We start from the raw sequence: 56,751 nt of genomic DNA, 5'->3' as shown, positions 1-56,751 counted from the left end.
ATCAATCCACCGATATTAGACGGCGAAGAGCAGAAGGAGAGCAACGAGCAGCGAGAAGATGCCCAGAGCTTCCGTAACGGCGAAGCCGAATACCAGACGGCCGAACTGGCTGTCAGCGGCAGACGGATTGCGCAGAGCGCCGGAGAGGTAGCTGCCGAAGATATTGCCGAGGCCGAGAGCCGTACCGGCCATACCAAAGCAAGCCAGGCCTGCACCGATGAACTTTGCTGCTTCCGCTTCCATGTTGAACTCCTTTGAAATGGTTGTTGCGGCGAATGACTGACGCCCTTTGACGTCGATGTCGTTATCCTTAGTGCCCGCCCGGATGGATCGCGTCATTGAGGTACATGCAAGTCAGTACCGCAAAGACGTAAGCCTGGAGGAAGGCGACGAGGAACTCGAGACCGGTCAGGGCGACGGTCATGATGAGAGGAAGAACGGCTCCGCCGACACCGACTGCACCGAGGGCTCCAAGCGAGGCGACGAAGCCTGCGAACACCTTCAGCGTGATGTGACCAGCGAGCATGTTTGCGAAAAGACGAACCGACAATGAAATCGGGCGGGACAGGAAGGAAATGATTTCGATCGAGACGACCAGCGGCAACAGAATGCCCGGCACGCCCGAGGGCACGAAGACATTAAAGAAGTGGAAGCCGTGCTTATAGAAGCCGTAGACGAGAACCGTGCCGATGACGAGGATCGCCAGTGCGAAAGTGACGATGATCTGGCTGGTAATCGTGAAGAAATACGGGAACATGCCGAGCAGGTTTGCCGTCAGTACGAACATGAAGAGCGAGAAGACCAGCGGGAAGAACTTCATCCCCTTGGTGCCCGCCCCTTCCTTCAGCATGCCGGCAATGAACTCATAGGACATTTCGGCAAGCGACTGCGAACGGCCCGGAATAATGGCGCGGCTCGTGGTCGAGAAATAGAGGAAACCAGCAGCGACAGCAGCCGAAGCCACCATGAAGAGAGATGCGTTGGTGAACGAGAAATCAATCCCGCCGATCTCGATCGGCACAATCTTGAAGATCTGGAACTGATGAGTCGGATCGTTTGACACCGGTTGCTCTCTCTCTTTGATCCGCCCGAAGGCGAAAATTGCACTGGACCAGAACGGCCCTTATTTCTCAGGTGTTCTGCGATCCAGGGGTTGGGAAACCTTCCCCGCGGCGCGCAGAACATTCAGTACGCCGGCACAGAATCCAAGAAGCAGAAGAACAATCAGCCCCCAAGGCGTCGTGCCAACAAAATGGTCGAAGAGCCAGCCGAGTACAGCACCGACAACAATGGCGGAAATGAATTCGCTGGAGAGCTTCATCGCCTGTGCATAACCTTTACGGCTCTGCTCGACGCTGGCCTCCCGCGCTTCTTCCTTCCTGTCATCGACACGCTTGGAGGCGAGTTCCGCTTCCAGCTGCCGACGGCGCTGCTCAAGACTTTCTTCGCGGTCATCCGCCATCGTGCTCTCCTCCGCTCCCGTCGCCCGCAATCCCGCTACCCCGGTTTTCCGAACCACGGACGCAAAGGTTAAAGAACCTTCCGGCCCGTTCTGAAGTCGCGCGCAACATAGTTTTAGGGATTAGCATAGTCAAGGCGTAGACAGCCCGTGTCCAGCCATAAAATAACCGCAAAAAATCAAATATTTAAGCGGAATCCGGCCACCTGCGCCCGATTTCATCCAAAGAATCCGTCTTCGAACGGTGCCGGTCTGCATAAAATCCGCAATCAGCAGCCCTTTTGCCTCAGCTCCAACCGCCGCCGTAAGTCCGGTAGAAGACATGCATGCCGATGCGGCCTACCTTTTCCATGGTCCTGGCCCAATCGGGCCGGACGTAGACGGCATGGTAATGCGTGGCCGAACCAACCTGCGGCAGCCAGATCTTGCCGGCGGTCACGGCCATGGCAACGTCGCGGGCAACGCGCCAGTGATATTGTGAATTCACGCGGTCCTTGATGTTGTCGCAGGCGAAGGAAAACTGGCAGCGGTTGCGCCAGTCCTCGTTCTGGTAGACGACGCCGCAAATGGTCTTCGGATAGGCCGGGTTACGGACGCGGTTGAGGATGACCTGCGCGACCGCCGCCTGCCCCTTCACGGATTCGCCGCGCGCTTCGAAATAGATGCCCGAAGCCAGGCACTGCTGCTCACTGGCGGAGAAGACGCTTGGCGGCAGGATGCTGGCGGCCCAGGCATGGTCCTTTGGACCGATCTGCGGCACGAAGCGGCCTTCATCCTTGTCGGTCAGGATCGAATCGAAGGGGGACTGACGGGAATAATCCGGTGCGGCAGGTGCATAGGCTGTCGCCAATACGTCGGCCTTGTTGCTGGTCACGAGGCTTGCCAGCATTTCCGGTACGGCAGTGTCCTGCTGTTGCACCGGCTGTGTCTTGTAGAAGGCAGTCGCGATCTCGATCTCCTTGCCCCTGATCGCCGGCTTGACGAAGGCGGACTTGTCCTTGAGATCAAAGACCGGGCGGAAAAGGAGTTTCGTGCGCTCGAGGATGGAGCCGGCGGAGAAATCCTTCGGCGGCTGCACTCTTTCAACAGCAACGACGCGGCCCTTCTTGGCATTGCGATTGACGCGATCCTCGTCCGGGATGCCCTCGTTGCCTTTTTTGCCCGAAACGAAGGCGACCTTTCGGCCGTCCGGCAACACCATGCCGGCGCCTGACGGGATCGAACCGGTGACCGCAGGGTCGGCAAAAGCAAGTTCCGCCTGGTGGATGGAGCCTGCGGGCGAATTGGTCAGAACCATGCGCCAGCTTTCGCCATCATTGTCGAGACCGGCGAGCATGGTGGCAAGATCGGCATGAGAAGCGACGCTCGGAAAGATCAACCATCCGGCCACGCCGAAAATCGCGGGAGAGACCCAATTCTGGGGCAAGAGACGCAGCTTGCTGCGAGAACGAGCATTTCGACGCAACGCGGACTCCAGGCATGGGACGCAGGAACAGTCCCAAGAAAATCTCGCATTAACCTTGATAGCTGGTTAACGACCCGTGCCGGAATATGACCATGAGGATTCTTGCATATGCTAAAGCTGTTGGGATTTTAGGGGGATGGGTGTTCGACCCGGCGAAAAGTCCCCTCCCCACAGGTGGGAGGGGCTTAACCCGGAGAGAGCGCCTCGCCGCTTTCGAAAGGCTGAAGACGTTGAAATCGTGTGCGGCAGCTTAACCCTTCCTCCTTGTGGGGAGGGTTTGGGGGGCTTTGCAAGCTTATGAAAGAGCGCGGGCGCTGGATAAAGAGAGCGACGAAACCGCCCTCTCGACCCCATCAAATTATGACGTGCGAGCCCAGTTCCACCACACGGTTTGCCGGCAGGCGGAAATAGTCGGAGGGATTGGCGGCAGCGTTGGCGAGCGCGATGTAGAGGCGGTCCTGCCAGTAGGGCATGCCGGACTTCGCATCAGGCACCAGCTTGCGGCGGCCGAGATAGAAGGAGGTCGTCATGATGTCGAACTTCAGGCCGGTCTTGCGCAAGGCCGCCAGCGCCTGGGAGACATTCTGTGATTCCATGAAGCCGAAGAGCAGTTCCACGCGCGAAAAGCGTTCGGATATCTGCTCGACCTTGTAGCGCTCCTGCGGCGAGACGCGCGGCTTGTTGACAGTGCGGATCGTCAGGATGACGTTGCGGTCATGGAGCACATGATTGTGCTTGAGATTGTGCAGCAATGCGGCGGGTGCCGAGTCCGGATCGCTGGTCAGGAAGATTGCGGTGCCCGGAACATGGGCCGGCGAATGCTCGCTCTTGCGCTCGATGGAGCTGACGAAAGAGGCAAGCGGAATATCCGTATGGCGGGTCTTCTCCGTAAGGATCGCCGTGCCGCGACGCCAGGTCCACATGATGACGGTGAAGGCCGTGGCAATCATGATCGGAATGTAACCTCCGTCATGAATCTTCAGAAGGTTGGCGCCGAAGAAGATCAGCTCGAGAATGACCAGCGGCAGCAGCGCGATGATGGCAACAGGAAGCGACCAGTTCCAGCGGGCGCGGACGAATTCGAAGGCCATGATCGAAGTGACGACCATCGCGCCGGTGACAGAGATGCCGTAGGCGGTGGCCAGTGCATCCGAAGTCTTGAAGCCGAGCACGAGGAAGATGACGCCGAAGAACAGCACCGCGTTGACCGAAGGCACGAAGATCTGCCCGGTATTGGTCTCGGAAGTGAAGAGGATTTCCATGCGCGGCAGGAAGCCGAGGTTGATGCCCTGGCGCACGAGCGAGAAGGCACCGGTGATGACGGCCTGGCTGGCGATGATGGTGGCGGCAGTCGCAAGGATGACGACCGGCAGCAGCGCCCATTGCGGGTACATGAGGTAGAAGGGATCAGACATCGTCATCGGATTGCCGAGAACGAGCGCGCCCTGCCCCAGATAATTCAGCGTCAACGACGGGAAAACCAGCAGGAACCAGGCCCACTGGATCGGGCGACGACCGAAATGGCCGAGGTCCGCGTAAAGCGCTTCCGCACCGGTGACGGTCAGGAAAACGGCGCCGAGGACCACGATGCCGTAGAAGCCCTCATGCAGCAGGAAGCTGACGGCATAATAGGGGTTGAAGGCGGCGAGAATGCCGTAATCGTCCGAAATATGGGCAATGCCGGCGGCAGCCATAACCAGGAACCAGAGCGCCGTGATTGGGCCGAAGAAGCGTGCGACCGCGCCCGTGCCGTGAGATTGCACGACGAAAAGAAGCGCCAGGATCGCCACCGATATCGGCACGATATATTCCGACAGGCGCGGCGTGACCAGCTTGATGCCTTCGACCGCTGACAAGACTGACAGTGCCGGCGTGATCATGGCGTCGCCAAGGAAGAGTGCCGCACCCATCAGGCCGAGGAGCATCAGCAGCGCAGTATGGCCATTGGCGGTCTTCATCAGGAGGGCCAGCAGCGACAGGGTGCCGCCTTYGCCGTCGTTGTCGGCGCGCAGCAGGAAGAGCACGTATTTGATGGTGACGATGATGGTCAGCGCCCAGATCATCAGTGAAATAAGGCTGATAACCTCGAAGCGGGTGAGACCATCGTGAGCGACGGGCTTCAGCGCTTCGCGAAACGCGTAAAGCGGGCTCGTGCCGATATCCCCGTAAACGACACCTACGGAGCCTAGCGCAAGATAAAAGAGCTTGCGCGGCGTAAGGTCACGTTCTTGAGAATGGCTTTCTTCAGACATGAAGCAATTACAGGCTCCTCAGAGCCAGCCTTTCCAGCGGAAAAAGAAGAAGGGAACGACGGCGGAGATCACCATGAGACCGAGCGAGTAAGGATAACCCGCAGCCAGGTGCAACTCCGGCATGTATTCAAAATTCATGCCATAGATGGAAGCGACCAGCGTCGGCGGCAAGAACACGACCGAAGCAATGGAAAAAATCTTGATGATGGCATTCTGCTCGATGTTGATGAGGCCAAGCGAGGCGTCGAGCAGGAAGGTGATGTTGCCGGCGACGAAGGACGCGTGCTCCGAAAGGGACTGGATATCGCGCGAGATCGTTCGGCAGAGTTCCTTGGTCTCCTGATCGTGCTGCACGACCGGAATCGTATAGAAGAAGGTGAGAAGGCGTGAGAGCGAACCGAGACTGTCGCGCAGCTTGCTGATCATCCGGTGATGGCCGGCAATGTCCTTCAGCTTTTCTTCCAGATAGTTCGAAGGCTTGCGTACCTTCTTGGCGCGATCACCGAAGACGTGGACGGAAAGGATGTCCAGGCGGGACACCGACATTTCCAGAACTTCGGCGGTGCGATCGACAATCGTTTCCAGGAGCTTGGCAAGCAGAGCGCCGCCGCTGCGCCACTGCTCGGGTATGCGGTGCAGGGCGGCGATGAAGAGGGCGAAGGATTTCGGATGGGCGTAGCGAATGGTCACCAGCTTGTCGCCGGCGAGGATGAAGGCGACATCCGTCAGGGTAGGTGCTTCCGTTTCCGCTTTCCAGATCAGCGAAGCGGTCATGTATACGGCATTGCCTTCGACATAGAGGCGGGCTGACGGCTCAATCGCCCTGAGGTCGTCCCGGGTCGGCACTTCGATGCCAAGGATCTTTTCGACATGCAGTTCTTCCTCGCGAGTCGGCTCGATCATGTCGATCCATACCATATCCGCCGGTAATTCCGGAGGATTGGCAAGATCACGGATCTCGACCGACTTGCAGTTGGAACAGTATGCTGTGATCACAGCCCGCATCTCCGGCGCCAGCGGCGCCCAACCGGTGTAACCATTTTTGTCGAAAGCCCTACCATGCCGTTGCGGGCGCGATGGCGCCTAGACGCACTCGCCATCGACCGAGACGGAAGGGGATAAAGAACGTTCATACAGCTCCGGTCATATCCGGCCTTTTCGGCCGGGTCGCTCCACCGCATCGCAGTCACCAATCCGTCGATCGACAAGCCAACTCCGAACATGCAGAGAGGCCGGAAACTTCATAAAGCAGCGGCCATACAGAGCATTTGCAGACGCGCCATCATGACGCCGGCGCGCATATGAAGCAAAGCCAGGAAATAATCAAGACATGTTACGTGAACTGCGCCTTTTCATCTCATTTCGCCCACAATTCGGGGTGATCGGCGCGTGATTCGTTTTTATTCGAATACGATCGCAGGCGCCTCACGCTGCGGCTTCTCGCCGACCTGCTCCCAGACCTTGGCAGCGATGGCGCGGTAGATGCCGGCGACGATGCCATTCGGATCTGAGGCGACGAGCGGCGTTCCGGCATCGGAGGTCTCGCGGATATTCATCGTCAGCGGCACTTCGCCGAGGAAGGGCACGCCGATGCGCTCAGCCTCCCTGCGGGCGCCGCCATGGCCAAAGATATCGTAGCGCGTGCCGGTATCGGGCGCGACGAAATAGCTCATGTTCTCGACAATGCCGAGAACCGGTACTTCGACCTTGCGGAACATGTTGAGGCCCTTGCGGGCATCGATCAGCGCGAGATCCTGCGGCGTTGAAACAATCACGGCTCCGGCGAGCGGCACCTGCTGGGCCATGGTGAGCTGGGCGTCGCCAGTGCCGGGCGGCATATCGACGATGAGAACATCGAGTTCGCCCCAGGCGACTTCACGCAGCATCTGCAGGAGAGCGGATTGAACCATCGGCCCGCGCCAGATCATTGCCGTTTCCTCATCGACGAGGAAACCCATGGACATGACCTTGAGGCCGTAATTTTCCATGGGATTGATGATGCGGCCGTCGATCTGGGTCGGCCGGCCGGAGATCTTCAGAAGCCGCGGCATGGAGGGGCCGTAGATATCGGCATCGAGAATACCCACACGAAGACCATTGGCCTGCAGGCCGAGCGCCAGATTGACCGCCGTCGTCGACTTGCCAACGCCGCCCTTGCCCGATGCGACGGCAATGATGGCGCCAATGCCGGGAACGCCGATCTTGGCAGTGCGCGGCTGCTGCGGGGCATGGGAGTGGCCGTGATGGCTATGGTCAGCCTGCGCAGCGGGACGCGCAGCAGGCGCACTGGCGGCTGCCTTCTTATCTGCCGTCAGGGCCACGAGCGCACCCTTCACACCCGGCATTTCCTTGATCACACGCTCGGCGGCAAGCCGCAGCGGCTCCAGTTCCTTGGCACGTTCGGCCGGTACAGTGATGGAGAAATAGACCTTGCTATCGGAAATGAAGACGTCGGAAACCATGCCGAGTTCGACGATATTGTGCTCCAGATCCGGTCCGCGCACGGTCTTCAGCGTTTCCAGAACCTGTTCCTTGGTGACCTCGGTCATTCCGCCCTCACTGCTTCTACCTCTTCAGTAAATAGTGGAGGCTGACAGCTTCGCCAAACGAAATCGGGCAGCAGACATAACTTGCATCACGGAAAGGCAATGCGTTCTCTCTCCGCTGCGGCCATCAAGTCCGCCGGGCTTTCGCCCTGATGGCCGCAACGGACTCCCCGAGAACCGACGCAATTCGAGGCGAACTAGCGCAAGCGGAGAAAAAGACCAGAAAAAATTTTAACGAAATCGTCCGTTTTCGGAACAGAGCAACGGGCGGTTGCCCAAACGCAACAACCACCGCCGATATTGGAACGCCGGGAGAAAAGCGGCGCGAATATCAGACGGTGGCGTGTCGGTCGCGCCATTGAGCTGGCGCTGTTTCAAAGTCCCCTCTGGACCTCTGCCGATAACAATGCAGGAAGCGTGCCAAATGCTGAATTTGCGGAAAAGGATGGCAATCGTCAGTTCTGGCCCACTCGTGAAGAAACTGGCGCTCAGATATTGAGCAGCCTGGAGTCGACTGACGTAATTTTGGGCTGCAACGCCTGCTAAACTGGCCTTACTAAATCAGGGCCTTACTTGATGAGGCCAATGCGCAGCGCCTTGGCGACAGCCTGCGTACGATTGACCGTATCCAGCTTCTTCGTTGCTCGGTTCAGGTAGTGATTGACCGTATGTTCCGAGAGATCGAGGATTTCGGCAATCTCCGCACTGGTCTTGCCGGCGGCGGTCCAGTTCAGGCAATCGATCTCGCGATCCGTCAGCGTGTCGGTTATGCGCGTATCGAGATTGCGGATTTCGGCGAGCCGATCGAAGACATGGATCGCGATATAGCTCAGTTCCCGCATCTCTACCGCGGTGAAGGGCTCGCGGTCCCCGGCGAAAGAGACTGCACCGCGCGCGCCTGATGGTTCGTGCGTCGGGAAATAGCCGCAGCGCACCATCTTGAAGCGTTCGAAAAGAGTCGCAACGATGCCAGCCTTGCCGTCATCGCGCGACCAGTTGGCGCGCGACGTGTCATGGAAGAACGGCAGCGTCGACGTTCGCAGCCGCCGCAGGACGGGGCTGTTCACCATCAGTCCTTCCTGATCGTAGATCGACAGCAATTCAGCGGGCCAGCTGGTGATGATCGTATTGGCCTGAAGGTCGAAGGAGGTAATCGGCGGCAGGTTCAAAACCATAAAGGCGCGGCTACGATAGGCCTCTGTCACCCGCTTCATGAAGCGAAAAATGTCGAACTGGGTTTTTAGCCCGGCGACCTCCTGGACGTAGGCGTCTTCCACCGAAGTTTGCGGTAAACTTGCCATCAGATTTTTCGCCTCCGAACCGGGCTTTGGGTAAACCGCTGGCAGCCTGTGTGGAAAAGAGGCAGGTACAGGGTGGGTTACACAACGCCCGTCAGATCAATAGGTTCAGCCTCGGCGTGCAGCGCGTTCGGCCGGTGAATTGTCGATGATTTCGCGGACGACCCCAGTTGGCGTGATTCGCCGTCAAATCTCAATAACACACACATCATAAGCATGCTATGTATCTGACGTCCAGCAATTGACTATGGTCAAGCCCGTTTCAACGCCTTGGCCCGAGGCGGATGCGCATTTCGTCCATGATTTTCCGCGCTGTCACCTGAACCGGAACGGCCCATTCCTGGAGAAGTTCCATCGACAGGCGGTAAGCGGGACCGGTAACCGAGACCCCGCCGATGAAGGAGCGGTCGTCCGACCAGATCGGGGCGGCGACACAGCGGATGCCGGCCTCATGTTCCTCGCGATCGAAAGCATGACCGGCGGCAGCGATTTCGCCGATCTCCGCCAGCAGGCTCTCGGCATTCACATGCGTCGCCGAGGTGAAGCGGTTGAAATGCAGACCGGGCAGGAGTGCATCGATTTTATCCGGCGGCAAAAGCGAAAGGGCGGCCTTGCCGACGCCGGTGCAATAACAGGGGGAGGCATTGCCGATCTGTGAATACATGCGCACCGGCTGGTGCCCTTCGACCTTGTCGAGATAAATAATGGAGGAGCCACGCAGCACGCCGAGATGGACGGTTTCGCCGGTTTCGCGATGGAGGGCGGCGAGGTGCGGCGCGGCGATCAGGCGAAATTCGTTGCGCGCCCAGCTTCGTGAGGCGAAGTCGAGCAGCCGCAGACCCGGCGCGTAACGCCCTTCGGCATCGAGCTCGAGAAGCCCCTCTTCGACGAGATGCCCGAGTTGCCGGTGCAATGTGCCGCGCGGCTGATCGGCACGTGCGAGAATATCGGTGAAGCGCAAGGGAGCGTCGGCATGGGTGACGAGATCAAGCAGCACCATGAGCTTGCCGAGCGTGCCGGTATCACGCGACGCGCCCTTGTCATCCACATGCGCCATGCTGTCGCCTTTGGAGCTCATTACCTTTCCTACCCTTGACAGGAAAGCCAGCCTATTCGAATAATTCCATATAGTCAAATTAAGTTCCAAATAATGGAATTAGTGCCAGATGGGAGGAGAAACGGTGAGCGCTATGTCTGCACAATTTCCTGAATTCAGGGATCGCACGGTGCTGATCAGCGGCGGCGGTTCCGGGATCGGGGCTGCCCTCGTCGAGGGTTTCGCAAGGCAGGGTGCAAAGGTTTCCTTCCTCGACATCGCCGAGGCGGAAAGCCGGGAACTGGCGGAGCGGCTTTCAGAAGAGTATGCGCACCCCGTCAGTTTCTACCATACCGATCTGCGCGATATCGACGCCATCAGGCGCGCGGTCGACGCTGTCGTCTCAACATCCGGGCCGATCCGGGTACTTGTCAACAATGCGGCCTGGGACGACCGGCACGAATTCGACGATGTGACCGAGGACTATTGGGATAATAACCAGGCGGTCAATCTGCGCCATGTCTTCTTCACCTCGCAGGCGGCAGCCCCGTCGATGCGGGCAGCCGGCGGCGGAGCGATCATCAACATGTCGTCGATTGCCTTCAAGCTGAACATGGGCGTCTTTCCTGCCTATGCCGCCGCCAAGGCGGCAGTCGTCGGCCTGACAAAGAGCATGGCCGGAAGGCTCGGCCCTGAGAATATCCGCGTCAACTGCATTCTGCCAGGCATGGTGGTGACCGAGCGGCAGATGAAGTTATGGCTGACGGAGGAAAGCATTGCCCGCTCCGTGCAGGAGCAATGCCTGAAGACCCCATTGAAGCCGGACGCGATCGTCGGTCCGGCTCTGTTTCTTGCATCCGACTGCGCAGCCGGCATGACCGCGCAGTCCCTTATCGTCGATGGAGGCGTTCTCTGATGGCAAATCCCGCTTATGTCGCGGTGGACTGGGGCACCAGCAGCTTCCGGCTATGGCTTATCGATGCCGGTGGCACCGTTCTCGCCGAGCGCCGCAGCGGCGAAGGCATGACGACCGCCGCCAAAACCGGCTTTTCCCAGGTTCTTGAAGGGCATCTCGCAGCCGTGGAAGCGCCTGATAACCTGCCAGTCATCGTCTGCGGTATGGCAGGCGCACGGCAGGGCTGGGTGGAGGCGGGTTATATCGACGTGCCCGCTTCGCTCGCTTCGATCCTGTCGGGCGCAGTTTCCGTGCCCGGCGAAAGCCGCGACGTGCGCATTCTGCCGGGCCTTGCACAGCGTGATGCGGCGACGCCGGATGTCATGCGCGGGGAGGAAACGCAGCTTCTCGGGGCACTCGGGCCTACGAGCCGCGGCACCCAGGCCGTCTGCATGCCAGGCACGCATTCCAAATGGGTGCATGTCAGTGACGCCAAGGTCACCGGTTTTTCCACGTTCATGACGGGCGAACTTTTCGACGCCGTTACCAAACATACGATCCTCATGCATGCGGTCGCCGGCGCCGAGGACCAGCCGGCCGATACCGCGGCCTTCGAGACGGCGGTTACGGCCGCGTTCAAGCGGCCGGCCCTCGCGTCGAACCTGATTTTCACGGCCCGTTCCGGCCAGCTTCTGCACGGTATTTCGGCTGCCGCCGCCCAAGCCAAACTCTCCGGCACGCTGATCGGCCTCGAAATCGCCGGTGCGTTGCAGGACGCCGGCAAGGATACCCCCGTTACCCTCGTCGCGTCCGGACGCCTGCAGGCGCTCTACGAACAGGCCTTCCATACGCTCTCCCTTTCCTTCACCACCATCGACGCCGATGCCGCCGTTCGCGGCGGGCTTTCGGCCGCTGCCCAAGCCATCTGGCCGAATTGAGCCATCTCGGCGAACTGAGAAAGATATTCTGATGAACCGTGTCCCCTTCCCCAAGATGAAGCGTCCCCTGATTGCCATTCTGCGCGGCATCAAGCCCGAGGAAACCCAAGCCGTGGTCGGCGCGCTGATCGAAAATGGTCTGACGGCGATCGAGATCCCGCTGAATTCGCCGGAGCCCTTCAAGTCCATCGAAATCGCAGCCAAGATGGCGCCGGCGGATGTGCTCATCGGCGCCGGCACCGTGCTGACGACAGAAGCCGTCGACAGCCTGCATGCCGCCGGCGGCAAACTGCTGGTCACACCGAATGTTGAGCCCGACGTCATCATCCGCGCCCGCGACTACGGCATGGTGACCATGCCGGGCGTCTTTACCCCGACTGAAGCGCTGCAGGCGGCCCGCGCAGGTGCGACCGGCCTCAAGTTCTTCCCTGCAAGCGTTCTGGGGCCGTCAGGCATCACCGCAATCCGCGCCATCCTGCCGCCGGAATTGGTGATTGCGGCGGTCGGCGGCGTGTCGGACAAGAACTTTTCCGACTATACCAAAGCGGGCATTTTGGCTTTCGGTCTCGGCACCAGCATTTACAAGCCCGGAATGACTGATGCAGAGGTTGCCGAGCGCGCCAAGGCGACCATCTTAGCCTATGACGCGGCCATAGGAGCATAGGCATATGACTGATATTTATGAATTCGAGGGCAAAACACTTTGCGATACCAATTCGGTTCTCGGTGAGGGCCCCACTTACGATCCCGTTTCCAATTCCGTCTGGTGGTTCAATATTCTCGGCAAGGAACTACACGAGCTCAATCTTTCGACAGACGAGAAGAAGGTACATCCGCTGCCTGCCATGGCGAGCGTTCTGGCCCGCGTCGATTCTGGCCGCCAGTTGCTGGCGACCGAGGAAGGGCTGTTCGTACGGGATATCGCGAGCGGCAAGCTAACCTTCTATGCGGCGCTGGAAAACGACAAGCCGGAAAACCGCTCCAACGACGGGCGCACGCACCCCTCAGGCGCGTTGTGGATCAGCACGATGAGCAAACGCGCCGAAAACCAGGCCGGCGCGATCTATCATGTTGCCGCCGGCAAGGTGACGAAGATCTTCAGCGGCATCAGCATTCCAAACTCCATCTGCTTTTCGCCCGATGGCACGATCGGCTACTTTACCGACACCCGAATCAGCCGTCTGATGCGGGTCATGGTCGATCCCCAGACCGGCCTGCCGTCCGGTGAACCGATCGTGATGGTCGACAGCATGGACGAACCCGGCGGGCTCGACGGTTCAGTCTGCGATGCCGATGGCTATATCTGGAACGCGCGCTGGGGTGCCGGTGTCGTTGATCGCTACAGCCCGGATGGCCTGCGCATAGCTCGCTACAAGGTGCCGGCAGCGCAACCTTCCTGCCCGGCCTTCATCGGCGCCAATGCCGACCGGCTAGTGGTCACGACCGCCTGGGAAGGTCTGGATGAGGATGCCCGCTCCGCCCAGCCAAGTGCAGGCGCGCTGCTTGAACTCGGCATCACGGTAAAGGGCGTTTTCGATCCTGCCTATGTGATCTGAAATGCGAAGTCCGCAATTTATAAAGGCGCTCCTTGCGGGGCGCCTTTTGTTTTTTTGGGGCTTTTTCCGGTCAAGGTTCCGTGAAAACTGCAAAACTTTCCGTGTCTTCGTCCGGAACCAATAAGCTGATCGGTCATTTCATTCTTGAACCGGCGCGGCAGGTATTCTTGAAAAACAGGCCCTTTCGCGCCAGGGATCACTCAAGAAACGAAGGTAGGTTCGAAATGACACGCAAACTTCTGACGACCGTTGCCGCTGGCGCATTGTTTGCCACGGCTTTCGCACCGGCAGCATTTTCGCAGACAGCTCCCCAGCCGGCTAACCCTGCTGCTCCCGCGCAGTCTGCACCCGCTGAGCCAGCCGCTCCGGCACCGGCAGAACCAGTCAAGCCGATGGCACCGGCAGGTGATGCCGCACAGGCTCCGGCCCCGGCACCGAGCACTGACATGGCCCAGGCAGGTGGCGACAGCTATCTGACGCAGCAGGCTCCGGACCAGATCAGTGCCAATACGTATATTGGCCAGTCGGTTTACAACGGCAACAATGAGAGCATCGGCAGCGTCAACGACCTGATCATGAAGAAGGATGGCGGGCTTGTCGCAGCAATTATCGGTGTCGGCGGCTTCCTGGGGATCGGTGAAAAGAATGTCGCCGTTCCCATGAATAAGATCACCGTCGCGCAGAATACGCAGGACGGCTCCGTCAAGCTGACGACGACGGAAACTGCCGAATCCCTCAAGGCGGCGCCGGAGTTCAAGACACTTGCCATGCAGTCAGCCGAAAAGGCTCCGGCAGCTACCGGCACGGCCATGCCGACGGACAATACGTCGACAGGTTCGACAACCAACAAGTAATCCGTACGGAGAGTAGAGCGTAGGTGATGGCGTCCCATGGGGCGCCATTGCTTTTTTGCCCCTATGCGCTGACGCGATCCTGTGCGCTCGTGTCGTAATAGTAGTTCTCGTGGAGGAAGCGCAGCGTGGCGATGCCATCGGCCGGCCGGCCGAAATGATAGCCCTGCCCCATGCCGCAGCCGAGCGTACGCAGCTTGACCGCTTCGGAATAGTCCTCAATCCCTTCGGCCACGACCTCCAGCTCAAGGCCTTCACACATCGCGAGGATCGCCTTGATGATGTGTTCGGAAGCGCGGTCGGAATTGATGCGCGAGACAAAGGCGCGGTCGATCTTGATCTTGTCGAAGATGAAATCGCGCAGGCGCCCGAGGCTCGACTGGCCGGTACCGAAATCGTCGAGCGAGATGCGCACGCCGGCTGCCCTGAGATCGGAAATGATCCGGTGCGCCGTGTCGGCAGAACTCATGACAGCGGTCTCGGTAATTTCCAGTTCGAGGCGATGCGGGTCGAAGCCCACACGGCCGAGGATAGACAGGATGGAGGTGCTCGTGCCCGGATCCATCAGCTGGGCGGACGACAGATTAAAGGACAGGAACAGTTCGCGCGGCCAGGAAAGGGCCGCTTCCGCAGCCTTGCGCAAGAGCGCTTCCGACAGGGCGTCGATGAAGCCGCGCTCTTCGGCGAGCGGCACGAAGACGCCGGGCGAGACGAAGCCGAGGTCGGGATCGTTCCAGCGGGCAAGTGCCTCGAAGCCCACCACCTGATTGTTGGCGAGCGAGACGATCGGCTGGAAATGTACGTCGATCGCGTCCGATATGATGGCATTTCGAAGCGCCTGTTCGAGCTGGGTCGCCCGCTTCATTTCCTGCGCGATCTCGCGGGAATAGACAGTGATCTGTCCGCGCCCGCGGCGCTTGGAACGATAGAGTGCGGTTTCCGCACTTTTCAAAAGCTCTTCGCAGTCCTCGCCGGCGAATGGATAGATAGCAAAGCCGAAAGAGGCGGAAAGGCGCACATTGCGGTCGCCGAGATCGTAGGGAGCCGAGAGCACCTCACGGATCATCTGTCCGAACTTCTCCGCGCTCGCGCGCTCGAAGATCAGCGGCAGAACGAAGGCGAACTCGTCGCCATCATGACGAGTGACCAGGGCACCATCCGGAATGCAGGCCTTGAGGCGATGGGCGACCTGACACAGGATTTCGTCACCGGCAGCAGAGCCGAAGAGATCGTTGATGGGCTTGAAACTGTCGAGATTGGCGATACCAATCGTGAAGGGCGCCGGATCGCTGGCCCGCTCGGCCGAAATCTGCATTACCTTATCGCGCATGCGATTGCGGTTGCCCAATCCCGTCAGCGGATCGGTATAGGCCATCGCCTGTAGCTCATTCTGACTAACGGCCATGAATGGTATTTCCGGCGACACCATCAATCCAAACCCGAGATTTTCCTCCACACCCTGGTGAAGAATGACGGCCAAGTCTTAACAATTCGATAGTAAATCGAGCAGAATACAACCCCAAGCATTCCCAAAATCTGGGGATTTGACCGGCCTGTTGTTTAGATTTGAGCTTTGATTGGCTCGTTCATCAGATGCTTCTGAAATACCGTTTCAAGGATGTCAGGGCTTACCGGTTTCATGATGACGTCATCCATGCCGGCATTGGCGCATTCTGCACGATCGTGTTCGAAGGCTTGCGTCAGCACGCCAATAATCGGCGTTCGCGTGCCCTGTCCCTCTTCCATCTGGCGAATGAGGCGCGAGGCTTCAAAGCCGTTGAAGACCGGAAGCGAAATATCCATCAGCACGATCTGTGGCCGATATTCTGCCCAGAGACGAACAACCTCTTCGCCGGTTGCTGCGATCCGATGGCGGTAACCGAGTCCTTCGAGGATCTGCGTGAAGACGATCTGGTTGATGTCGTTATCCTCGGCGACGAGAACCTGAAGACCTATGTTTTCTTCGGTCGTGGTAATTTCCCAGTCACCCTCCGTGCCGCCGCGTCCGTTGCGGTTGAAGTGGCGGGCAATCTGGAAGGTCAGTTCGTTGGCTATCTGAAAGCCATCCATGACGAGAGTGGGAATGCCGTACTGTTCTCCAAGCTCCAGACAGCGCAAGCCCATCTGGTTGTCGATGATCAGAAGATCGAGCGAGATTCCCGAAGAGCTGGCAATCTCGAGGAAACGTTCCTCCTCATCCTCGCCGCGGACCGAGCAGGATTCGAAGCCGTATTTGGCGAGCGTGCGCAGTGCGGCAGTCTCGGCAGCGAGATCCGACGTGACGACGAGGATCTTTCGGCCGGAGAAATTTTCCGGAACGATCGCCTCCATCGCTGCCGGCTCGCGGCGCTGCGATGCGTTCGGCACCGGCACATAGGCACGGCGGTAGGTCTGGTTGCTGGAAGTGGTGATCTCGGAGGCCCGATGGAATTCGTCGAGATCRTCGCCGTCGCGCGGCAGGTCCTGCATGGTCGAGACGAGGAAATAACGTCCGGGCTTGCCGATCCTGTGCTTGCGGCTGACGATGTCGCGCTCGGTGCCGTCGCGGGCGATCTGGCGCTGGCGGGAGACCGACATTTCGCCGGTGTCCAGCACGTGGCGGTCGCTTTCCTCGAAGCGCTTGGCAATGTCAGGCGAAAACAGATCACCGCTCTTGCGGCCGAGAACCTCGTCCGCCGTCGTCTGGTATTTCTCGCAGAAAGCCTTGTTGACGGCGACATAGGCGAGGTTGCGATCCTTCACGAAGAGCGGGAACGGCAGGTGGTCGAGAATGTCCTCGGTCAGCTGCACGCGCTCAAGATCGTACCGCCACTGTTCCTCGCGCTTACGCACCTCGGAAATATCGGAAATAACGGTCACGCCGTAACCGCTCGGCAGGCGGCGCTTGAGGAAGCGCACCCAGCGGTCGGCACCGTGGCGCTCGACGGATTCAAAACGTTCGCGCCAATGGGAGGCGATGCGCTGGGACAACCAGTCCTCGCGGCTGAGCAAACCCGGCTGGCGCTCGAGGGTCTGCTCGCGAATGCCGGTATTGTAGACCGCACCCAGGAAATCACGAAGGCGGGCGCCCGGGCGCAGCACGTCCTCCGACACTGGAAAGAATTCCAGGACCTGACGGCTGGCAAAGAGAAGAAGATCGTTGCGGTCATAGATGACGAATGCAGCAGAAAGACTGTCGCAAACCGCATCGAAAAGCACCGCCTGAAGATCAGCTTCAGGCGGCAGTGCGTCACTCACAGATGATGTGTCCGCCTTTTCGAAGCCGGCACTCATTCATTCACATCCCACATCTGTCCGATTTTCGCAGTCTCGGAGGTATATGAATAAAATGCCGTTTTTGTCTTAAAAGCCGCTTAACAGTAATGACCCCCAAATTTGGGGGAGAGGTCTTGAGTCATTATCTACAGCTCGATGAAAGCCCTTCCCTCCGGGCCGCGAATCCTCGAAAATAAGCCCATGGCCATCAGACAGCTCTCCGAAACGCTCATCAACCAGATCGCTGCCGGCGAAGTCATCGAACGGCCGGCGAGCGCTGCCAAGGAACTGATCGAAAACGCGCTCGATGCAGGCGCGACCCGGATCGAAATCGCAACCGCCGGCGGCGGCAAGGCGCTGCTGCGCGTCAGCGACAACGGTTCCGGCATGGACGTCACCGATCTTGAACTTGCCGTCAAGCGTCACTGCACGTCGAAGATATCGGATACGCTCGACGATATCCGAACGCTCGGGTTCCGGGGCGAGGCATTGCCGTCCATCGGTTCGGTGGCGCGGCTCAGCATCGCAAGCCGCAAACGTGACAGCGCGGCGGGCAACGAAATTTCCGTTGCCGGAGGCAAGATCGTGCATCTGCGCCCGGCAGCCGCCAATCCGGGAACGATCGTCGAAGTGCGCGATCTGTTTTTCGCGACGCCGGCGCGGCTGAAATTCCTGAAGACGGAGAAGGCGGAAGCGGCGGCCATCACCGAGATCGTCAAACGCATGGCGATCGCCTTTCCGGGCGTGCGTTTCGTGCTCTCCGGCCCCGATCGCTCGACGCTGGAATTTCCGGCAACCGGCGAGGATCATCTGGCGCGCATGGCGCAGGTGCTCGGAAAGGAATTCCGTGACAATGCCATCGCCCTGGATGCCGAGCGCGAAGACGTGCAACTGACCGGCTTTGCCGGCGTGCCGACCTTCAACCGGGGCAATTCGGCTCATCAATATGCGTTCGTCAATGGCCGCCCGGTGCAGGACAAACTCATCCTCTCGGCGATCCGCGGGGCCTATGCCGAAACGATTCCCTCCGGCCGTTATCCCGTCGCGGTGCTGTCGATCACGCTCGATCCGGCGCTTGTGGACGTCAATGTGCATCCGGCGAAATCCGACGTCCGCTTCCGCGATCCGGGACTGGTGCGCGGGCTGATCGTCGGCGCAATCCGCGAAGCGCTTGCGCGTGACGGCAGCCGCGCCGCAACGACGGGCGCAAGCGACATGCTGCGCGCCTTCCGGCCTGGCTTCCAGGCGGCGCCGCAGCGACCGCAGGCACCTTGGTCGGCGGCAACCTCCCCATCCCGGCCGTATCAGCCGGCCGCGGGTCTCAGCGAAAGACCGCAAGCCTCCTTCGAGGGGCTTGCCCATCCGACGGCGCGTTCAGAGCCGGTTTTCGATCCCACCTCGCAAGTGCCGGCAGCAGCAGCTGCGAGCGAACCGGCGGTGCGCTATCCACTCGGAGCCGCGCGGGCGCAGGTCCACGAAAACTATATCATTGCGCAGACAGACAACGGCATCGTCATCGTCGATCAACACGCTGCCCATGAGCGGCTGGTCTTCGAGGCCATGCGCAAAGCGCTGCATTCGAAGCGGCTGCCGTCGCAGGTGCTGCTGATCCCCGAGATCGTCGACATTCCCGAAGAGGATTGCGACCGGCTGATGGTGCATGCGGTGGAATTTTCCGAACTTGGCCTTGCGATCGAGCGCTTCGGCCCAGGCGCCATTGCCGTGCGCGAAACGCCAGCGATGCTCGGCGAGGTCGATGCGCCTGGGCTGATCCGGCAACTAGCCGACGAGATCGCCGAATGGGATACAGCCTCCGGCCTCTCGGCCAAGCTCGAATATGTGGCGGCAACAATGGCTTGCCATGGCTCGGTGCGATCAGGACGGCGGCTACGGCCTGAAGAAATGAACGCGCTGCTGCGCCAAATGGAAGTGACCCCAGGCTCCGGCCAATGCAATCACGGGCGTCCGACCTATATCGAACTCAAGCTTGCCGATATCGAGCGACTATTCGGCCGGAGCTGAAAAAGCTGGCAAAAGGACGTTTCGGGGAGTATGGCAGACAGATGACAGACTGCGGGGAATGGAGCGCATGAACTTGTTCGAAGGATACGGAAACCGCGAGGCGAAGATCCGTTATCTGGACGGCGATTTCCAGATTCTGTCGCCCGGTTCCTATGTCGTCTGCGCACTGACAGGCAAACAGATCCCGCTCGATGAACTTCGCTACTGGAGCGTGGCGCGGCAGGAACCCTATACCGATGTCGCCACCGCGCTTGAAGCCGACCGACGCGCCGGCATTCTGCCGAACCAGCGCTAGGCTTTCTTTTTCGCTTCCCTGAGCCGCCGCTGGCGGCAGGCTTCAAAGGCGCGATCGATAATGAGCCCGGGCGCAAGTGGATCTGTAAACGCCATCTCCACCTCTACGACGCGGCAGCGGGCCGCGAGCTGCGCTGCCTTGCCGTGATGGCCGGCGAGCCTGACGAAATCTTTAGAGGTGGTGACGATCGTCAGATTCTGCTGGTCTGCTGTCGTCAGTAGACCGTCGATCTCTTCTTCGCTCAAATGCTCGTGGTCGCCGAAGGAAGTCGCGACCTCGATGCTCGCACCAAGCGAACGGACGGTGCGAAAGAATTTTTCCGGATCGGCAATACCCGCAAAGGCAAGCACTTTGAGGCCCTCAAGATAATTCTCTCCGGACACTTTCAGCTGGGCGGTGAAATAGGGTTTGGCAGCGCGCGCTGCGATCCGGACGATGCGGTCGGCCGCATTGCCGTCTCCGACCTTCAGAAGGGCGGTCGCCTCGCGCAGTTGCAGACGGATCGGCGCGCGCACCGGGCCGCCCGGCACTATATGGCCGTTGCCAAGGCCGCGTGTCGCATCGATTACCAGAAGCGCATAGTCGATTGCGAGGCGCGCACTCTGGAAACCGTCATCCATGATTATGAAATCGGCGCCCTCTTCGACCAGCCTTGCCGCACCCTCGACACGCCTGCGGGAGATTACCGTCAGTGCTTCCTGAGCCAGCAGAAGCGGCTCGTCGCCGACAGCGACTGCACGGTGATGAGAGGGATCGACGACGGTGGTGACATCGAGCGAGCCGCCATGGCCGCGACTTAGAAAACCAGGCTTGAGACCCTTTGCTTTGGCAGCACGGGCAATGGCAATTGCCGTCGGCGTCTTGCCAGCTCCGCCGACCGTGAAATTTCCGACGCAAATGACCGGGATCGGCACTGAAGCGCGGCTCGCATGGACCATGCGGTAGCCCGCCACGCGGCCATAAAGGAAAGAAAGGGGCGACAGAGCCCATGCCTGCCAACCTGCCCGCCTCCACCAGAAAGGCGGTGCTTCGGATATCATGATGCCGTCCGTTTCCCTTGCCCTCACCCCCCGTGGCGAGGTCTCACATAATCGACCGGGCGGATTGAGAAGCCAAAACGCGTGAAAATGCAAGTCTTTGGGTGTCAGGCCGGCTGCAGGTCCGGCAGCAGGGCCTCGATATGCGTGATGTCGTCGAAGACATGGTCGGCGGAGGCAGAGAGGGATTCCCGCGACCCTGTGCCAGTCAAAACCGCAATCGTCAGGCCGGTTTTCGCGTTCCTGCCCATATGGAGATCGTGGTTGTTATCGCCGACCATGGCGACCTCTTCCGGCTGAAGGCCCGTTGCCGCGCAGAAGCCGAGCACCATTCCCGGCTCCGGCTTGCTGCCGAAGCCGCTGTCATAACCGGCGATGTAATCGACAAATTCAGAGATGCCGAAACGCTGGGCGGTCTGGCGGATCGAACGTTCATTGTCGCTGGAGGCGATGCCAAGCTTGAAGCCGCGCCCGTGCAGCCGCCCGAAGAAGGCGGCAAGGTCCGTCACCGGCACGGAAAATTCGGCGGCATTGGCAAAGAGATTGTCGAGCCTGATCGTCAGCTCGATTATATCGACCTTCGAGCCGGCAGCAACGAGCCCTTCGGCGATCTGGCGGGTATTGCCGGCGGCAAGCAGGCTGTCTGGAATGATATGGCCGGTGACCGGGTCCATGCCGCATTCGGCAAGAAGGTGGTCGGCAAGAACAGCGTCATCTTCGGCGGCAATCCGGGCAAGCTCACGGTTCACCGGCAACCAGCTTTCGTCGTAGTCGAGCAGCGTGCCGTCCTTGTCGAAGAGGATGCCCCTGATCTTCGTCTGCGCCGACATGGCTGCTCCTCAGGCTTGCGCCACGGCCTTCGGCAGAAGGCGCGCCTTCACCGTCAGCGGATTGATATAGGGCTCCAGCCCCTTCAACGTGGCGCTCAACGCACCGCGCATTTCATGCACGGCGGCGATGCCAGCCTGGATCATCTTGCCGCGCGCCTCGTCATTGGTCAGAAGATAATGCACGCCCTTCGCCAGCATCTCGGTATCGCGCACCATGCGGGCACTGCCGCTACGAGCGAGCTTCTGATAGGCCTCGCGAAAATTCTGGACATTGCCGCCCGACAGGATGGCGCAGCCGAGCATCGCCGGCTCCAGCGGATTCTGGCCGCCTTCGGCAAAGAGCGAGCGGCCGACGAAAGCGACTTCCGTCAGACGAAGATAAAGGCCCATTTCGCCGATCGTGTCGCCCAGGAAGATGTCGACGTCGGGGGTCAGGACATCGTCCCGCGTGCGGCGGGCGACCTTCAGACCCTGCTTGACGAGGGCTGCCTCGATCTCGTCAGCGCGCTCGGGGTGGCGCGGTACGATGATGGTCAGCTGTTTGTCGCGATCGCGCAGCGCACGATGCACGATACCGGCGGCATTTTCTTCACCGTCGAAAGTGGAGATCGCGGCCCATGTCTTGCGATCGCCGATTTGCTTCTTGTAGCGAGCGAAAACAGCGCTGTCATAAGGCGGTGCATCCGTATCGACCTTCAGGTTGCCCGACGTGATGACCGGCACGGCGCCGAGATCGCGGAAACGTTCGGCATCGACATCCGACTGTGCAATGACGAGCGCCAGATTTTCGAAGAGTGCCTCGGCAAGCGAGGGCCGTCGCCGCCAGCGGGTGAAGGAGCGATCCGACATCCTGGCATTGACCAGGATCTGCGGGATGCGGCGATGGCCGAGTTCAAGCACCGTCGCGGGCCAGATCTCGGATTCGGCGATGATGGCGCAATCCGGCTGCCAGTAATCGAGAAAGCGGCCGACGGCGGGCTTCAGGTCGAGCGGCACATATTGATGGATCGCATCATTGCCGAGGCGCTCAGCGGCAAGCCTTGCCGAGGTGATGGTGCCTGTCGTCAGGATGACATGGATGTCACGGCGGCGAATTTCACGGATCAGGGGAATGACGGCGTTGGTTTCGCCGACACTTGCCGCGTGAAACCAGACGAGCGGGCCCTGCGGGCGATTGGCGCTCGCATAGCCGAAACGCTCCAGCCGGCGAGCACGGTCTTCCTTGCCCTTGGCGGTGCGATAGGTGATGTAGAGGCCGACGACCGGCGACGCCACAGTTCCCGCCAGACGGTACGCGTTCAGACCGATCCGCGCCATCCGAGAGCTCATTCAGCAGACCTCCGATCCATGCAGACCGACATCAATTCAATTCCCTAATTATCGTTGCGGCCGCCATGACCGATCAATTTGTTCAGAATGCGTCGAACGAGGGCGAGAACCGATGCACGAAGGCCTCCGCTGTGGACAGCGGAGGACAAGCCGATTGCTGCGCGGGTCACTTGCTCCCGGTCGTATCCTGCGGATCGAGCAAACGATGCATGTGGACGATGAAATAGCGCATATGCGCATTGTCGACCGTCTGCTGCGCCTTCGACTTCCAAGCCGTCAGTGCCGTGGCATAGTCGGGAAAAATACCGACAATATCGAGATCCTTCAGATCACGAAACTGGATGCCATCAAGGTTTTCGAGTTCGCCACCGAAGACGAGGTGCAGGAGCTGCTTTTTACCGCCGGAGTCCGTCATTTTTATTCTCTTTCTGCCTATTCTCCTCCGGCCCCTCATCTGAGGGATTTTGACGGAAACGTCAACCGTCTCTTAGCTGAGTGAACAAGTCCAGATATTCGCGGAGACGCGGGACCGGTGAAGCGCAAAGCGCATCGTGGCTGACTTTCTCTCTATTATAGGTTGTCGGATGCCCCGAAAGGTCGACAAGACCGCCACCGGCACGCTCGAGGATAAGGTCGGCCGCCGCAATATCCCAGTCATGGGCATTGCGCCCGACAAACGTCGTGTCCAACCGGCCATCGGCCACCATGGCGATGCGGTAGGCGAGTGAGGGAATATATTTGACGCGCTCGCTGCGGTCGCGAACCGCCGCCGGCAAAATCCTGAACAGCTCCTCGCTGACGGCAAGCTGGCTGAGATCGGCTTCGCCGCGCGTAGAGACTGAAATCGGTTCACCGTTCTTCAGCGCCACACCACCCTCTACTGCCTCGTAAAGTTCATCGAGCGCCGGCGCATAAAGCACGCCGGCAACGGGGCGGCCGCGATGGACGATGCCGACGCTGACGCACCAGAGATCCTTGCCGGCGAGGAAGGCCCGCGTGCCATCGATCGGATCCACGATGAACAGCGTCTCGTATTCCAGTCGGCCTGCGTCGTCGTCAGTCTCTTCCGACAGCCAGCCATAGGCCGGCCGTGCACTGCGCAGGATGGCTTCGAGCCTTTCATTCGCGGCGAAATCGGCGGCACTGACGGGAGAGCGATCCTCGTTCTTCCACCAGACCTCCGGCGACTTGTTGAAATAACCGAGTGCAACGGCGCCGGCCTGTCTTGCAGCATCGGCGATCAACGCGAGATCGCTCTGCCAGCGGTTTTCAGGGTCGCTCATCGTATCGATCCGTTTGTCAGCGGCCGGCAAGCGTCATGCCTTCAATCGCGAAAGTCGGAGCCGCCACACCGAACTTGCGATCGATGTCGTTGGCAAGCGTCAGCCGCATGAACATGTCCTTGAGGTTCGAAGCGATCGTCACTTCCGATACCGCGAAGGTGAGCTCGCCATTCTCGATCCAGAAGCCTGTCGCGCCGCGGCTGTATTCGCCGGTGATCATGTTGACGCCCTGGCCGATCAGTTCGGTGACGTAGAAACCGTTGCCGACGCTGCGGATCAGCTCTTCCGGCGAGATGTCGCCAGGCTCCAGCGCAAGATTGGTCGAGGCCGGCGTGACCGAGGTGCCGCCGCGGACACCGCGGCCGTTGGTCTCGAAACCGCCGATCTCGTTTGCGGTGGAGGTGGAGAGGAACCAGTGCCTGAGCACGCCGTCTTCGATCATGACCAGCTTCTCGCCGGAGACGCCTTCGCCATCGAAGGGACGCGAGGACGGGCCGCGCACGATCAGCGGATCGTCCGTGATCGAGAGGCCGGATTTCAGCACCTGCTGGCCCATCTTGTCGCGCAGGAAGCTCGTCTTGCGGGCAACCGAGGCGCCGTTGATGGCGCCGGCAATATGGCCGACGAAACCCCGCGCGATGCGCGGATCGAAGATGACAGTGATGTCCTTGCCTGTCGGTACCTGGCGCGGATTGATGCGCTTGATGGTGCGCTCGCCGGCCCGGCGACCGATTTCGGCGGGATCGTCTAGCTCGGCATAGTAGAGGCGGCTGTCGAAATCGTAGTCGCGTTCCATGCCGGTGCCTTCGCCGGCAATGACGCTGACGGAATTGCCGAAGCGCGAGGCCATGTAGCTGCCTTCGAAACCGTGCGACGTGGCAAGCACCAGCCCGCCCATGCCGGCCGAAGCGCCGGCACCCGACGAGTTGGTGACGCCTTTGACCGCAAGGGCAGCGGCTTCGGCGGCAAGGGCCGCCTCGCGCAGCTGGTCGGCGCCGACCTCGGTCGTATCGAGAAGCTGCAGGTCGGGATAGGTCTTTGCGAGCCTGTTCTCATCGGCCAGGCAGGCGAAGGGGTCTTCCGGCGAGACCTTGGCCATGGCAACGGCGCGTTCGGCCAGCGCCGTAAGGTCGAAGCCCGGATTGGCGGAAACGCTTGCCACGCGCTTGCCGACGAAGACTCGAAGCGAAAAATCGTCGCTCTCGGAGGACTCGGTGCCTTCGACCTTGCCGAGGCGAACGCTGACGGATTGGGCGCGCGAGCGGACGACGACAGCGTCGGCGGCGTCAGCGCCTGCCTTTTTCGCCAGATCGATCAGTTGACTTGCGCGGGAAAGAAGTGTCGAGGAATCGATTTCAGAGGACATGATTTGGCCTTTCCTTCCCGTTCCATTTATTGTGCACTCCTGAAAGCATCAAGGCCGTGGATGCCGATTCTTTTCCTGGCTGCCTGCTTGCCCCGCCATTGAAAGAAATGAAGCATGTCCGCACCCAACGCGCTTTTCACGGAAACCATCCTGCTGCTCGGCGGCGCGGTCGTCGCTGCGCCGATCTTCAAGAAGCTCGGGCTCGGCACGGTTCTCGGTTATCTGGCGGCCGGCATCGTCATCGGGCCGATCTTCCACGGCATCACGGATGGCGAGCAGATCCTCGATGTTGCCGAACTCGGCGTCGTCTTCCTGCTCTTCATCATCGGGCTTGAATTGAAGCCCACCCGCCTCTGGCAGATGCGGCGCGATATCTTCGGCCTCGGCACGGCGCAAGTGGTGGTGACGGGTCTGGCACTGACCGCACTCGCCTGGGTCTCCGGCGCTCTCGACTGGCGCGGCAGCATCGTCGCGGGCTTCGGCCTGGCGCTCTCCTCAACCGCCTTCGCCATGCAGATCCTCGAAGGCGATGGAGATGTGAACACTCGCTACGGGCAGCGCTCCTTCTCCATGCTGCTCTTTCAGGATCTGGCGATCGTCCCGCTTCTGGCAGTCGTCACCATTCTCGATGGAAACAAGGGCAGCGGCAATCCACTGGTCGATTTCGCTATCTCGGTGGCCGCCGTCGGCGCGATGATCATCATGGGCCGATACCTGCTGACACCCCTCTTCCAGATCATTGCGCGCACCGGCGCGCGCGAAGCGATGATCGCGGCCGCGCTTTTCGTCGTCATGGGATCGGCGAGCCTGATGCAGCTCGCCGGGCTTTCGATGGCGATGGGCGCTTTCCTCTCCGGCGTCATGCTGGCGGAATCCTCTTATAGGCACGAGCTGGAAGCCGATATCGAACCCTTCCGCGGCGTGCTTCTCGCTATCTTTTTCATTGCCGTCGGACTGTCGCTGCAGCTTCAGGTGCTGCTCGACAACGTGATCTTCATCATCGTTGCCGTGCCTATCATCATGGCCGTGAAAGCGCTCATCATCTATGCGCTCTGCCGCGTGACACGCTCCTCGCACAATGATGCCGTTCGCATCGCCTTCCTGCTGCCGCAAGGCGGTGAATTCGGCTTCGTCCTCTTCACCACGGCCGCCGTCGCGGGGCTGATGTCCAGCAGCACGGCTTCGCTGCTGGTGGCGATCGTCACCCTTTCCATGGCGCTGACGCCGCTCGGCGCCGCGCTTTCCAAGCGGATGCTTTCGGGAGAGGAGCATGAGGAGCTCGACGAGGATTTCGAGGGTGCGGGCGCCGACGTGCTGATGGTCGGTTTCTCGCGTTTCGGCCAGATCGCCGCGCAGATCCTGCTTGCCGGCGGCCGGAGCGTGACCGTCATCGACTTCTCCGCCGACCGCATCCGGCAGGCATCCTCCTTCGGTTTCCGCATTTATTTCGGCGACGGCACCCGCAAGGACGTGCTGCGTTCGGCCGGCATCGACCGGGCCAAGATCGTGCTCGTCTGCACCCAAAAGAAGGAGATCACCGACAAGGTGATCGAGCTGATCCAGGCCGACTACCCGCAGACGACGCTTTTCGTGCGCTCCTATGACCGCATCCACTCGATCGAACTGCGCAACAAAGGCGTCGATTACGAGCTGCGCGAAACGCTGGAATCAGGTCTGCTTTTCGGCCGACGCACTCTGGAAGCGCTCGGTGTGTCCGAAGTCGCGGCCTATGAGATCGGCGAGGACATCCGCAAGCGCGATGAGGCGCGACTGGTGCTGCAAGTATCAGAGGGGTTGCAGGCGGGACGGGATCTGCTGTTTTCGACACCGATCCATCCGGAACCGTTGGTCAAGCCAAAGCGTGCACCCGATTCCTTCAACAACAACGATCCGCTGGCGACGACGGCCGATGTCACGGCGGACGCCTGACGCCGTATTCCGCTACCGCTTCAATCGCGCCTCGATCTCCCGGTCGAGGGCATATTTCAGCTCGTCCTTCACGCCGACCGACATGGCAAGCACGTCGCGCGCCTTCAGGAAATCCATGACGCCGGTGCGGCCGACGATGGGCCGCAGGAAGATATGTGGCCGCATGAGCTTCAGCTTCAGGGAAATCGCCGCCTGCATCATAAGCTGGCCGGACCCGAAAATGCTTTCCATGCGGTTCGGAATGTGAGTGCCGTCGCCTTCGGGCGCGCCGACGACATCGATGCCGATGACGATATCGGCAAGGTCCATCAGACATTCATAAGGCACGGGATTAGCGATGCCGCCATCGATCATGACCCGCCCATGCAGCCGGACCGGCATGAAGACGGCCGGAATGGCCGATGATGCGGCGAGCGCCGGGAAGAGCTCGCCGTGCTCGGCGATGACCTCGGCCTGGCCGTAATAATCCGTGGTGATCACCTTCATCGGGACCAGCAGATCCTCGAATTTCTGCGGAAGCTCCGATGGCAGGAAGGCTTTCAAAATACGTTCGAGGTTGAACTGGCCGATGCGGATGCCCTTGGCGACGGCGTCGCGCACGGTTGTCGGCCTCAGGCCCCAAATGCGGCTGACGACGGCAGCCTTGTTGCCCACGGTTGCCAGCGCATGTTCGCGGATTTCAGCACCCGACATGCCGGCCGCCATGCCGGCACCCATGATGGCGCCGATGGACGACCCTGATATTGCTACCGGGCGGATGCCGAGTTCATCCAGCGTTTCGATGATGTGGATGTGGGAGAGGCCGCGGGCACCGCCCCCACCGAAGGCGACGGCAACCGTCGGCAGATCGCTGATCGCAGGCGATTTCGGACTGATGATTTCCGCCTGCGGCACGATCTGCTCCCAACGTGCCGGCTACTGCGGCTGATACCGGAAGAAATGCACTCTTGTATCGCCGAATATCCGGCTTTCGAGGAAAACATAGGAAGGATGCACCGAAACGGCAACATCGGCGCGTTCCTCCAGAACGGTAATCGCGCCAGGCTTGAGCCAGCCGCCGTCGGCAGCAGCCGCAAGCGCCTTCTCACCCAGCCCCTTGCCATAAGGCGGATCGGCAAACAGCATGTCGAAAGGCTCGAGATTGCCGACGCTGCCGAGATCGGTCGCGTCACGGCGCAACATGCGCGTGCGGCCATGCAGGCCGAGCGCATCGATGTTTTCCCAGAGAAGCGCCCTGCCCTCGACGCTGTTTTCGACGAAGAGCGCATGGCGGCAGCCGCGCGAGACGGCTTCGAGACCGACCGCGCCGGTGCCGGCGAAAAGATCGAGGATCCGGGTGCCATCGATGCATTCCGGATAGGCATGGCTCAGAATGTTGAACAGGCTCTCACGCGTCCGGTCCGCAGTCGGCCGGATATCGCTGGATTTTGGTACGGCTAGCGGCCGTCCGCGAAACTCACCGCCGACGATCCGCACCGCGCGTCATTCCCTTGCCTTTCGCACCACCTCTGGACGGCCCGCCGGAAGGCTTGCCGCCGCCATCGGGCCGATCGCCCTTCGGCTTGCCGGAGAAATTCTTTGCGCCACGCGGCTTATCGCCGAAGGGCTTGTCGCCAGAGGATCTTTCGCCACGGGGACGTTCCGAACGACCTTCGCCGCCGAAGCTGCGGGAGCGTTCGCCGCCCTCTTCACGAGCGCGGAAGGGACGTGCACCTTCTTCACTCTCTGCCCTCGGACGGCGTTCGCCGCGGGGCTTCGCACCGAAAGGCTTGTCGCCACGCGGGCGTTCCGAGCGACCTTCGCCGCCTAAGCTGCGGGCCGGACGCGAGGAGCGATCGCCGCCATCCTCACGCGAGCGGAAAGGACGTGCACCTTCTGCACCCTCTGCCCTCGGACGGCGCTCACCGCGGGGCTTGGCACCGAAGGGCTTGTCTCCACGCGGACGGTCGGAGCGGCTTTCGCCGCCGAAACTGCGGGCCGGACGCGACGAGCGTTCGCCATCCTCACGCGGACGATCACGGAAGGAACGCGGACGCTCCTCCCCATCCGTGCGCGGACGACGCTCACCGCGGGGCTTGTCTCCAAATGGCTTGTCACCGCGCGGACGCTCGGAGCGACCCTCACCGCCAAAGCCTCGGGCCGAGCGCGGACGATCGCCACCCTCACCACGCGGCGGGCGATCGCCGAAAGAGCGCTTGCGGCCGAAACCTTCGTCCTCGTCGCGCTTGCGGGGCTGCTCCTCGCTGGAACGGATCCACTCGCCATCCTCTTCGTGGACGCGATTGATCTGCGGGCGCGGACGATCCGGGCCGCGATCGAAGCGTTGTTCCTTCGCCGGGGAAGCCGTCTCGCCGCGACGACGCGCGGTCTGGGCATTCTTGGCAGCCTTTGCCGCCGCCTTCTCGCCGAGCGGACGCGCGCCGGGCGCCATCCAGACATTGGCGTTGCGACGGGTACCGAGCGCCGGGCGCTTCGGTTTGTCATCGTCGCCACGGCGATCGTCACGACGATCATCCCGCCTGTCGTCACGCTTGGTGTCGAGGCGGCTCAGCGCACGTTCGCGCTTGTCCTCGTCGCGGCGCGGGCGTTCGCGGCGCTCGGGCGCCGGTTCCTCGGCCTCTTCAGCGGCAACGGCGGGCGCATTGTAGAGCGGCGCATCGAAATTCGCCTTGGCGTCTTCAATCAGGCGCGGGCCGAGCTGGTCGCGCAGCGTACGGCCGCGCACCTCGATCACATGCCCTTCGGGCAGATCGCCGAGCTGGAACGGGCCGTAGGAAATGCGGATCAGGCGGTTGACCTCGAGGCCGAGCGCGCCGAGCACGTTCTTGATTTCGCGGTTCTTGCCTTCACGCAGGCCCATGGTGATCCAGACGTTGGATCCTTGGGTGCGATCAAGCGTGGCTTCGATCGAGCCGTAGAGAACGCCATCGACGGCAATACCGTCCTTCAACTTGTCGAGCGCGTCCTGATCGATGTCGCCATGAGCGCGCACGCGGTAGCGGCGCAGCCAGCCGGTGGTCGGCAGTTCCAGGGCGCGGGCGAGGCCGCCGTCGTTGGTCAGCAGCAGCAGACCTTCGGTATTGATGTCGAGACGGCCGATCGACATGACGCGCGGAAGCTCTTCCGGCAGATTGTCGAAGACGGTCGGGCGACCCTCAGGATCGGCATTGGTCGTTACCAAGCCCTGGGGCTTGTGGTAGAGCCAGAGGCGCGTGCGCTCGATGCCGCGGATCGGAATACCATCGACCTCGATCTTGTCTTCGAGCGTGACGTTGACGACGGGTGTGTCGAGGAGCTTGCCGTTCAGGGTGACGCGGCCATCCATGATCATGCGTTCGATGTCACGGCGGGAGGCAACGCCGGCGCGCGCCATTACCTTGGAAATGCGTTCCGCCTTGGCGTCGCTGTCCGCTTCATTGGCTACCACTTTCGCGGAAGCTGCCTTCGATGGCTTGCCGATACCGGCCTTCGGGCCGCCTTTCGGCCGCGCGTCGCGCGCAGGGGGCCGTGCGCCCGGGCGTTTTGGCTTGTCTTTGGGTGTCATTTGCTGTTTGCCTGCCTTTTGCGCCTGTCTATCAGGTCATGCACCTGCGGTTAAGTGGAAATTCTCGCGAACGTGAAGACAAATCGATTTATGGAGATGGCATTAAAGGAAGCGCGCGCTGCGGGAGATCGCGGCGAAGTGCCGATCGGCGCCGTCGTCGTCGTCGATGGCATGGCAGTCGCGAGCTCCGGAAACCGTACGCGCGAACTCAACGATGCGACCGCGCATGCCGAGATCGCTGCTATCCGCATGGCTTCGGACAGGCTCGGCCAGGAACGGCTTGCCGGCGCTGATCTCTATGTGACGCTGGAGCCCTGCACCATGTGCGCGGCGGCTATTTCCTTTGCCCGTATCCGTCGGCTCTATTACGGCGCGGAAGATCCGAAGGGCGGCGCGGTCGACAATGGTGTGCGCTTCTATGCCCAGCCGACCTGTCATCATGCACCGGAAGTCTATTCCGGCTTCAACGAGACGGAATCGGCGGATATGCTGAGGGCATTCTTTTCGGAGAGACGAGACACGCAATAGGGCCGGTCGCAAGCGCCGCTATGCTGACGCTGAGCAGTTGATCGACGCTATTCCGCTAGAGCCTTACTGAAGGATCTGCCACCACTTTGTGCCGCTATTGGCGACGGCTGCATCCTTCTTGCGCTGCTTCGCCTTCTTCTGTTCCGGCGTGCCGAGATCATCGAGCTTTGCCGGATCTTCGACAGCGCGATATTCGGTCGGCGGATCGGAAATGTAGCGGCGCTGGTCGATATAGGCGCCCTTCTGCAGGGCGCGCGCTTCGCGATAGGCTTTGGTCTGGGCTTCCGTCGTCTGGCGCCCGCCTTCGATGGCGGAGCTGGCGAGCGGCGAACGATAGCTCGGATTGTCCGAGTTCTCGTCGGCTTCCTTGACGAGGCGCGTACGGGCTTCTTCCGGGGATTCAACCCACTGCGGATTGTCCTTGTTGGCAACAGTTTCCTGCGGCTGAACGAGGGTTTCCTTCTGGTCCTTCGCAGGCATGACGAGCGTTGGACGTGGCGTATACTTCACGCCGGCATTTTTCGGGCCGGCGCCGGTCAGCGAAACCGACTGGCCGAGGTCGTCGGCAAGCTGCTCCATGGCGGTCTTGTCGGTGCCGTAAGTCGGGCTGCTGGCGCAGCCGGACATTGTGGAGCTTGCCGCCAGAACAACAGACAGGCAGGCGCCCAAACGGAACCAATGCGTCGCTAACATGAAAACCCTTCCCGCATGCCGGAATCAGTACTGCCCACCGGACAATCGTCCCCCTGACGCAAAAATCCGGCCATTTTCAGGCAGCTTTTACCGGATGAACACCATAAATGCAATTCACCCGGCAAATATCTTCAGACCTGGGTGCCGAGTTCGCGCAATGCAGCCGCATCACGCGCCGAAACATCCGGGTAGTCAGGATCGGAACCGACATCGGTGGTGATGCGCCAGGAACGGGCGCATTTCACCCCTTCGGCAAGCTTCGGAACGACAGCGACTTCAGGCACTTCCGGCAAACGGAAGGCATCAGCCGGGCCGGCGTCCGCTTCGATCGTGATACCGGAGGTGATGCAGACTTCGCTGAAATCCTGTCCTTCGAGCGCCTTGCGCAATTCCGCGTCGGCAACGTGGACTACAGGTGCAGCTTCCAGCGACGAGCCGATGCGCTTGTCCTTGCGCTCGATTTCGAGCGCGCCGGTCACGACGCTGCGGATCGCGCGGATCTTCTTCCACTTTTCGGCCAGCGCCTCGTTGCGCCATTCCGTGGCGACCGGGGCAAACTGCTCCAGGTGCACAGAGACGGCTGAAGGATTGCGCGAGAGCCATGCCTCTTCCGTCGTAAAGGGCAGCATCGGCGCAAGCCAGGTCACCATGCAATCGAAGATCGTGCGGATGACATAGAGGGCCGAACGGCGGCGAAGGCTGGAGGGCGCGTCGCAATAGAGCGCATCCTTGCGGACGTCGAAGTAGAAGGCCGAAAGCTCGACATTGGCGAAGTCGATGAGCGCGCGGGCAATCTTCTTGAAGTCGAAGGCGTCGTAGTTTTCGCGCACGAGCTGGTCGAGCTCGGAGAGGCGATGCAGCATCAGCTGCTCCAGCTCCGGCAGATCCTTGAGCGCGATAACCTCGCCCTTGTCGTGGGCCAGCGTGCCGAGCATCCATCTGATAGTATTGCGCAGCTTGCGATAGGCATCGACATTGGTCTGGATGATCGTCTTGCCGACACGCAGATCGTCCGCATAGTCGGAGGTCATGACCCAGAGGCGCAGGATATCGGCGCCGGCATCCTTCATGACTTCCTGAGGTGCGGTGACGTTGCCCTTCGACTTCGACATCTTCTCGCCCTTCTCGTCCATGGTGAAGCCATGGGTGAGGACGGCGTCGTAAGGCGCGCGGCCGCGGGTCGCAGCCGATTCCAGCAGTGACGAGTGGAACCAGCCGCGATGCTGGTCCGAGCCTTCGAGATAGAGATCGGCCGGCCATTTCAGGTCSGGGCGGTCTTCCAGYGTGAAGGTGTGGGTGGACCCCGAGTCGAACCAGACATCGAGAATGTCCATGACCTGCGACCACTTGGCCGGATCATGCTCGTTGCCGAGGAAACGCTCCTTGGCGCCTTCGGCAAACCAGGCATCGGCGCCTTCGGCGTCGAAAGCGTCAAGGATGCGCTGGTTGACCGCATCGTCCTGCAGCACCTGGCCCTGTTCATCGACGAAGACGCAGATCGGCACGCCCCAGGCGCGCTGACGAGAAAGTACCCAATCCGGGCGCTGCTCGATCATGGCGCGCAGGCGGTTCTGGCCGGCAGCCGGCACGAAACGGGTGTCGTCGATCGCCTTCAGCGCACGGGTGCGCAGCGTCGTGCCATCTGCCAGCGTCTTGTCCATATAGACGAACCACTGCGGCGTGTTGCGGAAGATGACCGGCTTCTTGGAGCGCCAGGAATGGGGATACTGATGCTTCAGGCGACCGCGGGCAAAGAGCGCGTTGCGCTCGATCAGCGCCTTGATGACGCGATCGTTGGCGTCACCCTTCTTGCCGTTGTCGTCGATGACGCGGGCGCCTTCGAAGCCGGGCGCGTCGGCGGTGTAGAAGCCGCCATCGTCGACCGGGAACGGGATCTTGGTTTCGATGCCGCGCGCCTCGATCTCGCGGCCATGCGCCATCCAGACATCAAAGTCTTCGCGGCCGTGGCTCGGTGCGGTGTGCACAAAGCCGGTACCGGCATCGTCGGTGACGTGATCGCCATCGAGCAACGGCACCAAAAACTCGTAGCCGCCTTCGAGGCCCTCAAGCGGATGAGCGCAGGTGGCGCCGGCGAGATCTGCAGCAGTGACGTCGGCGAGACGCTTGTACTGCAGCTTTGCCTTGGCGAAGGATTCCTCAGCGAGATTATCGGCAAAGATCAGCTTTTCGCCCGGGCGCGGACCAAAATCGTTCTCGGCAGCCGTGACTTCATAGAGGCCGTAGGCAACGCGCGAGGAATAGGCGATCGCCCGATTGCCGGGGATCGTCCAGGGCGTGGTTGTCCAGATGACGACGAAAGCGTCCTTGAGGACATCGGAGCCCTTCACCACCGGGAACTTCACCCAGATCGTGTCGCTCTCATAGTCATGATACTCGACTTCGGCTTCCGCGAGCGCCGTGCGCTCGACGACCGACCACATGATCGGCTTGGAGCCGCGGTAGAGTTGGCCGCTCTTGGCGATCTTCAGCAGTTCACCGGCGATGCGGCTTTCCGCGTGGAAGTTCATCGTCAGGTACGGGTTTTCGAAATCGCCAACGATGCCGAGGCGCTGGAATTCGCCACCCTGGATGGCGATCCACTTTTCGGCATAGGCGCGGCATTCGCGGCGGAATTCGATCATCGCCGACGGCTCGGTCAGGTCAGGCTTGGCCCTGCCCTTGGCGCGGTAGTTTTCTTCCTCGATCTTCCACTCGATCGGCAGGCCGTGGCAGTCCCAGCCGGGAACGTAGTTGGAGTCGTAACCGCGCATCTGGAAGGAGCGGGTGATGACGTCCTTGAGGATCTTGTTCAGCGCATGGCCGATATGGATGTTGCCGTTGGCATAGGGCGGGCCGTCGTGCAGGACGAATTTTTCGCGGCCGGCGGCCGAGGCACGCAGCTTCTTGTAGAGATCCATCTTCTGCCAGCGCGCAACGAGCTCCGGCTCCTTCTGCGGCAGGCCGGCACGCATCGGGAAATCCGTTTCAGGCAGGTAGAGGGTCTTCGAGTAATCGATCTTTTCGGCTGTTTCGGTCATGTGTGACAATCGCTTCTGGCGGCCCGAAAAGGGCACGCGGACATGAAATCTGTGGTGACGGAAAGCGCTCGCTCAGCTCAAGCGCCAAAAACCCGGACCTTCCGGCAACTTAGCGTGCGCGGAAGACCGGGCCGATAATTCGTATCGAATGCGCCAGCCGGAATTTACTCATCGCGCCGGTTCATAGGCGCTTTTGGGCGGAAAAGGAAGAGGGATTTCAGAGCCGCGACCTTACGAAAAGCTGCACGGGGAATGCTTCGTCCCAACAGAATTCAGGAACGACACTCAGGCTCTCGCAGTTGCCTGTGCCGGTCGGCAAGCGCTGGAAACAGGCGGGAGCTGCGATATTGTTGTTCCCGAGGCAAAAAACCCAACACCCCGTGTCGATTTCCCGATTGCCCGAACGTCTTTGACTTGCGGGCATCAGAAATCCATCATGCCGATCAAACCCGCTCGCAAGGAGTGATGAGGATATGAGCAATTCCTATCGTTGGGTTATCGTCGCGGCCGGCGCACTGATGACGTGCGTTGCGCTCGGCGCCATGTTTTCTCTCGCAATCTTCCAGCAACCGATCGCCGATGCGACGGGTTGGTCGCATGCCGGTATCGCCAGCGCCATGACGCTCAATTTCATCGTCATGGGCATCGGCGGCTTCTTCTGGGGTGCGGCCAGCGACCGGTTCGGGCCACGCCCGGTGGTGCTGATCGGCGCCGTCATCCTTGGGCTGGCGCTGATGCTTGCCAGCCGCGCGGAAACGCTGCTGCAGTTCCAGCTGACCTATGGCGTGCTCGTCGGCCTCTCGGCCAGCGCCTTCTTCGCGCCGATGATCGCCGCGACGACAGAGTGGTTCGACGAGAACCGCGGCCTTGCCGTCTCGCTGGTTTCGGCGGGCATGGGTGTTGCTCCGATGACGATCTCGCCATTCGCGCGCTGGCTGATTACAGCCTATGAATGGCGCCCGGCGATGATGATCATCGGCATCGGCGCGCTGATCCTGATGATCCCGGCGGCACTTCTCGTGCGCCGTCGCCCGTCGCCGCCTCAGGATATGCATGAGGCCATGGTGGCTGCGGATGGCGGTGCTCCCAATCTCTGGAAGATTTTCCGTTCGCCGCAATTCATCGTTCTCGGACTGACCTTCTTTGCCTGCTGCGCGGCCCATTCCGGACCGATCTTCCATATGGTGAGCTACGCGACACTCTGCGGCGTAGCCCCCATGGCTGCCGTCAGCATCTACAGTGTCGAGGGCCTAGCCGGCCTTGGCGGACGCCTGCTCTACGGCACGCTGGCGGACCGGATCGGCGTGAAGCCGGTCATCATAGCAGGACTGCTGGTGCAGGCGGCGGCCCTTGCCACCTATCTTGCCGTCAGCAAGCTCGGGGAATTCTATGCGCTCGCGGTCATCTTCGGCAGCGCCTATGGCGGGGTGATGCCACTTTATGCGTTGCTGGCGCGTGAATATTTCGGCCCGCGCATCATCGGCACCGTCTTCGGAGCGGCAACGATGCTCTCCAGCATCGGCATGGCATTCGGCCCGCTGATCGGCGGCTGGATCTACGATACCTATGCCAACTATTCGTGGCTGTTCATCGGCTCCGCCCTGGTCGGGCTCGGTGCAGCAGCGATTGCGCTCGCGTTCCCGCCACTACCCCGGCAGAAGGCTCAGCCTGCGCTTGGCACTGCCTGAGCGGTTCTTCGTTTTTGCGCAATTCCGGACGCAAAACGCTCAAGCAGTTTTGCTGGAATTGCTCAGCCGAAACAGAGCTTCCGGTCGAGCTCGCCGAGCGGTCTCACACCTGCGAGAAGAGCCCTCGCCTCCTCCTCGTCGCGCTTGATCTGCGCGACGAGCGGATCCAGCCCGTCAAACTTCAATTCGGGGCGCAGATAGCCGAAGAAGGAAACCGAACAGGTCTGGCCATAGAGATCGCCGCTGAAATCAAAAAGGTAGGTTTCGAGCAGCGGCGCACCATTTTCCGTCACCGTCGGGCGGCGGCCGTAGCTTGCCACCGCATCGTAGAGCCTGCCGCTTTCGGGGCGGAAGCGGACGGCATAAATGCCGGCTGCAAGTTCCGCCTCCGGCGGCAACTGCATGTTGGCGGTCGGGAAGCCGAGCTGGCGGCCGAGCTTTTCGCCATCGATCACCTTCGCCTGCACCGTATAGTGATAGCCGAGCATGGCGGCGACCGAGGAGACATCACCTTCCTTCAGTAGTGCGCGGATATGGCTCGATGAGACGACATCGGTGTTCTCATCGCGGAAGGCGTCGATCAGGGTGACGCCAAAGCCATATTTGTTGCCGGCATCCATCAGGAAGGCAGGGCCGCCTTCCCGGCCGCGGCCGAAGTGGAAGTCGAAGCCCGTCACAACTTCCGAAGCGCCGAGCCAGTCCTTCAATATGGAGTGGATGAAATCCTCGGCCGAGCGCTGCGAGAATTCGTAGTCGAAGGGGTATTCAATGACAGCGTTGAAGCCCAGCTCTTCCAGGATACGGGCCTTGAAGGGCGCTGGTGTCAGGCGGAAGACCGGTGCATCCGGCTTGAAGACAGTGCGCGGATGCGGCTCGAAGGTCAGCACCAAAGCGGGAATACCGCGTTGCCGCGCGATATCGAGAGCCCGGTTCAGCACCGACTGATGGCCGCGGTGGACACCATCAAAATTGCCGATGGCAATGACGCCGCCCTTCAAATGTTCGGGCAGCGGCTCGCGGGTTTCGTTACGGTGGAACACGGTCATCGGCTTCAATTCTCTTATGCGAGGCGCGGCATCCACCACTTGGGGGCAGCTTTTTCCCGTTCGAGATAGGCGTGCAGGATCGCTTCGTCGGTCTCGCCGTTCAGCGTATATTCCTTAGCGTGGATACCGCCGCTGATGTAGAGAAGATCGAGGCCATAATTCAAGGCGCCGCGAACATCTGTCGGCATGCCGTCGCCGATCGCCAGCACACGATCGATCGGAAATTCGCCGTGCACGTCGCGGGCGGCGGCAAGGGTCGCCTCATAGATCGGCCGGTGCGGCTTGCCGGCGATGCGGGTGGAACCGCCGAGCTGCTCATAGTAGGCAGCCATCGCGCCGGCGCAGGGAATGATGCGGTGGCCGCGCTCGACGACGAGATCGGGATTGGCGCAGATCATCGGCACGTTGCGGGCTTTGAAGTCAAGCAGCATATCGGTGTAGTCCTCGGGCTTCTGCGTTTCGTCGTCGAAGAAACCGGTGCAGACGACCGACGTGGCCTCACCGGCCGCCGCACGCTCGATATCGAGGCCTTCCAGGATCGGATTGTCGCGCTCGGGACCAAGCAGGAAAACTTCACGCGGTCCTTCGGCAATCAGCGCGCGGGTGACATCACCAGAAGTGACGATGCGGTCATAGGCGTCGTCGGGCACTCCGATCTGGCGCAACTGCTCGACGACCTGCCAGGAGACGCGGGGCGAATTGGTGATGAGAACGACCGTCAGACCCGTGGCGCGAGCGGCCTGCAGCGCCTCGCCCGCTTTCGGAAACGGATCGATGCCGTTATGCACGACACCCCAGACATCACAGAGCACCGCGTCATATTGATCGGTGATCTCGGAGAAGTTCGCAATCCGCTTTGCCATTCCGCTTTCCTGCTTCGCTTTCGGTCCCCGGTGACATTGCAAAGGCAGGCTTCATTGGCAAGGCATTTCCGCAGCGACGTGACAGATACAGCCAATGGCGGCTTTCGGCACGACTTGGGTTTTCGCTGACCCCACTGAACATGTTCATTTGTTGAAGCGTGAGTCTAGCATGCCGGCTTCGGCGCATCGTCGAAACCGGTAAGGCATATTACAGGCACCTCTGATGACATCAGCCGTCCAGCCAGGCGGCAAGGCCCTCGAGCGTCTGCAGCCCGTATTCCACTGCGCCGAAACCGATGACCACCTTACGCCGCTTGGCACTGGGGTGGAGCTGGCGCAGGGTCAGCACGGTCTTGCCGTCGGCCTGCTCATCAAAGGTCACGGTAACGCGGAAACGGTCGGGGTCATCAGGATCGGGCGTGCCGTAATCCATGACGATCCGCTCGTTCGGCACGATCTCCAGAAAGCGCATGAGGTTCGCGAAACGATGCTCCTTGCCCTCGAACATGCCCACCATATCGAAGCGCCAGATCCCGCCCTCGCGGATATCGGCCTCGTGGCTCTCGATGCTGAGGCCGGTCGGGCCGTACCATTTGGCCAGTGCCTTTGGATCCATCCAGGCGGCAAAGACCTTGTCGCGTGGGTGGTTCAGCAGCTTGACCAGCACGATTTCGCGATCGAGCGACCAGGTCTCAAACGGGTTTGCCATGTCCTTCATCATCCTCTTGCGTCTCGTCCAAATAGGCTTCCAGCCGATCCAGCCGCTCGGTCCAGCGCCGGCGCTCCGCTTCCATCCAGTCCGCCGCCTCGTCGAAGCGCGCCTGCACCAGCCTGCACCAGCGGCTGCGCCCGCGCTTCTCGCTGGCGATCAGCCCGCAATCTTCCAGCACCTTGAGATGCTGGGCGAAGGAGGGCAGCGCCATGTCGAAAGGCTCGGCCAGGACGCTGACCGGTACCTCGCCGGCAGCCAGGCGCGAGACGACCGCGCGGCGGGTCGGGTCGCTGAGAGCGTGAAAGGCAAGGTCGAGCGGTGTCGAGTGGTAGGGCATGTGGCCTATTAAAACGTCACAGATTGCCAGTCAAGAACAATAAGGTACTTGCCTTAGTGTTTGACCCTCGATACAAAGGCACATGCCTTAGTGTCTGGCCTACAGATGGAGGCTGTCATGGTGCAACCACTCGCAAGGAGAACAACAGTGGTAGTTCGTGTCGATCTCATGATCTCGCTCGATGGTTTCGCGACAACGACGGACCAGACGCCGGAAGTCCCGTTCGGAGAGGACTGGTCGCGTCTCGTCGGCTCATATGTAGCAACCCGCACGTTCCGCGAGCGCGTATTCAAGGATACCAGCGGGGCTGGGGCGACAGGCATCGACGACGACTACGCGAAGGCGTATTTCGAAAATGTGGGGGCCGAGATCATGGGCGCCGGCATGTTCGGTCTCCACAACTTTCCCGACGATCCGGACTGGCGCGGCTGGTGGGGTGACGAGCCGCCGTTCCGGTGTCCGGTTTTCGTCCTCACCCACAAGCCACGTCCTTCCCTGGAGATGGCTGGCGGGACAATTTTCCATTTCCTCGCCACTACACCTGCCGATGCGCTACAGCGGGCTGTCAGTGTGGCGGGCGGCAAAGACGTGCGGGTTGGCGGCGGTGCTACCGTTGTTCGCGACTTCCTCAAGGCGGGCCTTGTCGATCGCCTTCATGTCGCTATCGCTCCGATCCTGCTCGGGCGCGGCATACGCCTGTGGGACGATCTGCGCGGCCTGGAAGCCGGCTGCACGGTGAAGTCGGAAACCGCGCCGAGTGGCACCATCCACCTCACCTTCCAACGCTAGGCATTTTCTTGCGACTGGGGCGACCATGGCCGCGCACAGCGGTCATGATGTCGGCTTCCGTGCAGACCCTGACAATCTGCCTTGCCTGTCCAACCCGAGGCAAATGTCGACTTCCGCTGTAAAGCGGTCAACCTTGGAAGCAGGCGGGCAACGATATCGCCACGCATTGGCCAGATGATGCGTGGCGAGTTGGCCGGCCCGCCAGCCGCCCCCCATGTTCGCCCGGGCGGGCAAGGCTCGGAAAGGCAGGCTGTGGCAAAGGCTCGGCGCCACGCGGGACAAATCCTGCATGTCTCCACAATTCCGGCACAAAAATCCGTGAAGGCTCTTCTTGACTCCTTCTGGAGCCATCCCTAAATGCACGGCGCTAGCACTCACGGGAGTTGAGTGCTAACATCCACCTTGTGGGCCACCCCGGTCCGCGAATGTCATTTGATCGAGGGATTAGACAATGGCAAGCACCAATTTCCGCCCGCTTCACGATCGCGTCGTTGTCCGTCGCGTTGAATCCGAAGAGAAGACCAAGGGCGGCATCATCATCCCGGATACCGCTAAGGAAAAGCCGCAGGAAGGCGAAATCGTCGCTGTCGGCTCCGGCGCTCGTGACGAGTCCGGCAAGGTCGTAGCACTCGACGTCAAGGCTGGCGATCGCGTTCTGTTCGGCAAGTGGTCGGGCACCGAAGTCAAGATCAACGGCGAAGACCTTCTGATCATGAAGGAAGCCGACATCATGGGCATCATCGGCTAATCAGCCGGTTGTCTTTCATCCGATATCGCTGACACCCCTTTTCAGGAGTTCTCAAAATGGCAGCTAAAGAAGTAAAGTTCGGCCGCGGCGCGCGCGAAAAGTTGCTGCGCGGCGTCGATATCCTCGCTGACGCAGTGAAGGTCACCCTCGGTCCGAAGGGCCGTAACGTCGTTATCGACAAGTCCTTCGGCGCTCCGCGCATCACCAAGGACGGTGTTTCGGTCGCCAAGGAAATCGAACTCGAAGACAAGTTCGAAAACATGGGCGCCCAGATGGTCCGCGAAGTTGCTTCGAAGACCAACGACGTCGCCGGCGACGGCACCACGACTGCAACGGTTCTCGCACAGGCCATCGTTCGCGAAGGCGCTAAGGCAGTTGCTGCCGGCATGAACCCGATGGACCTGAAGCGCGGTATCGACCTCGCTGTTGCTGAAGTCGTCAAGGATCTCCAGGCCAAGGCCAAGAAGATCAACACGTCGGAAGAAGTTGCCCAGGTCGGCACGATCTCCGCAAACGGCGAAAAGCAGATCGGTCTCGACATTGCTGAAGCAATGCAGAAGGTCGGCAACGAAGGCGTTATCACCGTCGAAGAAGCCAAGACCGCTGAAACCGAACTCGAAGTCGTCGAAGGCATGCAGTTCGACCGCGGCTACCTGAGCCCGTACTTCGTCACCAACCCGGAAAAGATGGTTGCTGACCTCGAAGACGCCTTCATCCTCCTGCACGAAAAGAAGCTTTCGAACCTGCAGTCCATGCTCCCGGTTCTCGAAGCTGTCGTTCAGACCGGCAAGCCGCTCCTCATCATCGCTGAAGACGTCGAAGGCGAAGCTCTTGCTACGCTCGTCGTCAACAAGCTGCGCGGCGGCCTGAAGATTGCTGCTGTCAAGGCTCCGGGCTTCGGCGATCGCCGCAAGGCCATGCTGGAAGACATCGCTATCCTCACGGGCGGCACTGTCATCTCCGAAGACCTCGGCATCAAGCTCGAGAGCGTCACGCTCGACATGCTCGGCCGCACCAAGAAGGTCTCGATCTCCAAGGAAAACACCACGATCGTCGACGGCGCCGGCGCCAAGTCCGACATCGAAGGCCGTGTTGCCCAGATCAAGGCCCAGATCGAAGAAACCACCTCCGACTACGACCGCGAAAAGCTGCAGGAACGTCTTGCCAAGCTCGCTGGCGGCGTTGCCGTYATCCGCGTCGGCGGTTCGACGGAAGTSGAAGTGAAGGAAAAGAAGGACCGCRTCGACGACGCTCTCAACGCGACGCGCGCTGCTGTTCAGGAAGGTATCGTACCGGGCGGCGGCGTCGCTCTGCTGCGTTCTTCCACGAAGATCACCGCAAAGGGCGAAAACGACGACCAGGAAGCTGGTATCAACATCGTGCGCCGCGCTCTCCAGGCTCTGGTTCGCCAGATCGCTGAAAACGCAGGTGATGAAGCTTCGATCGTTGTCGGCAAGATCCTCGACAAGAATGAAGACAACTACGGCTACAACGCCCAGACCGGCGAATATGGCGACCTGATCCAGCTCGGCATCGTCGACCCGGTCAAGGTTGTCCGTACGGCTCTGCAGAACGCAGCTTCGGTTGCTTCGCTGCTGATCACCACGGAAGCCATGATCGCCGAGCTGCCGAAGAAGGACGCTCCGGCAATGCCGGGCGGCATGGGCGGCATGGGCGGTATGGACATGATGTGATAGGCCAACGGCCTCTCACAGCATCGTCCGTAAAACCGCCCATCATTTAGATGGTTCAGCGCGTCAAGCGCGCTGAACAAGCGGTATGGACATGATGTGATAGGCGTAAGCCGTCACTGACATCCATTCCGGTCTCCGGAATAGAAAGGGCGGTCTTCGGGCCGCCCTTTTTTTTGCCGATTCGAAAATACCTGCGGCTTAAACCCTTAAGCCGGCTCCTGAGGCCGCTTCTTTGGCCCGAAGCTTTCGCGAGGCTTGCGCGCCGCGCATTTTCTCCTTCAGCGCAATTCGGTTTCCGAGCTGTCTAATTTACAGAAGCTGCATGCTATGGTGTGTGTGAAACCGTTTCCACAACGCATAAATGAGACTTTTGACCACAAAATTAGCGGATAACGCGCAGTCCGGGTGAAAATCCAATCATAACGTCAGCCTAACGCCCCGGAAAAAGCCGTTGCCGTTTGCGCAAAAGTTCCTATAAATCCGCGCTGCAATTGACGTTCGCACCGGAAGAATTCTCGCAACAGACGAGACCGGATACGCCAAGGGCCACGCGTGAACATTCGGGCTTTCGAAGGTCTCCGCGAACATACGAGATGACATCTTGCGGGGAAATATTCGAGCGGCGACCGTCAGAGGCGCAGCCGACTAACTGTTTCCGCAGGATGAAAGCACAGGCATGACGCCTGGTGCTACGTGATCCTGTTTCTTTGTGTTTGCCGAGCGTGTGGCAGGGGAGCCGCACCTGAACTGGGGAACGCCTTGTTTAAGATCGCCAAAGCCAATGCTGCCGCACCATTGCTGCCCGGCTCGCTGGACTACAACAATCACAACCACGACATGTTGGCACAGTTCTCGGTCTCCGAAAGCTGGATCGGAGACTTTTCGACGGGCGTGATAAAGCTCGGAGAGTGGAGCGCAATGCTGCACGGTCTCTCGGCCCAGGAATGCGGCCTGTTGAGCCTGGTGCGCTGTTACGACACCAAGGATCGCAACCACGTCCTGCAGCTCTTCGAACAGGCGGCAACGCTCTCCTCATCCTTCTGCTTCTCGACGACCATCATCATGCCGAACGGATTCCGCCAGCCGCTTTTCTGCATGGGTGAATCCAATGGACTGGAAGAAAAGTACAGTGGCAGCATGGTCGGGGTTTTCATCTTCCCGCGGTTCAAGCTGGAAGGCGCCAGCCAGATCACCAGCCGGCAATAATCGTCCACATGGCTCGAGGAAAAAAGGCCGGTCTCACGACCGGCCTTTTCTGTCACTTCGCTCAATTCCGGTCGTGAAACCGCTGCACGATTTTGCTGGAATTGCCTCGTGATCAGGCCGGCTTCACGGGGATGTTCAGCCCCTTCTCGCTTGCAGGGCGGGCGATGCAGCGCTGTAGCCAGTCCATGACGGCGGGGAATTTCGCGTAGTCCAGCACCTCGCGGCCGCCATAAAAAATGTCGGCGCCGCGGATCCACGGGAATGTAGTGATGTCGGCGATCGTGTATTCGTCGCCCATGATCCACTGGCGGCCCTTCAGACGGCTTTCAAGAACGCCAAGCAGGCGCTTCGCCTCATCGCGGTAACGCTCCACCGGGTAGGAATTGTTGGCGACCTTGTCGGCGGCGAATTTGTGGAAATGACCGAACTGACCGAACATCGGCCCTACGCCTGCCATCTGGAAAAAGACCCACTGGATTGTTTCATAGCGGCCTGCGGCATCGGCCGGGATCAGCTTGCCGGTCTTTTCCGCCAGATAGAGCAGGATAGCGCCGGATTCGAAGAGACCGATCGGCTTTCCGTCCGGGCCATTGGGATCGATGATCGCGGGAATGCGGCCGTTCGGATTGAGCGAAACGAATTCCGCCGTCTTCTGATCCGTCGTTGCGAAAGAAACATAATGGGGCTCGTAGGGCAGAGCGAGTTCTTCCAGCGCCACGGAGATCTTGACGCCGTTCGGCGTCTGAAGGGAGTAGAGCTGGATAATATCGGGATTTTTCGCAGGCCAGCGGCTGGTGATCGGAAATGCGGAAAGATCTGCCATGGGTTTCTCCTTGGGTAGGGCGGCGACCATAGAAGATGGTCGCCATGCAAGGCAAGCCGCCCCATCGTTTCATATTAGTGAACAAACCGTCCGCTAGTGTTTATCTTTCCCTGACGCCGAAAAAAGGCGAAATAGGTTGCATCCGAGGTCAACACGGTGCCGGGGCATCAAGACCTCAAGAGCCATTCAACGGAGCAACGTCCATGTCGAATACGAACAACGTCCTCATCCTTCTCGTCCGCATTCTTCTGTCCTTCATGTTCATCTTCGCCGGCTTCGGCAAGGTCACCGATCCTGCAGCCACCGCCGGCATGGTCATGGGTGCCGGCCTGCCGGCCGCAACCGCACTGACCTATCTCGCCGGCCTCTTCGAACTCTTCATGGGTATTTCCGTGCTCATCGGCTATCAGGTTCGTTACACGGGCTGGCTGATCGCTGCCTTCTGTGTGTTCACCGGCATCGTCTTCCACCTGCCGACCGTTAATGTTCCTGACTTCCCGGCTGCTGCGAACGGCTGGATCAACAGCCTGAACTTCGTGAACTTCCTGAAGAACGTCACGCTTGCCGGCGCCTACATCATGCTCGCCACCAATGGCGCTGGCGCCTACTCGGTCGACGCTCGCCGCGGCCCGCAGGCGGTCGCTGCCCGCTAATTTCATACCCTCCCAAGCATGCAAAACCCGCCGTCGAAAGACGGCGGGTTTTCTATGTCACCAAGTTCGGTCTCAGAGAACCGAGCGCACGGCCTCGACGATTGCCGTCACCGTGGGCGTATCGGCATGGGCATCTTTGCGGGCACGCACCAGGCAGGCTTCCGAGCGCAGGATGACACCATCGGAAAGCACCTTCAGGTGGTTGGCGCGCAGCGTCGAGCCGGTCGAGGTGATATCGACAATGATATCCGCCGAGCCGGATGCCGGCGCGCCTTCGGTGGCGCCCAGGCTTTCGACGATGCGATAAAGCTGGATGCCGTGCTGGCTTGAGAAGAACTGCTGGGTCAGGCGCCAGTATTTCGTGGCGATTGCCAGGCGCCGGCCATGACGGGCGCGAAAATCGGCGGCGACGTCGACAAGATCGGCCATCGTATCGACATCCAGCCAGATTTCCGGCACGGCAACGACGACATCGGCATGGCCAAAGCCGAGCCGGGCACAGAATTCCACCCTCTTGTCGGCCTCCGCCAATCCCTCGCGCACGAGATCTTCGCCGGTCACGCCGAAATCGATCGAGCCATTGCCGAGTTCGCGCGAAATCTCAGAAGCCGACAGGAAGGCGATTTCCACATCGTCCCAGCCTTCGACGCGGCCGCGATAGGAGCGGTCATTGCCGACGGCATGGATTTTCAGGCCGGCACGCTCGAAGATCGCGGAGCAGTCGTCCTTCATGCGGCCCTTGGAGGGAAGCGCGATGGTGATCGTCATGCGGCTGCCCTTTCGGTTTCGATACGGTCGAGCCAGAGGGAGAAGCCGACGGCGGGAATGCGGTCCTTCGCACCGAGGAAGGTCATCAGCTTGTCGAAACGGCCGCCACCGGCGAGAACCGCCGGGGAATCTTCCGCCGTCACTTCGAAGACGAGGCCGGTATAATAATCGAGCGGGCGGCCGAAAGCGGCACGGTATTCGATGAGCGAGAGATCGACGCCGGCATTGAAGAGTGCTGCCACACGGCCATCGAAACGCGCCAGCGCATTGCCGAGCTTCAGCCCCGCCGCATCGGCGAAATGCGAGAGTGCCGCAGACGCGTTGACGAGCGGTACGTTGAGCGAAAGAAACTGCTCCAGAACCTGGAAGGCCGCGTCATCCAGTCGGGTCTCGGAGAGAACGAGCTTTTCCTTGAGCCGCCGGGCAATTTCCTGCGGCGAACGGCTGGCATTGGTGGAATAGCCGGTCGCCTGCATCGTCTCGTCGATATAGGCAATCAGCGCCGCCTCATCCTCGAGACCGACCAATTGCGCGATCTTGTCATCAAGACCGGTCACGAATTGCGGGCTGACGAGGCTCGCCAGCAGGCTCTCAAGCTGGATCATGTTGCCGAAGGCATGGATCAGGCGCTTCTGCCAGCCGAGCGGCAGGCCGAGCGCCTGTACCACGGCCTCGAACACTGCCTGATCGCCGATGGTGACGGAGAGCGGCCGGCCGGGCAGCAGGCGCGAGAGGATGCCGACAGCATCACCGATCGCGCGGGCGTCGGCGCTGGCGATGTTGATATCGCCAAGGTCTTCGATGCCGGCCTGATAGAATTCGTTGCTGCCGTCACGGCGCTGGCGGAAGACCTCGCCGAGATAGGAGTAACGCTTCGGCGTGCCCGTGGCGCTTTCGATATGACGCAGACAGACGGGAATGGTGAATTCCGGGCGCAGGCAGAGGCTGGCGCCGGTTTCGCTTTCGGTCATGAAGATACGCCGGCGAAGATCTTCGCCGGCGATATCGAGAAAGGGTTCGGCTGGCTGGATGACCGGCGTGTCGATGCGTTCCGCCTTGCGGGCAGAGAATTCGTCCAGGAGATCGCCGGAGAAGTTTGGGAGGTTGATGAGGGCCATATCAGCCCGCCCTCTTCCGGTCCTCCGCCTGGGCGGCGAGGATTTCCTTCACCTTGGCGATCAGATCGGCTTCCGCAACGGTTTCCTGCGCCACGCGCGCTTCGCGCCAGGTCGTGTTGTCTTCGATCTCGCCCGACAGGCGCTTGCCCTCGATCAGATCCTTGATCTGCACGACGCCCTCAGCACGCTCGTCGCCGCCCTGGATGATGGCGATCGGGCAGCCGCGGCGGTCGGCATATTTCAGCTGGTTGCCGAACTTCTTCCAGTTGCCCTGGAACATTTCGGCGCGGATACCGTCGGCGCGAAGATCCTGCGTGAAGCGCTGGTAGCGGCCCATGGCCTCGACATCGCCATCCATGACGGTGACGAGAACAGGCTCAATGATGTCCTGCTGGCCGAGCTTGCCGAGGTTCTTCAGCGCCGTCATCAGGCGCGAGACGCCGATGGAGAAGCCGGTCGCCGGAACCGGCTGGCCCATGAAGCGGGAGACGAGACCGTCATAGCGGCCGCCGCCGCCAACCGAACCGAAGACGACCTTCTCGCCCTTTTCGTTGGTGACGTCGAAGAGCAGTTCGGCCTCATAGACCGGACCGGTATAATATTCGAGGCCGCGCACGACGGAGGGATCGATCTTGATGCGGTCCGACTGATAACCGGCGCTGGTGACGAGCGCGCCGATGAAATTCAGCTCCTCTACGCCCTCGACGCCCTTGCTTGTGCCGGCGACCAGCTCGGCGAGCTGGGCTGCACTTTCGGCATAATCCTTGATGCCGACGAAGAAGAGAACCTTGTCGATCTGGCTCTGGTCGAGGCCCGCACCCTTGGTGAAGTCGCCTGACTCATCCTTGCGGCCGGGGCCGAGCAGCAGGGCCACACCCTCCGGGCCGAACTTGTCGAGCTTGTCGATGGCGCGCAGGACATTGAGGCGCTGGCCGGCCTTGTCGTCGCCGCCGAGGCCGATCGCTTCCAGCACGCCGTCCAGAACCTTGCGATTGTTGACACGGATCACATAGTCGCCGCGCTTGATGCCGAGCGCTTCCAGCGTATCGGACATCATCATGCACATTTCGGCGTCGGCCTGGACGCCTGGTGCGCCGACCGTATCGGCATCGAATTGCATGAACTGGCGGAAGCGGCCCGGACCCGGCTTCTCGTTGCGGAAGACGTAACCGGCACGATAGGTGCGGTAGGGAAGCTGGATCTCGTTGAAATTCTCGGCGACATGACGGGCAAGCGGCGCCGTCAGGTCGTAGCGCAGCGACATCCACTGTTCGTCATCATCCTGAAGCGAGAAGACGCCCTCGTTCGGGCGGTCGCTGTCGGGCAGGAACTTGCCGAGCGCATCGGTATATTCAAGCAGCGGCGTTTCGACCGGATCGAAACCATAATGCTCGTAGACCTCGCGGATCTTCGCAGTCATTTCGTTGACGGCGCGGAGATCGGCTGCGGAGCGGTCGACAAAGCCGCGCGGAAGGCGGGCCTTGAGCTTTTGCGGTTTCTTCTGCTTGTCGTTCATTTCGGGGGATTTCCACATATGTGACAGTGGCGGTTTCCTAGCGGATTGGGCGGGGAGCGGCAAGGGCAAGGGCCTTGATCTGGCGCCCAGAATCGATGGATCGATGCGGAAAGACCTGTCGTCAGGATATCGTCATGATCGCGGAAGCGCTTCAATATCTCGCCACAGCAGCGCTTACGGGCAGCGCGCACCGCCGCTTCGTGCGCTATTCAGTCAATCTCTGGTCGCGCGCTGGCCGCTGCAGCCGGGATTGGGCAGCCCATGAGGCCAACAGCAAGCAGGCCATTTCCACCGCGATACCAGGCCTCACGCAGCAGCGGACCGCTGTCGTGCTCGGCTCCGGATTGCTCCGGGACGTGCCGATCGAGCAACTGGCCGGGAGCTTCGATACGGTGGTTCTCGTCGACCTCGTGCATCTGGCGTCCGTGCGCCTGCGGCTGAAGGGCAAGCGCTATCGGAACGTGCGGCTGATCGAACGCGATCTCTCGGGCTATGATGACCTGGAGGCAGGGCGAGAGTCGGAGCCGCTCGGCTTCCTAAGAAGCGTGCCTTATCTCGATTTCGTCGTGTCCGCCAACCTGCTCTCGCAGATCGGGCGGGGCGTCAAACGACGATACGAGGCCGAAGCCTCTCCCGGAATGCCGGCGGATACAGTGGAACGCCTGATCGTGGCCCATATTCAGGGGCTGGCCGACCTGCCCTGCCGGACCTGTCTGGTCACCGATATCTCCTACGCCGTCATCGATCGCACCGGCAAGGTGCACGAGGAAGCCGATCTGCTGCACGGCGCTAAGCCACCTCAAGGGAAAGCCGGCTGGGACTGGCCCGTCGCGCCATTCGGCGAGGAGAGCCGCGACTACCAGATCGTGCACAAGGTCATTGCCGCCTGATCAGGCCGCTTGGCTTTTCGCCTGCAGCTGCCTATGTTTCTCCCATGCGCGCTTTCGCCCTCATAACGATGTTCTTCGGCTGGCTGGTCTACAGCACCATGTCCGCATGGGCGGGTTGCCCGACCTGCGCGTCGATGAACATGGCGGTTCAGGCCGAAGCCGGCGCGGCGCATCTCCACACCGATGGCATGGACATGGGCGGCATTATGTCGAAGAGCGACATGGCCGCCAAAAACAATTCTGCGAAAGATCCTTGCGCCACGGGTGCCGCCCATATGCCACTCTGTGCCGCCTGCATGGTGATGCCGCCGGCCTATTTCATTGCCGATGACGGCAAGGCGGCTTTTTCCTATCCGGCTCCGGCGCTCGACCGGGCATTGAGGGACAACAGGCCCGCGCCTCAGGCGCCGCCTCCCCGCTTGATCTGACCAATACTTTGCAGAAAGGCAGCTTTTCACTGCCACCGGAACCTATTGTCAGACAGAGGAAGGAATACTCATGTCTCTGAAAATTATCACCCTTTCCGCACTCTTCGCCTTTGCGGCGCCGGCCTTTGCCGAGGATATGTCAACGATGGACATGTCCAAGCACATGGGCGGCCATGGTCCATCCAGCCAGGCCTTCACAGAGGCCAATGACAGGATGCACAAGGACATGATGATCAAACTGAGCGGCGATACCGATGTGGATTTCGTCCGCAGCATGATCCCGCACCATCAGGGCGCGATCGACATGGCGAAGATCGAGCTGCAATACGGAAAGGATCCCGAGATCCGCAAGCTCGCCGAAGGCGTCATCAAGGCACAGGAGGCGGAAATCGCCGAAATGAATGCCTGGCTGAAGAAGCACGCCAAGTAAGCGCGCGAGGAATGCGAGGGCCGCCGTCGAAAACGGCGGCCCTTTTGTTCCGACCTGTTTATTAGGCCTTGGGCTCGAAATCGACCGGTCGGCGGCCGGCGGCCTGGCGGGAAAGCATCCAGCCCGGATATTCCGAAGCGAGCGCGCTGACCTCGTCGAGGCGCTTGATGTCGTCACCATCGAGCTTCAGCTTGACGGCCGCGAGGTTCTGGTCGAGTTGGTCGACACGCTTGGCGCCGATGATCACGGTCGTCACGAAGGGCTTGGCAAGGATATAGGCAAGCGCGACGGTGGCGACGCTCACGCCATGCTTTTCAGCGATTTCGCGCATGACGGCGACACAGGCCCAGGCCCGGTCCTTGTCGACAGGCGGAAAATCGAAATTGGCGCGGCGTCCTTCGCCATTGCCCGGTGCGCCCGGACCATATTTGCCCGAGAGCAGGCCGCCAGCGAGCGGCGACCAGACCATGAGGCCGAGCTTTTCTTCCTGCAGCAGCGGCACGATATCGCGTTCGAGGTCGCGGCCCGCAATCGAATAATAGGCCTGGACGGTTTCGAAACGCGCATAATCCTTGCGCTCGGAAATGCCGAGCGCCTTGGCGATGCGCCAAGCCTGCCAGTTGGACACGCCGACGTAACGCACCAGCCCACGGGACACGAGATCGTCGAGCGCGCGCAACGTCTCGTCGATCGGGGTAACCGGATCGGTGGCATGGATCTGGTAGAGATCGATATGGTCCGTCTGCAAGCGCTTCAGGCTCGCCTCGACGGAATCCATGATGTGGCCGCGCGAGGCGCCACGATCGTTCGGCTTGTCGCCCATGACGCCATAAACCTTGGTGGCGATGACGACATCCTTGCGCGGAACACCGAGGTTCTTCAGCGCCTGGCCGAGCAGCCGCTCGGATTCACCGAAGGAATAGACGTCTGCGGTGTCGATGAAATTGACGCCTGCATCCAGCGAACGCTGCACGATCTCATCGGCCGCCTTCTGGTCAACATCGGCTATGGCGCCCCAGGGGGTCCCTTCCTTGGCCTCCCCGAATGTCATGGTGCCAAGGCAGATTTCAGATACGAAAAGTCCTGTATTTCCGAGTTGATTGTAACGCATTCGAGAAATTCCCTTGTGTCTGCCGCAATAGGGGCTTGCGGACTGCTGAACTCTATTTTTGATTATTGGCCTGCGCGCAGCAGGAACAGCCGGGGCTGGCTGCAAGGTGAGGCATTTTTCATCTAGGTCGCCGACCCGCGTTTTTCAACGGAGCCCGGCTCTGTGCAGCGCTACCGCTACGCCCTTGTCTCGACACAGGCGAGGAATAAATTGCTTCTCGTATTTCTAGAGGGCGCATTTCAAGAGGTGCGCATATGACCGCCCGACCATTGACGACGATCGGCTTCGATGCCGACGACACACTCTGGCAGAACGAACATTATTACAGGCTGACGGAAGAGCATTTTACAAGACTTCTTGCAGATTTCGCCGACGGCGCGAAGATTTCCGAACGGCTTCTCGAGGCGGAGAAACGCAACCTTGCCCATTACGGCTTCGGCATCAAAGGCTTCACGCTATCGATGATCGAGACGGCGATCGAGGTCACCGAAGGCAAGGTGCCGTCGAGCGTGATTGCCAAGATCCTCGATACCGGGCGCGACCTTCTGTCCCATCCGGTCGAAACCCTGCCGCATGTGCGCGATACGCTGGAAACGCTCGCCGGAAAATATCTGCTGGTCGTGATCACCAAGGGCGACCTCTTCGACCAGGAGCGCAAGCTCGCCCAGTCCGGGCTTGGCGATTACTTCGATGCTGTCGAGATCGTCTCAGACAAGACGGCTGTCACCTATCGGCGCATCTTTTCCAAGGTCGGTGATGGGCCGGAGCGAGCGATGATGGTCGGCAATTCGCTGAAGTCCGATATCGTGCCGGCCATCGCCGCCGGCAGCTACGGGGTCTTCGTTCCGCACGAACTGACCTGGGTGCTCGAGCATATCGAGGAACCGAAAGAAGCGCCGCGCTTCCGCAAGATCGTCCATCTTGGCGAACTGCACGGGCTGATCGACGGTCTCGGCTGAAGCTGATTTTGCTTTAACTACTTTCGCTTCGGAAAGAGCGACGGCTGCTCCGGCTGTTCGGTCGCCGGCTTGGCCGGTTGCGGGGCGGCCGCGAGCGGCTCGATCAGAATGCTGTAAGGTGCGCCCAGCCCGCGCCGCGGCGAAACCTTGGAATAGTAGGGACGCAGCAGCCAGGTAGCGTTTTCCTTGACCGTCGTCTCATAGCTGGTGCCATCCTCGTCCGTGCCGAAGAAGGCCTCGTCATCGGGCTTCGACAGGTCGAAGATCGCCAGAAAAGCGAATTTGCTTTTCGTCTCGAAGCTGATCTTCACATGCTGGCCCGCACGCACCGGAAGCGTATAGACATCGCTGTTGCCGAACTTGGTCCAGCCCTTCAGCTGCATGGTCACGGCCGGGAACTGCAGCTTTTCCAGCTTCTCGCCGGGATCGAGTTGCGGCGTCTGCGCAAGGGCAACCGGAGCGAAGAGAAAAAGCGCTGCGGCAAGGGTGGCAATTGACTTGATCGGCGATTTCATGGGCGCACCAATGCTGCGCGCATCGCCTCCACTTCGGCGCGGCAGAAGCAGCCTTCGAGATGATCGTTGACGAGACCCATTGCCTGCATGAAAGCATAAACTGTGGTCGGTCCGACAAAGGTCCAGCCGCGTTTCTTCAAATCCTTGGATATCCTGACAGACGTCGCCGTTGTCGGATTGGCAACGATATGTTCCCGATCAACCACGGCTGGCCGGTCTTCTGCGCGCGGCTCGTAACTCCAGAAATAGCGGGCCAGAGAGCCGAATTCGCCTCTGAGATCAATCGCACGCCGCGCGTTGTTGATCGTGGAGACGATCTTGCCGCGGTGACGGATGATGCCGGCATCGGCAAGGCAGCGGGCGATATCCTCGTCGCCGAAGCGTGCCACTTTCTCGAAATCGAAACCGGCGAAGGCAGCGCGGAAATTTTCCCGTTTGCGCAGGATCGTCAGCCAGGAAAGACCGGACTGGAAGCCTTCGAGACAGATCTTCTCGAAGAGCCTGATGTCATCGGTGACAGGCCTGCCCCATTCCTCATCGTGGTAACGCAGATAGTCAGGGAGATTCGCGTGCCAATGGCAGCGGCTCTTGCCATCCTCGCCGATGATGATGCCGGTTTCGCTCATGCTTTTATCTCTTTTTGCGGCTTCGAATCCGGCTTTACCATTTGCAAACCTTCTTTCCAAACCGAACGATAACCCTGACGAAAAGTTTATCCGGTCCTTCGTCTTTTAATGAATCCACATTTACCATTCGCTGGCTGACGCGGTGGCAGCATGACCGCAGGCGGACAATTTCGCCAGCGCATTTTCGGTCATTTGTAGAGAGTTCGTCCGATGATGAAACCCCTTGTTCTTGCCGCAGCCATGCTCGGCATTCTGTCCACGGCCGCCCTTGCAGACGACCGCTATGCTTCCCGTCCACCCGTGGTGCTGAGCCCTGACTTGACCGCCCCCTGGATCAATCAGCTCGGCGGCGGCGCGGTCCGTCCCGTCGTTTACCAGCGTCCCGTCGTCTATCAGCAGCGCGGCCTTTTCCAGCAGCGCCGGACATACATCCAGCGCGCGCCTCAGCCGGCGCCGCAAACCGTTTCGGCCGTCCGTCCCGGTATTCCCGTCATCCGCGGGCAGGTCGAGCCGCAGTTCCTGCCGCAGATCGTCGATTACGATAACAAGGAAAGACCCGGCACGATCATCATCGATACCAATAATCGCTTCCTCTATCTCGTGATGGATGGGGGCAAGGCGCGCCGCTACGGCGTCGGCGTCGGCAAGCCCGGCTTTGAATGGGCAGGCGCCCACAAGATTACCCGCAAGTCGGAATGGCCGGACTGGACCCCGCCTTCGGAAATGGTGAGCCGTGAAGCCGCCAAGGGCCATTATCTTCCCGCCCGCATGGATGGCGGCCCGGAAAATCCGCTCGGTGCCCGCGCCATGTATCTCGGCTCCACGCTCTACCGCATTCACGGCACAAACGCGCCCTGGACGATCGGCAGTGCCGTCTCCTCCGGCTGCATCCGCATGCGCAACGAGGACGTGGTCGACCTTTACGACCGCGTCAATGTCGGCACCCGCGTCATCGTGATGTAATGACCAAACAACACCGGCGGGCGACAAGAACAGCCGTCCGCCGGATAACAAAAAACCGTATCCCTCGCCTCTCCGGCTTGAAATTCAAACCGATTTGACTAGCCTCTACGCAGTCCTGAAGGAGAGGGTATCGAATATGAAGCAATTTCTGAGGCTCGCAGCGGCGGCGGCCGTCGCGTTGTCCTGTACGGTTGTGACCGTCAGCGCTGAACCGGTGATGACGGCAACGGACGCGGTGCGTGGCGTCAAGCAGACCCGCGAGATCAAGCCGCAGTTCCGCAAGCGCGTGGTTCGTCTATCCACCAGCGAGAAGCCTGGCACGATCATCGTCGATACGAACAACAAGTTCCTTTACCTCGTGGAAGGCAACAACCGCGCCACGCGCTATGGCATCGGCGTCGGCCGTGATGGTTTCGGCTGGTCGGGTGTGGTCACGGTCGGCCGCATGTCGGAATGGCCGAGCTGGACACCGCCGGCCGAGATGCGCGCCCGCGAGGCCCGCGAAGGCCACAATCTTCCTGCCGTCCAGCCCGGCGGCCCGGACAATCCACTCGGTGCACGCGCCATGTATCTCTACAAGGGCGGCCGCGACACGATCTTCCGCATTCACGGCACCAACCAGCCCTGGACGATCGGCCTCAACATGTCCTCCGGCTGCATCCGTATGATGAATGACGACGTTTCGCACCTTTACAGCCGCGTTTCCGTCGGCACCAAGGTCATCGTCGTCGGCCCCGGCAACAAGCAGGGCAACGTCGCCTTCCAGGACAAGGGCATCGACATTCTGCGGACCATGTTTGGCGGTTGAGCAACACTTTCAATAAAAATAAAGGCGCACCCGGTGCGCCTTTTTCTCCTTTAAGATTGTGACACAGAACTCTGCCACAGAATTGAACCGATAACCTTTCTGGTGCTTCGGGGATATTCAATGGCATATGCATTGCGTCTTTCCACCTCGCTCGTGGCCACCTCGCTTCTGGCAGGCCTTGCGTTTTCCGCTCTCGCATCGATGGCCGGCACGGCTTCGGCTGAAGATCTGGAATTTTCCATCTATGGCGGTTACCAGACGGCGCCGCATAGCCATATCGATGTTTCCGATGGCACCTCCTTCAGCGCCGGCTGGGAAGRCAAATCCTTCGGCAGCCCTCCCTACTACGGCGGTCGCGTCACCTGGTGGCTGGGCGATTTCAACCTGCCAAACTGGGGTGTCTCTCTCGACTACACCCATGACAAGGTCTATGCCGACGACGAGACCATGGCGCGTTCGCCGGGCTGGACGCATTTCGAATTCACCGACGGCCTGAATCTCCTGACGGTCAACGGCCTCTATCGCTTTCGAATTCACCGACGGCCTGAATCTCTTGACCGTCAACGGCCTCTATCGCTTCAAGGACCCGGCTCGCCGCTGGACCCCCTATCTTGG

At 60.6% G+C, this 56,751-nt stretch carries 54 protein-coding genes and 1 pseudogene; 22 read left to right on the top strand and 33 right to left on the bottom strand.

The window, feature by feature from the left end; all coding sequences use genetic code 11:
* Positions 1-15: 15 nt before the first annotated feature.
* The 9 genes from AC1DF8_RS32590 to AC1DF8_RS32550 all read right to left on the bottom strand — a co-directional run bounded on the left by AC1DF8_RS32590 (position 16) and on the right by AC1DF8_RS32550 (position 10,098).
* Entirely contained in the window at positions 16-243 is a 228-nt protein-coding gene (locus AC1DF8_RS32590) for a F0F1 ATP synthase subunit C (protein ID WP_003588243.1), read from the bottom strand.
* A gap of 67 nt (positions 244-310) precedes the next feature.
* Positions 311-1,063, bottom strand: coding sequence for a F0F1 ATP synthase subunit A (locus AC1DF8_RS32585; protein ID WP_112541394.1), 753 nt, complete (start codon positions 1,061-1,063; stop codon positions 311-313).
* 60 nt (positions 1,064-1,123) lie between these two features.
* On the bottom strand, positions 1,124-1,462 hold the full coding sequence (locus tag AC1DF8_RS32580) for an AtpZ/AtpI family protein (RefSeq protein ID WP_478156771.1): 339 nt from the start codon (positions 1,460-1,462) through the stop codon (positions 1,124-1,126).
* 283 nt (positions 1,463-1,745) lie between these two features.
* Complete coding sequence (locus tag AC1DF8_RS32575) at positions 1,746-2,924, bottom strand: cell wall hydrolase (RefSeq protein WP_478156769.1); 1,179 nt, start codon at positions 2,922-2,924, stop codon at positions 1,746-1,748.
* Positions 2,925-3,277: 353 nt separating this feature from the next.
* A complete protein-coding gene (locus AC1DF8_RS32570) occupies positions 3,278-5,176 on the bottom strand; it encodes a potassium transporter Kup (RefSeq protein WP_478156767.1) in 1,899 nt (632 codons plus the stop codon).
* A gap of 18 nt (positions 5,177-5,194) precedes the next feature.
* On the bottom strand, positions 5,195-6,172 hold the full coding sequence (locus tag AC1DF8_RS32565) for a magnesium transporter CorA family protein (protein ID WP_112972478.1): 978 nt from the start codon (positions 6,170-6,172) through the stop codon (positions 5,195-5,197).
* Positions 6,173-6,576: 404 nt separating this feature from the next.
* Positions 6,577-7,725, bottom strand: coding sequence for an Mrp/NBP35 family ATP-binding protein (locus AC1DF8_RS32560; RefSeq protein WP_478156765.1), 1,149 nt, complete (start codon positions 7,723-7,725; stop codon positions 6,577-6,579).
* A gap of 566 nt (positions 7,726-8,291) precedes the next feature.
* Positions 8,292-9,023 (bottom strand): LuxR family transcriptional regulator, encoded by a 732-nt coding sequence (locus AC1DF8_RS32555; RefSeq protein ID WP_112541401.1) that lies wholly within the window; start codon positions 9,021-9,023, stop codon positions 8,292-8,294.
* A gap of 259 nt (positions 9,024-9,282) precedes the next feature.
* Complete coding sequence (locus AC1DF8_RS32550) at positions 9,283-10,098, bottom strand: IclR family transcriptional regulator (RefSeq protein ID WP_478156762.1); 816 nt, start codon at positions 10,096-10,098, stop codon at positions 9,283-9,285.
* Between the two features lie 112 nt (positions 10,099-10,210).
* Between AC1DF8_RS32550 and AC1DF8_RS32545 the strand changes: the two genes are divergently transcribed.
* The 5 genes from AC1DF8_RS32545 (at position 10,211) to AC1DF8_RS32525 (ending at position 14,299) form a co-directional block, all read left to right on the top strand.
* Positions 10,211-10,972: an SDR family NAD(P)-dependent oxidoreductase gene (locus tag AC1DF8_RS32545; protein WP_478156804.1), complete on the top strand. Its 762-nt coding sequence runs from the start codon at positions 10,211-10,213 to the stop codon at positions 10,970-10,972.
* Positions 10,972-11,889: a 2-dehydro-3-deoxygalactonokinase gene (locus tag AC1DF8_RS32540; RefSeq protein WP_478156760.1), complete on the top strand. Its 918-nt coding sequence runs from the start codon at positions 10,972-10,974 to the stop codon at positions 11,887-11,889. The genes AC1DF8_RS32545 and AC1DF8_RS32540 overlap by 1 nt, the downstream gene beginning before the upstream one ends.
* Positions 11,890-11,920: 31 nt before the next feature.
* Positions 11,921-12,553 carry a 2-dehydro-3-deoxy-6-phosphogalactonate aldolase gene (locus tag AC1DF8_RS32535; protein ID WP_112541405.1) on the top strand — a complete coding sequence of 211 codons (633 nt, stop codon included), beginning with the start codon at positions 11,921-11,923 and terminating at the stop codon, positions 12,551-12,553.
* 4 nt (positions 12,554-12,557) lie between these two features.
* Entirely contained in the window at positions 12,558-13,445 is an 888-nt protein-coding gene (locus AC1DF8_RS32530; RefSeq protein ID WP_478156758.1) for an SMP-30/gluconolactonase/LRE family protein, read from the top strand.
* A 224-nt stretch (positions 13,446-13,669) separates the two neighbouring features.
* Complete coding sequence (locus tag AC1DF8_RS32525) at positions 13,670-14,299, top strand: PRC-barrel domain-containing protein (RefSeq protein WP_478156756.1); 630 nt, start codon at positions 13,670-13,672, stop codon at positions 14,297-14,299.
* A 61-nt stretch (positions 14,300-14,360) separates the two neighbouring features.
* Here AC1DF8_RS32525 and AC1DF8_RS32520 read toward each other — a convergent pair whose 3' ends face one another.
* Together AC1DF8_RS32520 and AC1DF8_RS32515 are read right to left on the bottom strand one after the other, a co-directional pair.
* On the bottom strand, positions 14,361-15,701 hold the full coding sequence (locus AC1DF8_RS32520) for a putative bifunctional diguanylate cyclase/phosphodiesterase (RefSeq protein ID WP_409564432.1): 1,341 nt from the start codon (positions 15,699-15,701) through the stop codon (positions 14,361-14,363).
* Positions 15,702-15,856: 155 nt separating this feature from the next.
* Positions 15,857-17,569 carry a response regulator gene (locus AC1DF8_RS32515; RefSeq protein WP_478156754.1) on the bottom strand — a complete coding sequence of 571 codons (1,713 nt, stop codon included), beginning with the start codon at positions 17,567-17,569 and terminating at the stop codon, positions 15,857-15,859.
* Positions 17,570-17,752: 183 nt separating this feature from the next.
* On the opposite strand from AC1DF8_RS32515, the gene mutL reads away from it, so the two are divergent.
* A complete protein-coding gene (gene mutL, locus AC1DF8_RS32510; RefSeq protein ID WP_478156752.1) occupies positions 17,753-19,573 on the top strand; it encodes a DNA mismatch repair endonuclease MutL in 1,821 nt (606 codons plus the stop codon).
* A gap of 67 nt (positions 19,574-19,640) precedes the next feature.
* Complete coding sequence (locus AC1DF8_RS32505; RefSeq protein WP_478156750.1) at positions 19,641-19,868, top strand: DUF2093 domain-containing protein; 228 nt, start codon at positions 19,641-19,643, stop codon at positions 19,866-19,868.
* Here the strand turns inward: AC1DF8_RS32505 and lpxK are convergent.
* The 6 genes from lpxK to AC1DF8_RS32475 all read right to left on the bottom strand — a co-directional run bounded on the left by lpxK (position 19,865) and on the right by AC1DF8_RS32475 (position 25,713).
* Positions 19,865-20,908 carry a tetraacyldisaccharide 4'-kinase gene (gene lpxK / locus AC1DF8_RS32500; protein WP_478156748.1) on the bottom strand — a complete coding sequence of 348 codons (1,044 nt, stop codon included), beginning with the start codon at positions 20,906-20,908 and terminating at the stop codon, positions 19,865-19,867. The genes AC1DF8_RS32505 and lpxK overlap by 4 nt on opposite strands.
* Before the next feature lie 104 nt (positions 20,909-21,012).
* Positions 21,013-21,735, bottom strand: coding sequence for an HAD family hydrolase (locus AC1DF8_RS32495; RefSeq protein WP_478156746.1), 723 nt, complete (start codon positions 21,733-21,735; stop codon positions 21,013-21,015).
* Between the two features lie 9 nt (positions 21,736-21,744).
* Positions 21,745-23,064 carry a lipid IV(A) 3-deoxy-D-manno-octulosonic acid transferase gene (waaA, locus tag AC1DF8_RS32490; RefSeq protein WP_112541412.1) on the bottom strand — a complete coding sequence of 440 codons (1,320 nt, stop codon included), beginning with the start codon at positions 23,062-23,064 and terminating at the stop codon, positions 21,745-21,747.
* A 166-nt stretch (positions 23,065-23,230) separates the two neighbouring features.
* A complete protein-coding gene (locus AC1DF8_RS32485; protein ID WP_112541413.1) occupies positions 23,231-23,479 on the bottom strand; it encodes a DUF4170 domain-containing protein in 249 nt (82 codons plus the stop codon).
* A 61-nt stretch (positions 23,480-23,540) separates the two neighbouring features.
* Positions 23,541-24,347, bottom strand: coding sequence for a 3'(2'),5'-bisphosphate nucleotidase CysQ (locus AC1DF8_RS32480; protein WP_478156743.1), 807 nt, complete (start codon positions 24,345-24,347; stop codon positions 23,541-23,543).
* A 16-nt stretch (positions 24,348-24,363) separates the two neighbouring features.
* A complete protein-coding gene (locus tag AC1DF8_RS32475) occupies positions 24,364-25,713 on the bottom strand; it encodes a TldD/PmbA family protein (protein ID WP_478156741.1) in 1,350 nt (449 codons plus the stop codon).
* 114 nt (positions 25,714-25,827) lie between these two features.
* Here AC1DF8_RS32475 and AC1DF8_RS32470 point away from each other — a divergent pair, with 114 nt between their 5' ends.
* The gene (locus AC1DF8_RS32470; protein WP_478156739.1) at positions 25,828-27,642 is read left to right on the top strand and encodes a monovalent cation:proton antiporter-2 (CPA2) family protein; all 1,815 of its coding nucleotides are present in this window, start codon (positions 25,828-25,830) and stop codon (positions 27,640-27,642) included.
* A gap of 12 nt (positions 27,643-27,654) precedes the next feature.
* Here AC1DF8_RS32470 and AC1DF8_RS32465 read toward each other — a convergent pair whose 3' ends face one another.
* Genes AC1DF8_RS32465 through AC1DF8_RS32455 form a run of 3 tightly spaced genes read right to left on the bottom strand, consistent with a single transcriptional unit; the run spans position 27,655 to position 31,186 of the window.
* Positions 27,655-28,536, bottom strand: a complete 882-nt coding sequence (locus tag AC1DF8_RS32465; protein ID WP_112972492.1) for a patatin-like phospholipase family protein — start codon at positions 28,534-28,536, stop codon at positions 27,655-27,657.
* Between the two features lie 21 nt (positions 28,537-28,557).
* Entirely contained in the window at positions 28,558-29,118 is a 561-nt protein-coding gene (gene rsmD / locus AC1DF8_RS32460; RefSeq protein ID WP_112541417.1) for a 16S rRNA (guanine(966)-N(2))-methyltransferase RsmD, read from the bottom strand.
* Positions 29,099-31,186 carry a pseudouridine synthase gene (locus AC1DF8_RS32455; RefSeq protein ID WP_478156736.1) on the bottom strand — a complete coding sequence of 696 codons (2,088 nt, stop codon included), beginning with the start codon at positions 31,184-31,186 and terminating at the stop codon, positions 29,099-29,101. The genes rsmD and AC1DF8_RS32455 overlap by 20 nt, the downstream gene beginning before the upstream one ends.
* A gap of 90 nt (positions 31,187-31,276) precedes the next feature.
* Between AC1DF8_RS32455 and AC1DF8_RS32450 the strand changes: the two genes are divergently transcribed.
* Positions 31,277-31,714 (top strand): nucleoside deaminase, encoded by a 438-nt coding sequence (locus tag AC1DF8_RS32450; RefSeq protein WP_478156734.1) that lies wholly within the window; start codon positions 31,277-31,279, stop codon positions 31,712-31,714.
* A 63-nt stretch (positions 31,715-31,777) separates the two neighbouring features.
* Here AC1DF8_RS32450 and AC1DF8_RS32445 read toward each other — a convergent pair whose 3' ends face one another.
* A complete protein-coding gene (locus AC1DF8_RS32445) occupies positions 31,778-32,407 on the bottom strand; it encodes a hypothetical protein (RefSeq protein WP_112541420.1) in 630 nt (209 codons plus the stop codon).
* A 131-nt stretch (positions 32,408-32,538) separates the two neighbouring features.
* Positions 32,539-35,445, bottom strand: a complete 2,907-nt coding sequence (gene ileS, locus AC1DF8_RS32440; RefSeq protein ID WP_478156732.1) for an isoleucine--tRNA ligase — start codon at positions 35,443-35,445, stop codon at positions 32,539-32,541.
* Positions 35,446-35,918: 473 nt separating this feature from the next.
* Between ileS and AC1DF8_RS32435 the strand changes: the two genes are divergently transcribed.
* A complete protein-coding gene (locus AC1DF8_RS32435) occupies positions 35,919-37,133 on the top strand; it encodes an MFS transporter (protein ID WP_478156730.1) in 1,215 nt (404 codons plus the stop codon).
* Between the two features lie 62 nt (positions 37,134-37,195).
* On the opposite strand, the gene AC1DF8_RS32430 is transcribed toward AC1DF8_RS32435, so the two are convergent.
* From AC1DF8_RS32430 to AC1DF8_RS32415, 4 genes are all read right to left on the bottom strand, one after another.
* The gene (locus AC1DF8_RS32430) at positions 37,196-38,179 is read right to left on the bottom strand and encodes a bifunctional riboflavin kinase/FAD synthetase (protein ID WP_112541963.1); all 984 of its coding nucleotides are present in this window, start codon (positions 38,177-38,179) and stop codon (positions 37,196-37,198) included.
* Between the two features lie 14 nt (positions 38,180-38,193).
* A complete protein-coding gene (locus tag AC1DF8_RS32425) occupies positions 38,194-39,042 on the bottom strand; it encodes a TIGR01459 family HAD-type hydrolase (RefSeq protein ID WP_478156727.1) in 849 nt (282 codons plus the stop codon).
* Positions 39,043-39,271: 229 nt separating this feature from the next.
* Positions 39,272-39,760 (bottom strand): SRPBCC family protein, encoded by a 489-nt coding sequence (locus tag AC1DF8_RS32420; protein ID WP_478156802.1) that lies wholly within the window; start codon positions 39,758-39,760, stop codon positions 39,272-39,274.
* Positions 39,735-40,091 carry an ArsR/SmtB family transcription factor gene (locus AC1DF8_RS32415; protein ID WP_112541424.1) on the bottom strand — a complete coding sequence of 119 codons (357 nt, stop codon included), beginning with the start codon at positions 40,089-40,091 and terminating at the stop codon, positions 39,735-39,737. Before AC1DF8_RS32415 ends, AC1DF8_RS32420 begins: the two co-directional genes overlap by 26 nt.
* Before the next feature lie 147 nt (positions 40,092-40,238).
* On the opposite strand from AC1DF8_RS32415, the gene AC1DF8_RS32410 reads away from it, so the two are divergent.
* From AC1DF8_RS32410 to AC1DF8_RS32395, 4 genes are all read left to right on the top strand, one after another.
* Positions 40,239-40,880, top strand: coding sequence for a dihydrofolate reductase family protein (locus tag AC1DF8_RS32410; RefSeq protein ID WP_478156725.1), 642 nt, complete (start codon positions 40,239-40,241; stop codon positions 40,878-40,880).
* A gap of 451 nt (positions 40,881-41,331) precedes the next feature.
* Positions 41,332-41,628 (top strand): co-chaperone GroES, encoded by a 297-nt coding sequence (groES, locus tag AC1DF8_RS32405; RefSeq protein ID WP_004675403.1) that lies wholly within the window; start codon positions 41,332-41,334, stop codon positions 41,626-41,628.
* A 56-nt stretch (positions 41,629-41,684) separates the two neighbouring features.
* On the top strand, positions 41,685-43,322 hold the full coding sequence (gene groL, locus AC1DF8_RS32400) for a chaperonin GroEL (RefSeq protein ID WP_478156722.1): 1,638 nt from the start codon (positions 41,685-41,687) through the stop codon (positions 43,320-43,322).
* Between the two features lie 759 nt (positions 43,323-44,081).
* Positions 44,082-44,528, top strand: coding sequence for a hypothetical protein (locus AC1DF8_RS32395; protein ID WP_113014718.1), 447 nt, complete (start codon positions 44,082-44,084; stop codon positions 44,526-44,528).
* Positions 44,529-44,640: 112 nt separating this feature from the next.
* Here AC1DF8_RS32395 and AC1DF8_RS32390 read toward each other — a convergent pair whose 3' ends face one another.
* Positions 44,641-45,351, bottom strand: a complete 711-nt coding sequence (locus tag AC1DF8_RS32390; RefSeq protein ID WP_113115818.1) for a glutathione binding-like protein — start codon at positions 45,349-45,351, stop codon at positions 44,641-44,643.
* 203 nt (positions 45,352-45,554) lie between these two features.
* On the opposite strand from AC1DF8_RS32390, the gene AC1DF8_RS32385 reads away from it, so the two are divergent.
* Entirely contained in the window at positions 45,555-46,004 is a 450-nt protein-coding gene (locus AC1DF8_RS32385; protein ID WP_478156719.1) for a DoxX family protein, read from the top strand.
* A gap of 72 nt (positions 46,005-46,076) precedes the next feature.
* Here AC1DF8_RS32385 and hisG read toward each other — a convergent pair whose 3' ends face one another.
* The 3 genes from hisG to hisS are packed head-to-tail and all read right to left on the bottom strand — an operon-like array spanning position 46,077 to position 49,406.
* The gene (gene hisG / locus AC1DF8_RS32380; RefSeq protein WP_478156717.1) at positions 46,077-46,772 is read right to left on the bottom strand and encodes an ATP phosphoribosyltransferase; all 696 of its coding nucleotides are present in this window, start codon (positions 46,770-46,772) and stop codon (positions 46,077-46,079) included.
* Positions 46,769-47,890, bottom strand: coding sequence for an ATP phosphoribosyltransferase regulatory subunit (locus tag AC1DF8_RS32375; protein WP_478156715.1), 1,122 nt, complete (start codon positions 47,888-47,890; stop codon positions 46,769-46,771). The genes hisG and AC1DF8_RS32375 overlap by 4 nt, the downstream gene beginning before the upstream one ends.
* A 1-nt stretch (position 47,891) precedes the next feature.
* Complete coding sequence (hisS, locus tag AC1DF8_RS32370; protein ID WP_478156713.1) at positions 47,892-49,406, bottom strand: histidine--tRNA ligase; 1,515 nt, start codon at positions 49,404-49,406, stop codon at positions 47,892-47,894.
* A gap of 134 nt (positions 49,407-49,540) precedes the next feature.
* On the opposite strand from hisS, the gene AC1DF8_RS32365 reads away from it, so the two are divergent.
* The 3 genes from AC1DF8_RS32365 to copM all read left to right on the top strand — a co-directional run bounded on the left by AC1DF8_RS32365 (position 49,541) and on the right by copM (position 51,154).
* A complete protein-coding gene (locus tag AC1DF8_RS32365; RefSeq protein ID WP_478156711.1) occupies positions 49,541-50,296 on the top strand; it encodes a hypothetical protein in 756 nt (251 codons plus the stop codon).
* Positions 50,297-50,340: 44 nt separating this feature from the next.
* The gene (locus AC1DF8_RS32360) at positions 50,341-50,724 is read left to right on the top strand and encodes a hypothetical protein (RefSeq protein ID WP_478156709.1); all 384 of its coding nucleotides are present in this window, start codon (positions 50,341-50,343) and stop codon (positions 50,722-50,724) included.
* A gap of 70 nt (positions 50,725-50,794) precedes the next feature.
* Positions 50,795-51,154 carry a CopM family metallochaperone gene (gene copM, locus AC1DF8_RS32355; RefSeq protein ID WP_113014723.1) on the top strand — a complete coding sequence of 120 codons (360 nt, stop codon included), beginning with the start codon at positions 50,795-50,797 and terminating at the stop codon, positions 51,152-51,154.
* A 61-nt stretch (positions 51,155-51,215) separates the two neighbouring features.
* Here copM and AC1DF8_RS32350 read toward each other — a convergent pair whose 3' ends face one another.
* Entirely contained in the window at positions 51,216-52,265 is a 1,050-nt protein-coding gene (locus tag AC1DF8_RS32350; RefSeq protein ID WP_112972507.1) for an aldo/keto reductase, read from the bottom strand.
* Between the two features lie 254 nt (positions 52,266-52,519).
* Between AC1DF8_RS32350 and AC1DF8_RS32345 the strand changes: the two genes are divergently transcribed.
* A complete protein-coding gene (locus AC1DF8_RS32345) occupies positions 52,520-53,224 on the top strand; it encodes an HAD family hydrolase (RefSeq protein ID WP_112972508.1) in 705 nt (234 codons plus the stop codon).
* A 17-nt stretch (positions 53,225-53,241) separates the two neighbouring features.
* Here AC1DF8_RS32345 and AC1DF8_RS32340 read toward each other — a convergent pair whose 3' ends face one another.
* Complete coding sequence (locus tag AC1DF8_RS32340) at positions 53,242-53,739, bottom strand: hypothetical protein (protein WP_112972509.1); 498 nt, start codon at positions 53,737-53,739, stop codon at positions 53,242-53,244.
* On the bottom strand, positions 53,736-54,365 hold the full coding sequence (locus AC1DF8_RS32335) for a DNA-3-methyladenine glycosylase I (RefSeq protein ID WP_112541438.1): 630 nt from the start codon (positions 54,363-54,365) through the stop codon (positions 53,736-53,738). Before AC1DF8_RS32335 ends, AC1DF8_RS32340 begins: the two co-directional genes overlap by 4 nt.
* 210 nt (positions 54,366-54,575) lie before the next feature.
* Between AC1DF8_RS32335 and AC1DF8_RS32330 the strand changes: the two genes are divergently transcribed.
* The 3 genes and pseudogenes from AC1DF8_RS32330 to AC1DF8_RS32320 all read left to right on the top strand — a co-directional run.
* Positions 54,576-55,328: a L,D-transpeptidase gene (locus AC1DF8_RS32330; protein WP_112972510.1), complete on the top strand. Its 753-nt coding sequence runs from the start codon at positions 54,576-54,578 to the stop codon at positions 55,326-55,328.
* A 136-nt stretch (positions 55,329-55,464) separates the two neighbouring features.
* Positions 55,465-56,136: a L,D-transpeptidase gene (locus AC1DF8_RS32325; RefSeq protein ID WP_112541440.1), complete on the top strand. Its 672-nt coding sequence runs from the start codon at positions 55,465-55,467 to the stop codon at positions 56,134-56,136.
* 120 nt (positions 56,137-56,256) lie between these two features.
* Positions 56,257-56,751: pseudogene (locus tag AC1DF8_RS32320) on the top strand (hypothetical protein); the annotation flags it as partial.

It is taken from the genome of Rhizobium sp. 05N49 (assembly GCF_056396805.1).
The sequence above is the reverse complement of the archived record's forward strand: the minus strand, read 5'-3'. Positions and strand labels throughout refer to the sequence as shown.

Coding starts and splice junctions, on each gene's coding strand:
- AC1DF8_RS32590 (WP_003588243.1), bottom strand. CDS start 243: ATGGAAGCGGAAGCAGCAAAGTTCATCGGTGCAGGCCTGGCTTGCTTT.
- AC1DF8_RS32580 (WP_478156771.1), bottom strand. CDS start 1,462: ATGGCGGATGACCGCGAAGAAAGTCTTGAGCAGCGCCGTCGGCAGCTG.
- AC1DF8_RS32560 (WP_478156765.1), bottom strand. CDS start 7,725: ATGACCGAGGTCACCAAGGAACAGGTTCTGGAAACGCTGAAGACCGTG.
- AC1DF8_RS32555 (WP_112541401.1), bottom strand. CDS start 9,023: ATGGCAAGTTTACCGCAAACTTCGGTGGAAGACGCCTACGTCCAGGAG.
- AC1DF8_RS32550 (WP_478156762.1), bottom strand. CDS start 10,098: ATGAGCTCCAAAGGCGACAGCATGGCGCATGTGGATGACAAGGGCGCG.
- AC1DF8_RS32545 (WP_478156804.1), top strand. CDS start 10,211: ATGTCTGCACAATTTCCTGAATTCAGGGATCGCACGGTGCTGATCAGC.
- AC1DF8_RS32540 (WP_478156760.1), top strand. CDS start 10,972: ATGGCAAATCCCGCTTATGTCGCGGTGGACTGGGGCACCAGCAGCTTC.
- AC1DF8_RS32535 (WP_112541405.1), top strand. CDS start 11,921: ATGAACCGTGTCCCCTTCCCCAAGATGAAGCGTCCCCTGATTGCCATT.
- AC1DF8_RS32530 (WP_478156758.1), top strand. CDS start 12,558: ATGACTGATATTTATGAATTCGAGGGCAAAACACTTTGCGATACCAAT.
- AC1DF8_RS32525 (WP_478156756.1), top strand. CDS start 13,670: ATGACACGCAAACTTCTGACGACCGTTGCCGCTGGCGCATTGTTTGCC.
- AC1DF8_RS32520 (WP_409564432.1), bottom strand. CDS start 15,701: ATGGCCGTTAGTCAGAATGAGCTACAGGCGATGGCCTATACCGATCCG.
- mutL (WP_478156752.1), top strand. CDS start 17,753: ATGGCCATCAGACAGCTCTCCGAAACGCTCATCAACCAGATCGCTGCC.
- AC1DF8_RS32505 (WP_478156750.1), top strand. CDS start 19,641: ATGAACTTGTTCGAAGGATACGGAAACCGCGAGGCGAAGATCCGTTAT.
- lpxK (WP_478156748.1), bottom strand. CDS start 20,908: ATGATATCCGAAGCACCGCCTTTCTGGTGGAGGCGGGCAGGTTGGCAG.
- AC1DF8_RS32495 (WP_478156746.1), bottom strand. CDS start 21,735: ATGTCGGCGCAGACGAAGATCAGGGGCATCCTCTTCGACAAGGACGGC.
- waaA (WP_112541412.1), bottom strand. CDS start 23,064: ATGAGCTCTCGGATGGCGCGGATCGGTCTGAACGCGTACCGTCTGGCG.
- AC1DF8_RS32485 (WP_112541413.1), bottom strand. CDS start 23,479: ATGACGGACTCCGGCGGTAAAAAGCAGCTCCTGCACCTCGTCTTCGGT.
- AC1DF8_RS32480 (WP_478156743.1), bottom strand. CDS start 24,347: ATGAGCGACCCTGAAAACCGCTGGCAGAGCGATCTCGCGTTGATCGCC.
- AC1DF8_RS32475 (WP_478156741.1), bottom strand. CDS start 25,713: ATGTCCTCTGAAATCGATTCCTCGACACTTCTTTCCCGCGCAAGTCAA.
- AC1DF8_RS32470 (WP_478156739.1), top strand. CDS start 25,828: ATGTCCGCACCCAACGCGCTTTTCACGGAAACCATCCTGCTGCTCGGC.
- AC1DF8_RS32455 (WP_478156736.1), bottom strand. CDS start 31,186: ATGACACCCAAAGACAAGCCAAAACGCCCGGGCGCACGGCCCCCTGCG.
- AC1DF8_RS32450 (WP_478156734.1), top strand. CDS start 31,277: ATGGAGATGGCATTAAAGGAAGCGCGCGCTGCGGGAGATCGCGGCGAA.
- AC1DF8_RS32445 (WP_112541420.1), bottom strand. CDS start 32,407: ATGTTAGCGACGCATTGGTTCCGTTTGGGCGCCTGCCTGTCTGTTGTT.
- AC1DF8_RS32435 (WP_478156730.1), top strand. CDS start 35,919: ATGAGCAATTCCTATCGTTGGGTTATCGTCGCGGCCGGCGCACTGATG.
- AC1DF8_RS32430 (WP_112541963.1), bottom strand. CDS start 38,179: ATGACCGTGTTCCACCGTAACGAAACCCGCGAGCCGCTGCCCGAACAT.
- AC1DF8_RS32425 (WP_478156727.1), bottom strand. CDS start 39,042: ATGGCAAAGCGGATTGCGAACTTCTCCGAGATCACCGATCAATATGAC.
- AC1DF8_RS32420 (WP_478156802.1), bottom strand. CDS start 39,760: ATGAAGGACATGGCAAACCCGTTTGAGACCTGGTCGCTCGATCGCGAA.
- AC1DF8_RS32415 (WP_112541424.1), bottom strand. CDS start 40,091: ATGCCCTACCACTCGACACCGCTCGACCTTGCCTTTCACGCTCTCAGC.
- groES (WP_004675403.1), top strand. CDS start 41,332: ATGGCAAGCACCAATTTCCGCCCGCTTCACGATCGCGTCGTTGTCCGT.
- AC1DF8_RS32390 (WP_113115818.1), bottom strand. CDS start 45,351: ATGGCAGATCTTTCCGCATTTCCGATCACCAGCCGCTGGCCTGCGAAA.
- AC1DF8_RS32385 (WP_478156719.1), top strand. CDS start 45,555: ATGTCGAATACGAACAACGTCCTCATCCTTCTCGTCCGCATTCTTCTG.
- hisG (WP_478156717.1), bottom strand. CDS start 46,772: ATGACGATCACCATCGCGCTTCCCTCCAAGGGCCGCATGAAGGACGAC.
- AC1DF8_RS32375 (WP_478156715.1), bottom strand. CDS start 47,890: ATGGCCCTCATCAACCTCCCAAACTTCTCCGGCGATCTCCTGGACGAA.
- hisS (WP_478156713.1), bottom strand. CDS start 49,406: ATGAACGACAAGCAGAAGAAACCGCAAAAGCTCAAGGCCCGCCTTCCG.
- AC1DF8_RS32365 (WP_478156711.1), top strand. CDS start 49,541: ATGATCGCGGAAGCGCTTCAATATCTCGCCACAGCAGCGCTTACGGGC.
- AC1DF8_RS32360 (WP_478156709.1), top strand. CDS start 50,341: ATGCGCGCTTTCGCCCTCATAACGATGTTCTTCGGCTGGCTGGTCTAC.
- copM (WP_113014723.1), top strand. CDS start 50,795: ATGTCTCTGAAAATTATCACCCTTTCCGCACTCTTCGCCTTTGCGGCG.
- AC1DF8_RS32350 (WP_112972507.1), bottom strand. CDS start 52,265: ATGCGTTACAATCAACTCGGAAATACAGGACTTTTCGTATCTGAAATC.
- AC1DF8_RS32345 (WP_112972508.1), top strand. CDS start 52,520: ATGACCGCCCGACCATTGACGACGATCGGCTTCGATGCCGACGACACA.
- AC1DF8_RS32340 (WP_112972509.1), bottom strand. CDS start 53,739: ATGAAATCGCCGATCAAGTCAATTGCCACCCTTGCCGCAGCGCTTTTT.
- AC1DF8_RS32335 (WP_112541438.1), bottom strand. CDS start 54,365: ATGAGCGAAACCGGCATCATCATCGGCGAGGATGGCAAGAGCCGCTGC.
- AC1DF8_RS32330 (WP_112972510.1), top strand. CDS start 54,576: ATGATGAAACCCCTTGTTCTTGCCGCAGCCATGCTCGGCATTCTGTCC.
- AC1DF8_RS32325 (WP_112541440.1), top strand. CDS start 55,465: ATGAAGCAATTTCTGAGGCTCGCAGCGGCGGCGGCCGTCGCGTTGTCC.